This is a genomic window from Pedobacter agri (assembly GCF_032678665.1).
GTDB classification, from domain to species: domain Bacteria; phylum Bacteroidota; class Bacteroidia; order Sphingobacteriales; family Sphingobacteriaceae; genus Pedobacter; species Pedobacter agri_A.
The window spans coordinates 115,343-173,013 of the sequence record NZ_JAVTSH010000008.1 but is presented as its reverse complement, the minus strand read 5'-3'; the positions used below and the strand labels follow the sequence as shown (position 1 = coordinate 173,013).

The 57,671-nt window shown below is 36.9% G+C and carries 50 protein-coding genes (2 of these 50 running past the window's edge); 26 read left to right on the top strand and 24 right to left on the bottom strand.

Features of this window, described 5'->3' with window-relative positions; genetic code table 11:
* The 3 genes from recQ to R2Q70_RS17160 form a co-directional block, all read left to right on the top strand.
* A protein-coding gene (recQ, locus tag R2Q70_RS17170; RefSeq protein WP_316808878.1) for a DNA helicase RecQ crosses the window boundary here: on the top strand, positions 1 to 570 show its end. Its footprint begins 1,620 nt before the window's first position; the window shows 570 of its 2,190 coding nt (coding positions 1,621–2,190); the start codon falls outside the window, past its left edge; its stop codon occupies positions 568 to 570.
* 110 nt (positions 571 to 680) lie between these two features.
* Positions 681 to 1,493 carry a 3-deoxy-8-phosphooctulonate synthase gene (gene kdsA, locus R2Q70_RS17165; protein WP_316808775.1) on the top strand — a complete coding sequence of 271 codons (813 nt, stop codon included), beginning with the start codon at positions 681 to 683 and terminating at the stop codon, positions 1,491 to 1,493.
* Between the two features lies 1 nt (position 1,494).
* A complete protein-coding gene (locus R2Q70_RS17160; protein WP_316808774.1) occupies positions 1,495 to 2,211 on the top strand; it encodes a DUF2071 domain-containing protein in 717 nt (238 codons plus the stop codon).
* A gap of 253 nt (positions 2,212 to 2,464) precedes the next feature.
* Here R2Q70_RS17160 and R2Q70_RS17155 read toward each other — a convergent pair whose 3' ends face one another.
* Both R2Q70_RS17155 and R2Q70_RS17150 read right to left on the bottom strand, forming a co-directional pair.
* A complete protein-coding gene (locus tag R2Q70_RS17155) occupies positions 2,465 to 4,351 on the bottom strand; it encodes an OmpA family protein (protein ID WP_316808773.1) in 1,887 nt (628 codons plus the stop codon).
* 38 nt (positions 4,352 to 4,389) lie between these two features.
* A complete protein-coding gene (locus tag R2Q70_RS17150) occupies positions 4,390 to 5,013 on the bottom strand; it encodes a 7-carboxy-7-deazaguanine synthase QueE (RefSeq protein WP_316808772.1) in 624 nt (207 codons plus the stop codon).
* Positions 5,014 to 5,119: 106 nt separating this feature from the next.
* Between R2Q70_RS17150 and R2Q70_RS17145 the strand changes: the two genes are divergently transcribed.
* Positions 5,120 to 5,455, top strand: a complete 336-nt coding sequence (locus R2Q70_RS17145) for a Rieske (2Fe-2S) protein (RefSeq protein WP_316808771.1) — start codon at positions 5,120 to 5,122, stop codon at positions 5,453 to 5,455.
* Positions 5,456 to 5,657: 202 nt separating this feature from the next.
* Here the strand turns inward: R2Q70_RS17145 and R2Q70_RS17140 are convergent, their stop codons facing one another.
* The 4 genes from R2Q70_RS17140 to R2Q70_RS17125 all read right to left on the bottom strand — a co-directional run bounded on the left by R2Q70_RS17140 (position 5,658) and on the right by R2Q70_RS17125 (position 11,255).
* Positions 5,658 to 6,539, bottom strand: a complete 882-nt coding sequence (locus R2Q70_RS17140; protein ID WP_316808770.1) for a bifunctional 5,10-methylenetetrahydrofolate dehydrogenase/5,10-methenyltetrahydrofolate cyclohydrolase — start codon at positions 6,537 to 6,539, stop codon at positions 5,658 to 5,660.
* Positions 6,540 to 6,625: 86 nt separating this feature from the next.
* A complete protein-coding gene (gene lepA, locus R2Q70_RS17135; RefSeq protein ID WP_316808769.1) occupies positions 6,626 to 8,413 on the bottom strand; it encodes a translation elongation factor 4 in 1,788 nt (595 codons plus the stop codon).
* Positions 8,414 to 8,852: 439 nt separating this feature from the next.
* A complete protein-coding gene (locus R2Q70_RS17130; protein WP_316808768.1) occupies positions 8,853 to 10,277 on the bottom strand; it encodes an MATE family efflux transporter in 1,425 nt (474 codons plus the stop codon).
* A gap of 558 nt (positions 10,278 to 10,835) precedes the next feature.
* Positions 10,836 to 11,255 (bottom strand): acyl-CoA thioesterase, encoded by a 420-nt coding sequence (locus R2Q70_RS17125; protein ID WP_316808767.1) that lies wholly within the window; start codon positions 11,253 to 11,255, stop codon positions 10,836 to 10,838.
* Between the two features lie 112 nt (positions 11,256 to 11,367).
* Between R2Q70_RS17125 and R2Q70_RS17120 the strand changes: the two genes are divergently transcribed.
* The 9 genes from R2Q70_RS17120 (at position 11,368) to R2Q70_RS17080 (ending at position 20,917) form a co-directional block, all read left to right on the top strand.
* Positions 11,368 to 11,529 (top strand): hypothetical protein, encoded by a 162-nt coding sequence (locus tag R2Q70_RS17120; RefSeq protein WP_316808766.1) that lies wholly within the window; start codon positions 11,368 to 11,370, stop codon positions 11,527 to 11,529.
* A gap of 335 nt (positions 11,530 to 11,864) precedes the next feature.
* Entirely contained in the window at positions 11,865 to 12,149 is a 285-nt protein-coding gene (gene rpsO, locus R2Q70_RS17115) for a 30S ribosomal protein S15 (RefSeq protein ID WP_010600685.1), read from the top strand.
* Positions 12,150 to 12,326: 177 nt separating this feature from the next.
* Complete coding sequence (gene pnp, locus R2Q70_RS17110) at positions 12,327 to 14,462, top strand: polyribonucleotide nucleotidyltransferase (protein ID WP_316808765.1); 2,136 nt, start codon at positions 12,327 to 12,329, stop codon at positions 14,460 to 14,462.
* Between the two features lie 112 nt (positions 14,463 to 14,574).
* Positions 14,575 to 14,754 carry a hypothetical protein gene (locus tag R2Q70_RS17105; protein WP_316808764.1) on the top strand — a complete coding sequence of 60 codons (180 nt, stop codon included), beginning with the start codon at positions 14,575 to 14,577 and terminating at the stop codon, positions 14,752 to 14,754.
* 3 nt (positions 14,755 to 14,757) lie between these two features.
* Positions 14,758 to 15,234 (top strand): DUF6036 family nucleotidyltransferase, encoded by a 477-nt coding sequence (locus R2Q70_RS17100; RefSeq protein WP_316808763.1) that lies wholly within the window; start codon positions 14,758 to 14,760, stop codon positions 15,232 to 15,234.
* Positions 15,235 to 15,906 (top strand): ribulose-phosphate 3-epimerase, encoded by a 672-nt coding sequence (gene rpe, locus R2Q70_RS17095; RefSeq protein WP_316808762.1) that lies wholly within the window; start codon positions 15,235 to 15,237, stop codon positions 15,904 to 15,906.
* A gap of 95 nt (positions 15,907 to 16,001) precedes the next feature.
* Positions 16,002 to 18,422, top strand: a complete 2,421-nt coding sequence (locus tag R2Q70_RS17090; RefSeq protein ID WP_316808761.1) for a TonB-dependent receptor domain-containing protein — start codon at positions 16,002 to 16,004, stop codon at positions 18,420 to 18,422.
* 406 nt (positions 18,423 to 18,828) lie between these two features.
* Positions 18,829 to 19,902: a 3-phosphoserine/phosphohydroxythreonine transaminase gene (gene serC / locus R2Q70_RS17085; RefSeq protein WP_316808760.1), complete on the top strand. Its 1,074-nt coding sequence runs from the start codon at positions 18,829 to 18,831 to the stop codon at positions 19,900 to 19,902.
* 64 nt (positions 19,903 to 19,966) lie between these two features.
* Positions 19,967 to 20,917, top strand: coding sequence for a D-2-hydroxyacid dehydrogenase (locus R2Q70_RS17080; RefSeq protein WP_316808759.1), 951 nt, complete (start codon positions 19,967 to 19,969; stop codon positions 20,915 to 20,917).
* A 233-nt stretch (positions 20,918 to 21,150) separates the two neighbouring features.
* Here R2Q70_RS17080 and R2Q70_RS17075 read toward each other — a convergent pair whose 3' ends face one another.
* On the bottom strand, positions 21,151 to 21,669 hold the full coding sequence (locus R2Q70_RS17075) for a hypothetical protein (RefSeq protein WP_316808758.1): 519 nt from the start codon (positions 21,667 to 21,669) through the stop codon (positions 21,151 to 21,153).
* 189 nt (positions 21,670 to 21,858) lie between these two features.
* On the bottom strand, positions 21,859 to 22,638 hold the full coding sequence (locus tag R2Q70_RS17070) for an SAM-dependent chlorinase/fluorinase (protein WP_316808757.1): 780 nt from the start codon (positions 22,636 to 22,638) through the stop codon (positions 21,859 to 21,861).
* Between the two features lie 103 nt (positions 22,639 to 22,741).
* On the opposite strand from R2Q70_RS17070, the gene R2Q70_RS17065 reads away from it, so the two are divergent.
* The 4 genes from R2Q70_RS17065 (at position 22,742) to R2Q70_RS17050 (ending at position 26,176) form a co-directional block, all read left to right on the top strand.
* Positions 22,742 to 23,701, top strand: a complete 960-nt coding sequence (locus R2Q70_RS17065) for a PhoH family protein (RefSeq protein WP_316808756.1) — start codon at positions 22,742 to 22,744, stop codon at positions 23,699 to 23,701.
* A gap of 144 nt (positions 23,702 to 23,845) precedes the next feature.
* A complete protein-coding gene (locus R2Q70_RS17060) occupies positions 23,846 to 24,790 on the top strand; it encodes a phosphoribosylaminoimidazolesuccinocarboxamide synthase (protein WP_316808755.1) in 945 nt (314 codons plus the stop codon).
* A 35-nt stretch (positions 24,791 to 24,825) separates the two neighbouring features.
* Positions 24,826 to 25,203, top strand: coding sequence for an STAS domain-containing protein (locus R2Q70_RS17055; RefSeq protein WP_316808754.1), 378 nt, complete (start codon positions 24,826 to 24,828; stop codon positions 25,201 to 25,203).
* 67 nt (positions 25,204 to 25,270) lie between these two features.
* Positions 25,271 to 26,176 carry a ribonuclease Z gene (locus tag R2Q70_RS17050; RefSeq protein ID WP_316808753.1) on the top strand — a complete coding sequence of 302 codons (906 nt, stop codon included), beginning with the start codon at positions 25,271 to 25,273 and terminating at the stop codon, positions 26,174 to 26,176.
* A gap of 81 nt (positions 26,177 to 26,257) precedes the next feature.
* Here the strand turns inward: R2Q70_RS17050 and R2Q70_RS17045 are convergent, their stop codons facing one another.
* From R2Q70_RS17045 to R2Q70_RS17035, 3 genes are all read right to left on the bottom strand, one after another.
* Complete coding sequence (locus tag R2Q70_RS17045) at positions 26,258 to 27,211, bottom strand: MlaD family protein (protein WP_316808752.1); 954 nt, start codon at positions 27,209 to 27,211, stop codon at positions 26,258 to 26,260.
* A gap of 176 nt (positions 27,212 to 27,387) precedes the next feature.
* The gene (locus tag R2Q70_RS17040; RefSeq protein WP_316808751.1) at positions 27,388 to 28,164 is read right to left on the bottom strand and encodes an N-acetylmuramoyl-L-alanine amidase; all 777 of its coding nucleotides are present in this window, start codon (positions 28,162 to 28,164) and stop codon (positions 27,388 to 27,390) included.
* A gap of 14 nt (positions 28,165 to 28,178) precedes the next feature.
* The gene (locus R2Q70_RS17035) at positions 28,179 to 29,042 is read right to left on the bottom strand and encodes an N-acetylmuramoyl-L-alanine amidase (RefSeq protein ID WP_316808877.1); all 864 of its coding nucleotides are present in this window, start codon (positions 29,040 to 29,042) and stop codon (positions 28,179 to 28,181) included.
* Positions 29,043 to 29,116: 74 nt separating this feature from the next.
* On the opposite strand from R2Q70_RS17035, the gene R2Q70_RS17030 reads away from it, so the two are divergent.
* The 4 genes from R2Q70_RS17030 to trxA all read left to right on the top strand — a co-directional run bounded on the left by R2Q70_RS17030 (position 29,117) and on the right by trxA (position 34,952).
* Positions 29,117 to 31,801, top strand: coding sequence for a putative LPS assembly protein LptD (locus R2Q70_RS17030; protein WP_316808750.1), 2,685 nt, complete (start codon positions 29,117 to 29,119; stop codon positions 31,799 to 31,801).
* Positions 31,802 to 31,804: 3 nt separating this feature from the next.
* Positions 31,805 to 33,058, top strand: a complete 1,254-nt coding sequence (locus R2Q70_RS17025) for a competence/damage-inducible protein A (protein ID WP_316808749.1) — start codon at positions 31,805 to 31,807, stop codon at positions 33,056 to 33,058.
* Between the two features lie 47 nt (positions 33,059 to 33,105).
* Entirely contained in the window at positions 33,106 to 34,446 is a 1,341-nt protein-coding gene (locus R2Q70_RS17020; RefSeq protein ID WP_316808748.1) for a dihydrolipoamide acetyltransferase family protein, read from the top strand.
* 209 nt (positions 34,447 to 34,655) lie between these two features.
* Positions 34,656 to 34,952, top strand: a complete 297-nt coding sequence (trxA, locus tag R2Q70_RS17015; protein ID WP_010602817.1) for a thioredoxin — start codon at positions 34,656 to 34,658, stop codon at positions 34,950 to 34,952.
* A gap of 150 nt (positions 34,953 to 35,102) precedes the next feature.
* Here trxA and pdeM read toward each other — a convergent pair whose 3' ends face one another.
* The 4 genes from pdeM to R2Q70_RS16995 form a co-directional block, all read right to left on the bottom strand.
* Entirely contained in the window at positions 35,103 to 35,741 is a 639-nt protein-coding gene (gene pdeM, locus R2Q70_RS17010; RefSeq protein WP_316808747.1) for a ligase-associated DNA damage response endonuclease PdeM, read from the bottom strand.
* A gap of 99 nt (positions 35,742 to 35,840) precedes the next feature.
* Positions 35,841 to 38,318: a ligase-associated DNA damage response DEXH box helicase gene (locus R2Q70_RS17005; protein WP_316808746.1), complete on the bottom strand. Its 2,478-nt coding sequence runs from the start codon at positions 38,316 to 38,318 to the stop codon at positions 35,841 to 35,843.
* Between the two features lie 513 nt (positions 38,319 to 38,831).
* Positions 38,832 to 40,430, bottom strand: coding sequence for an ATP-dependent DNA ligase (locus R2Q70_RS17000; RefSeq protein WP_316808745.1), 1,599 nt, complete (start codon positions 40,428 to 40,430; stop codon positions 38,832 to 38,834).
* Complete coding sequence (locus R2Q70_RS16995; protein ID WP_316808744.1) at positions 40,427 to 41,482, bottom strand: ligase-associated DNA damage response exonuclease; 1,056 nt, start codon at positions 41,480 to 41,482, stop codon at positions 40,427 to 40,429. The genes R2Q70_RS17000 and R2Q70_RS16995 overlap by 4 nt, the downstream gene beginning before the upstream one ends.
* A 155-nt stretch (positions 41,483 to 41,637) precedes the next feature.
* Between R2Q70_RS16995 and R2Q70_RS16990 the strand changes: the two genes are divergently transcribed.
* Together R2Q70_RS16990 and R2Q70_RS16985 are read left to right on the top strand one after the other, a co-directional pair.
* On the top strand, positions 41,638 to 42,249 hold the full coding sequence (locus tag R2Q70_RS16990) for a SatD family protein (protein WP_316808743.1): 612 nt from the start codon (positions 41,638 to 41,640) through the stop codon (positions 42,247 to 42,249).
* Positions 42,249 to 42,959, top strand: a complete 711-nt coding sequence (locus R2Q70_RS16985; RefSeq protein WP_316808742.1) for a DUF3307 domain-containing protein — start codon at positions 42,249 to 42,251, stop codon at positions 42,957 to 42,959. Before R2Q70_RS16990 ends, R2Q70_RS16985 begins: the two co-directional genes overlap by 1 nt.
* Positions 42,960 to 43,166: 207 nt before the next feature.
* Here the strand turns inward: R2Q70_RS16985 and R2Q70_RS16980 are convergent, their stop codons facing one another.
* The 6 genes from R2Q70_RS16980 to R2Q70_RS16955 all read right to left on the bottom strand — a co-directional run bounded on the left by R2Q70_RS16980 (position 43,167) and on the right by R2Q70_RS16955 (position 51,825).
* Positions 43,167 to 45,338 (bottom strand): S9 family peptidase, encoded by a 2,172-nt coding sequence (locus R2Q70_RS16980; RefSeq protein WP_316808741.1) that lies wholly within the window; start codon positions 45,336 to 45,338, stop codon positions 43,167 to 43,169.
* Between the two features lie 94 nt (positions 45,339 to 45,432).
* Complete coding sequence (locus tag R2Q70_RS16975) at positions 45,433 to 46,116, bottom strand: DUF4412 domain-containing protein (protein ID WP_316808740.1); 684 nt, start codon at positions 46,114 to 46,116, stop codon at positions 45,433 to 45,435.
* Between the two features lie 22 nt (positions 46,117 to 46,138).
* Entirely contained in the window at positions 46,139 to 46,915 is a 777-nt protein-coding gene (locus R2Q70_RS16970) for an enoyl-CoA hydratase/isomerase family protein (RefSeq protein WP_316808739.1), read from the bottom strand.
* A 1-nt stretch (position 46,916) separates the two neighbouring features.
* Positions 46,917 to 48,917 carry a ComEC/Rec2 family competence protein gene (locus R2Q70_RS16965; protein ID WP_316808738.1) on the bottom strand — a complete coding sequence of 667 codons (2,001 nt, stop codon included), beginning with the start codon at positions 48,915 to 48,917 and terminating at the stop codon, positions 46,917 to 46,919.
* Between the two features lie 90 nt (positions 48,918 to 49,007).
* Positions 49,008 to 51,002 (bottom strand): helix-hairpin-helix domain-containing protein, encoded by a 1,995-nt coding sequence (locus R2Q70_RS16960; protein WP_316808737.1) that lies wholly within the window; start codon positions 51,000 to 51,002, stop codon positions 49,008 to 49,010.
* 22 nt (positions 51,003 to 51,024) lie between these two features.
* Complete coding sequence (locus tag R2Q70_RS16955) at positions 51,025 to 51,825, bottom strand: hypothetical protein (RefSeq protein ID WP_316808736.1); 801 nt, start codon at positions 51,823 to 51,825, stop codon at positions 51,025 to 51,027.
* Between the two features lie 374 nt (positions 51,826 to 52,199).
* Between R2Q70_RS16955 and R2Q70_RS16950 the strand changes: the two genes are divergently transcribed.
* A complete protein-coding gene (locus R2Q70_RS16950) occupies positions 52,200 to 52,580 on the top strand; it encodes a hypothetical protein (RefSeq protein WP_316808735.1) in 381 nt (126 codons plus the stop codon).
* Positions 52,581 to 52,598: 18 nt separating this feature from the next.
* Here R2Q70_RS16950 and R2Q70_RS16945 read toward each other — a convergent pair whose 3' ends face one another.
* Positions 52,599 to 52,934, bottom strand: coding sequence for a MerR family transcriptional regulator (locus R2Q70_RS16945; RefSeq protein WP_316808734.1), 336 nt, complete (start codon positions 52,932 to 52,934; stop codon positions 52,599 to 52,601).
* A 118-nt stretch (positions 52,935 to 53,052) separates the two neighbouring features.
* Here R2Q70_RS16945 and alaS point away from each other — a divergent pair, with 118 nt between their 5' ends.
* Positions 53,053 to 55,668, top strand: coding sequence for an alanine--tRNA ligase (gene alaS / locus R2Q70_RS16940; RefSeq protein ID WP_316808733.1), 2,616 nt, complete (start codon positions 53,053 to 53,055; stop codon positions 55,666 to 55,668).
* 326 nt (positions 55,669 to 55,994) lie between these two features.
* Positions 55,995 to 56,594, top strand: a complete 600-nt coding sequence (locus R2Q70_RS16935; protein WP_316808732.1) for a hypothetical protein — start codon at positions 55,995 to 55,997, stop codon at positions 56,592 to 56,594.
* Between the two features lie 35 nt (positions 56,595 to 56,629).
* On the opposite strand, the gene R2Q70_RS16930 is transcribed toward R2Q70_RS16935, so the two are convergent.
* Positions 56,630 to 57,136 carry a hypothetical protein gene (locus tag R2Q70_RS16930; protein ID WP_316808731.1) on the bottom strand — a complete coding sequence of 169 codons (507 nt, stop codon included), beginning with the start codon at positions 57,134 to 57,136 and terminating at the stop codon, positions 56,630 to 56,632.
* Between the two features lie 121 nt (positions 57,137 to 57,257).
* Positions 57,258 to 57,671 carry the 3' portion of a hypothetical protein gene (locus R2Q70_RS16925; protein ID WP_316808730.1) on the bottom strand. The gene runs 201 nt beyond the window's last position, so 414 of the gene's 615 nt are visible here — the last part of the coding sequence; its start codon lies off the right edge, out of view; the stop codon is at positions 57,258 to 57,260.

Below are 57,671 nucleotides of genomic sequence, written 5' to 3'. Positions count from 1 at the left end.
CTTAAAGATTTACGTAAGAAAATTGCCAAGCAAAAAAGCGTTCCTCCATTTGTAGTTTTTCAGGATCCGTCTTTGGAAGAAATGTGCACACATTATCCAATTACAACTGAAGAACTTCGTCAGATTTCAGGTGTAGGTTCGGGTAAAGCGATGAAATTCGGAACACCATTTATCGAGCTGATTAAAAAATATGTTGAGGATAACGACATCGAGCGCCCAATTGACTTGATTATTAAAACTCAGGCCAATAAATCGCAAATGAAAGTTTCTATCATTCAAAATATTGATAGGCAGATTGGTTTAGAAGATATCGCTGATTCAAAAGGCATCACTTATGAGGAAATTCTGAAAGAAGTGGAATCAATTGTAAACTCAGGCACCAAGCTTAATTTAAACTATTTCATCGATGAAGTAATTGATGATGACAGACAGGATGAGGTTTTTGATTACTTCAGAGCTGCAGAAAGCGATTCGATTGATGAAGCACTTAACGAACTTGGTGAAACAGATTACACCCGCGAAGAAATTCAATTGATGCGAATTAAATTCATGTCGGAACTAGGAAACTAGCTTTGATGGATGATGGCAGCTGTGAAATGGATGATGTTGTTCATTCGCGTTTGCCATCCACCATTTTCCATCATACATGTTCCATCTTCCATTTTACATAACCCATTTACATGCTTAACTATTTAAACAATATAAAAAATACCGAATCTGGAAATTTCTTTTTAATGGCTGGTCCATGTGCAATAGAAGGCGAAGATATCGCCATGCGTATTGCAGAAAAGATTATCACAATTACAGATAAACTTCAAATTCCATATATTTTTAAAGGTTCTTACCGCAAGGCGAATAGAAGTAAAGGAAGTTCGTTTACAGGAATAGGCGATGAAAAAGCATTACGTGTTTTAGAGCGTGTTGGGCGTGAATTTGGTGTGCCAACCGTAACGGATATACATGAAAGTGGCGAAGCAGCAATGGCTGCTGCTTATGTGGATGTGTTGCAGATTCCTGCTTTTCTTTGTCGCCAGACAGATTTATTAGTCGCCGCTGCAGAAACAGGTAAGGTTGTTAATGTAAAAAAAGGTCAGTTTTTATCTGCAGGTTCAATGAAATTTGCTGTTGAGAAAATTAAAGAAGCTGGAAACGATAAAGTAATTTTAACAGATAGAGGAAATACTTTCGGCTATCAGGATTTAATTGTCGATTATCGCGGTTTACCTGAAATGCAGAGTTTTGGCGTTCCGGTAGTGATGGATTGCACACATTCATTGCAGCAACCCAATCAAAGTAGTGGTGTAACTGGTGGTAAACCAGAATTAATCTCAACGATTGCAAAAGCGGCAATTGCTGTTGGTGCCGATGGATTATTCATCGAAACACATCCCGACCCGGCAAATGCTAAATCTGATGGGGCTAACATGTTGCATTTAGATTTATTAGAAGAAACCTTAACGAAATTAATCCGCATCAGACAAGCAATTTTGTAACTTGGAAAATTCAAAAGTATTCCTCACCGCCGAATGGCGAAAACTGGCTTTAGCCCAATATGCAGTTGATAAAGAAATACTGTTGAAATATCTACCTCCTCATACTGAATTGGATGATTGGCAAGGTAAATATTATGTGAGCCTCGTAGGATTTATGTTTATTGATGTGAAGCTTAGAGGTTTTAATATTCCTTTCCATACAAATTTCGAAGAAGTAAATTTAAGGTTCTATGTCAAATATAAGGACGGAAACGAATGGAAACGTGGTGTGGTTTTCGTGAAAGAGATTGTACCCTTACCGGCAATCACTTTTGTGGCAAATACGATTTATAAAGAAAACTACCAAACATTACCAATGAAACATGTTTGGATAGAGCAGGAGCACCAGCTTGAGGTAGATTACCTTTGGAAAAATAAAAACTGGAATAAATTTTCGGTTACGACATCTGCAAAAGCTGCAGAAATAGCAGTTGGCAGCGAAGAGGAATTTATTACCGAACATTATTGGGGTTATACCAAAATCGGCCCTAATAAAACTTCAGAGTACGGCGTAGAACACCCGCGTTGGGAGGCTTACCCAGTTAAAGATTACAAAATTGAAGTTGATTTTGGAATCAACTATGGTAGTGATTTTGCATTTTTAAACAATGCCAAGCCAGATTCTGTGATGCTTGCTGAAGGTTCTGAAATACGAGTTTTAAAAGGAAAGAAGTTTTAGGGATTTGCTTCACAAAGTTAATGTGAGTGATGCCTTTAGAGCGGTCGCCATTGCGGCGCACGAAGCGATCTCATCTCCTTAATTAAAAACATCTCTAATAAGATTGCTTAGCTCGTAAAAATCGATTCTGCAAACATGTTACGGACAGTGTAATTACCGTTTGCTAAAATCTACAAATTACTCATTCAATATAGTTTTTCATCGCTTACAGATTTTTCACTGCGTTCAGAATGACAACTCTATTAATAAGAACTTAAATTTTAGTAATCACAAACGAAGTTCTGCGATTATTTTTCCTTCCTATCTCCGTCTTATTATCAGCGATGGGTTTATTTGCTCCAAAACCTTTGAAGGTTAATCTTTTGGCATCGATACTATTCTTCAATAAATATTCATACACCGCATTTGCCCTGTTAAAAGATAGTTTTTCATTTAGTTTAGCATCGCCTACATTGTCGGTATGACCTTGAATTTCAATATTAACACTTTCATTTTCATTTAGGAAGTCGATTAAAAGATTCAATTCCCTTATTGATGCGGGCAGCAGGTTAAATTTATTTGTATCGAAGAAAATATTTCTCAGCGTAACGTTTCCACCTTGCTTAATTTTTTCAATGAAAACCTCAATTTGATAAGGCTTATTAATGTCGCCTGCTTTTAACTCAAAGTTTTCCGAATAAAACAGATAACCTTCAGCACTAACGTTAAACAAATAATCGCTTCCAATAGGCATAACTGCTAAAAACTGACCGGTTTCGGGGTCGGTATAATCGTCAAAAACCGTTTTGTTGGTTTTTAAATCGATCACCTGTACATTGCTTTCAATGGTTTTCTTGCTGTCTTTATCTCTTACAATTCCTTTTACATAAGAAACTTTTAGTGGCTTAGCATTTTCAGGAATTCCAAAACTGTAAATGTCCTGAGCACCAAATCCATCCTTAAGATTAGATGAAAACATACCAGAATTCCCATCAGCACTAACAATTAAGCCACTTTCATCTTCAAAAGAGTTAATCGGATAACCGAGATTGATTGGCTTTTGAAATTTGCCATCATCATTCATTCGGCTGTAATAAATATCCTTATTTCCAAATCCAGGCCATCCATCTGATGAGAAATAAAGTGTTTTTCCATCGGCATGAAGAAACGGTGTGTTTTCATCGAAAGGTGTGTTCACTTCAGGGCCGAGGTTGATTGCTGGACCCCATTTGGCATCATCAGTGATGGTACTTTTCCAAATGTCGTAACCACCAGAACCACCTGGTCGATTACTGATAAAATACAATGTCCTTGCATCAGGACTAATCGCTGGTTGAGATTCCCAGTACTCAGAATTTACTGGTTTACCAATATTATAAGGTTCTCCCCAATCATTTCCTTCACGATGAGAAACATAAATATCACATCTTCCTAATCCATCTGGGCGATTACATCCTGTAAAAAACAAATATTTTCCATCAGGAGATATGGTTTGTGCGCCTTCGTTGTATCGGCTGGTATTGATTTTTGTTGATAATGGTTTCGCCAAACCCCATGCATTATTTTTAAACTGTGAGGTCCAGAAATCTTCATTTCCATTTACCTGTCGTGTAAAAATCAGGGTTTCACCATCAGCGGTGAGTGCCGGAAAATATTCGGAATCGGTTGTATTTACGCCATTTCCAAGGTTAACCGGACTATATTTTACAGGTTTCGCTATGGCTACTCGTGCGAAATCACAGTCCAACAGATATTTTTTTGCTTTTTTTGCTCTTTCTGAAGAACTATCTAACGCCAGAAATTCGTTAAAATGCTGTTTGGCTTTATCATATTCTTGCGTAGCAAACTCAACCTCTGCTAAACCAAAACTCACTTCCGGAGATACATTTCTATTAATTAAAAGCGCTTTCTGGTAAGCTGACTTAGCATCCATGTATTTTTTCTGAATTTTATACACTCCGGCAAGAAGAATGTACGCATTCTGAAATAAGGGATCCGCTTCCACGGCAGTTTTTAAAACTTGTTCAGCCGAATTGTAATCTTGTTTATCAATATATGGCCCTGCTTTTTCGAAAAATGCCTGCGCTTTCCTATTTGAAGAACTTTGCGCAAAGCAGAAAGTAATGGATATGCTTAGGAATAAAAGAAACCAGTATTTCATTACATTAACATTTGGTTACTAAAGCTAATGTAAACTATTTAAGGAATATTTAAAAATTTGTGCGTTTGTAAAGAAATTTCCCATTTCGGGTTGGCCATAACGTAATCAATAATCAACGGCGTAATTTCCTTTGATTTTGACCATTCTGGCTGAAGGTATAACTTGCAAGTTGGCGAAACCATTGCGGCATATTCTTCCGCCCATTTAAAATCACTTTTGTTAAAAACGATTACTTTCAGTTCGTGGGCAAATGGCGTAATATCTGGACGAGGCGCTTTAAACTTTTTAGGTGATAAACAAATCCAATCCCAGTTTCCAGAGAGTGGATAAGCACCAGACGTTTCAATAAAAGTTAAAATCCCTCTTTCCTTTAACTTATTGGTTAAATAATCAAGATTATAAATTAACGGTTCACCACCTGTAATTACCACTGCCTTACCAGGAAATTTGTCGGCATTTTCTACAATTACATCTGCTGGTGTTAAAGGATGCATTTCGGCATCCCAACTTTCCTTTACGTCGCACCAATGGCAGCCCACATCGCATCCGCCTAAGCGGATAAAATAAGCCGCCTTGCCTGTATTAAATCCTTCGCCCTGTATTGTGTAGAATTCTTCCATTAAAGGAAGTAAAGTGCCGTCTTCTGGTATGTCTTGTTTCATTTTTGAGGATGCAAATATCTTAAAAAAATATGGTGTAGCAGTTCCTCTTTCAAAAATTAATGTAAAGATGAAATAACACTGATATTTAAATACTTATTTTAGCGCTATGAAGTGGCTTAAAGCTTTAAATGTTACTCAAATTCCTAATGTCGATTCCATTAAAACTGTTGATGTAAACGGGAAACAGCTTTGTATTATCAATAATGATGACAAAATTATCGCTACGCAATCATATTGTCCGCATGCGGGTGGTCATCTTTCTGGTGGCTGGTGTAAAAATGGTCATTTAATTTGTCCTATCCATCGCTTCGAATATGATTTAGAAACGGGAAGAGGCGCAGAGGGGCAAGGAGATTATATAGATATTTATCCCACAGAACTACGGGAAGACGGATTGTACATTGGTTTCGAAGAAAGTTGGTGGAGTAAGCTTTGGGGTTGATAGATAAAGGAGTATGGAGTAAAGATTAAAGAAAATACGAGCATTGTGATTATCCTTCATCTTTGTTCTTTGATCCTTATTCCTACTGCAAATGCTCTTTAAAGAAATAATATGTTATACGTAAAAAAAAAGCAACTCAAATGTTTGAGTTGCTTTTGAATATTTAGAAGATTAGCTTTTGCTTTAAGCTTTAGCCTTTCTGCTAAGTGTAAATTTCTTTTCTAGCTGATGCTAAAGTATTTTTCAGTAATCCAACAATCGTCATCAAACCGACACCACCTGGAACAGGGGTGATGTAAGAAGATTTTGGTGCTATATTATCGAAATCCACATCGCCATAAAGTTTAAAACCAGATTTAGTTTCGGTAGATGTTTCTCGATTAATGCCCACATCAATAATAATTGCGCCAGGTTTAACCATATCAGCAGTTACAAAATTCTTTTTACCAATTGCAGCAATAATAATATCGGCCTGTAAAACCTGCTCTTTCAAATTTTTTGTGCGTGAGTGTGTAAGCGTAACCGTACAGTTACCAGGAGTTGCATTACGAGCCATCAAAATACTCATCGGACTGCCCACAATATTGCTTCTACCAACCACAACGCAATGTTTTCCAGTGGTGTCGATGTTGTATTCTTGCAACATTAACAAAATACCATAAGGCGTAGCAGGAATGAAACATGGCAAGTTGCGCATCATCCTACCCAAGTTTACCGGGTGAAAACCATCAACGTCTTTACGGTAATCAATCGTTTCAGTAACTTTTTCAGGGTCGATATGCTTCGGTAACGGCAACTGAACAATTAATCCATCCACATCAGCATCTTGGTTAATTTCTTCAATTTTTGCTAATAGTTCAGCTTCAGTAACCGAGTTATCATACCTGTGAAGCGACGATTTAAAACCTACTTTTTCACAGTTTTTCATTTTGCTGGCTACGTAAGTTTCGCTACCACCATCGTTACCAACCAAAATGGCAACTAAATGTGGCTTGCGACCGCTTTGATTTAAAAATTCTGCAGCTTCTTCAGCAATTTGAATTTTAACTTTTTCTGATACGTATTTACCGTCTAATAATTTCATTCTTATAAGATGTGAGATATTAGATATTAGATTTGAGATTGGACGGTTATCATCTCAAATCTCAAATCTAATATCTCAAATCTATTTTAATCTAATTTCAAAACCGCCATAAATGCACTTTGTGGAATTTCTACGTTTCCAACCTGACGCATACGTTTTTTTCCTTTTTTCTGTTTCTCCAATAACTTACGTTTACGGGAAATATCGCCACCATAACATTTGGCTGTTACATCTTTACGTAAAGCACTAAGTGTTTCGCGGGCAATAACTTTGGCACCAATAGAGGCTTGTATTTTTATCTCGAACTGCTGACGAGGGATTAGCTCTCTCAGTTTCTCGCAAATTTTCTTTCCGAAATCGTAAGCGTTACTGCGGTGGATTAATGAAGACAAAGCATCAACAGGTTCATCATTGATTAGCATATCTAAACGAACTAAATCCGATTTGCGATAGCCAACCTGATGGTAATCGAAAGAAGCGTATCCTTTTGAAATCGTTTTTAATTTATCATAAAAGTCGAATACAATTTCGCCCATTGGCATCTCAAATACAAGCTCAACTCTATCAGATGTTAAGTATGATTGATTTACAATTGTTCCTCTTTTCTGAATACAAAGCGACATCACCGGACCAACAAAATCAGCCTTGGTAATAATATTTGCCTTTATATAGGGTTCTTCAACCGAATCTAATTTGCTTGGATCAGGTAAATCAGACGGGTTATTTACAAAAATTTCATCGCCTTTGGTGGTATGCGCAATATACGATACGTTGGGGACGGTTGTGATAACCGTCATGTCGAATTCACGCTCCAAACGTTCCTGAATAATCTCCATGTGCAACATTCCTAAGAATCCGCAACGGAAACCAAAACCTAATGCAGCAGAACTTTCAGGTTCGAAAACGATAGACGCATCGTTTAACTGCAATTTGTGCATCGCTTCGCGAAGTTCTTCAAACTCATCCGTGTCAACTGGATAAATACCTGCAAAAACCATAGGTTTTACCTCCTCAAAGCCTTGAATTGCATCTAACGATGGTCTAGCTGTGGTTGTAATTGTATCACCAACTTTAACCTCTCTGGCCTCTTTAATTCCAGAAATAATGTAACCAACATCTCCAGTTTTAACCACATTACGTGGAGCCATATCCAGTTTCAAAATACCTACTTCATCAGCCAGGTACTCTTTGCCGGTATTAATAAATTTAACTTTATCACCCTTTTTAATTTCGCCGTTAACTACTTTGTAGTAAGCAATAATTCCTCTGAACGAGTTAAAAACTGAGTCAAAAATTAGCGCCTGCAATGGCGCTTCAGGGTCGCCAACAGGGGCAGGAACGCGATCTACAATGGCCTGAATAATATCAGAAATACCCATACCGGTTTTACCCGATGCAGGAATAATATCTTCACGTTTACAGCCAATTAAATCAATAATCTGGTCTTTCACTTCCTCAGGCATTGCCCCAGGTAAATCCATTTTATTTAGTATCGGAATAATTTCAAGGTCGTGCTCTAAAGCTAAATATAAGTTCGAAATCGTTTGAGCCTGAATACCTTGAGACGCATCAACAATCAGCAAAGCACCTTCGCAAGCCGCGATGGAACGCGAAACTTCATAAGAAAAATCTACGTGGCCGGGAGTGTCAATTAGGTTAAAATTATACTCAACATCGCCAACTTTGTAGTTCATTTGTATGGCATGACTTTTAATTGTAATGCCCCTCTCACGCTCCAAATCCATGTTATCGAGCAATTGCGCCTGCGCTTCACGCTGCGAAATTGTCGCGGTATATTCTAATAACCTATCGGCCAAAGTACTCTTACCATGGTCGATATGTGCAATAATGCAAAAATTACGTATATGCTTCATCTTTGCGCAAAGATATAGTTTTTAATGGAAAATTTTAGTTGGAAAATAGAATGCAAAACGACCATATTTTTTTGCATTTTGAAAAGCAAAAGCGGTAATTTTTTGGTTGCTGCAGTCCTGCTTTTCGTTACAATCTTTTTGTCATTGTGCTGTGCTCCAATTTCCGTCATTGCGAGGAGGAACGACGCGGCAATCTATTTCTTTAGATTAACAAAAAGTATTTACACTTCAATCAGGTTTGATTAACAAGAAACAGAAGTTCTACTCAATGTTTTTTTTGAAATTGCATAAATTATTTATTGCCACGGAGACACAGAAATCACGGAAAGCTTTATTCTCATATACTATTCCAAATGCATCTGTGTTTATCCTGTTTATCTGTGGTTAATTAAAAACCCAATTCCGTGTACTCCGTGTTTCCGTGGCAAACTGAAAACAGTTAAACCATCGTTTTCTTCCATTTACCTTTTTTAAATAAGATAAAAGCTGCGACGGCAATACCAGCTTCGGCAGTTGGAATGGAGATGAAAACACCAGTCGGGCCCATTTCTAAATATTTAGCCAGAAAGTAAGCCAATGGAATCTGGAATAACCAAAAGGCAAAAATATTGATCTTAGTTGGTGTCCATGTATCTCCTGCGCCGTTAAAAGCACTACTGAAAACCATGGCAGCGCCATAAATTACGAAGCCAATACTTAAAATTTTCAATGCCCTACTTGCAATCTCAATCACTTTTGCATCGGATGTAAAGAAAGAAGCAAACAAATGACCGCATGTTAAGAATACTACGCTTACTACAGCCATGAAAATGATGATATATTTCAAGGTTTGGAAAACCGATTTTTCAGCTCTTTCAATATGGCCTGCACCTAAGTTTTGACCCACTAACGTAGCTGCTGCATTACTTAAACCCCAGGCCGGAAGCATAAAAAACATCATCAAACGAAGCGCTGTCTGATAACCTGCAGAGCCTTCATCGCCACCGGTAGTGGCTACTAATTCTGCTAAAAATACCCAGCTGCAACTGGCAATTACGAATTGAAAAATAGCGGGTGCGGCAATTTTTACAATGGCTTTAATTTGTTCGAAATTAGGAACGAAATGACTGATTCGAATTTTTAAGGCATTTTTACCGTTGAATAAATTATAAACCTGGTAGCTAACTCCCAAACCACGGCCAATTGTTGTTGCTATAGCTGCGCCAGTTAAACCAAAGGCAGGGATTGGGCCGAAGCCGTTAATGAAAATAGGGCAGAGGATGATATTTGCGATATTCGCTATCCACAAGCTACGCATGGCTATCGCCGCGTTTCCAGCTCCTCTAAAAATTCCATTGATCAAAAATAGCAAAACAATGATGATACTTCCGCCCATCATAATCTGAACGAAAGTGGTTCCATGGTCTGCAGTTTCGGTTGATGCGCCCATTAATAACAGGATATCTCTGGCGTAAATTAAACCAGCGATACTAATTAGTATGTTCACCGCAACGGCTATGACGATGGTTTGCATACCTGCTTTTGATGCTGCCTCAGGATTTTTTTCGCCGATTCTTCGGGCTACAACTGCTGTTGCGGCCATACTTAAACCAATGGCTAAAGAATAAATAATGGTCAAAACCGATTCTGTTAAACCTACTGTTTGTATGGCGTGGCTGCTATTTTCCAAGTGGCCAACAAAATACAAATCAACTAAAGCGAAAACCGACTCCATTGCCATTTCCAACATCATTGGAATCGCTAATAAAATTATTGCCCGCTTAATGCTGATGGAAGTTAAATCAACTTCGTGGCCTTTTAATGATTGTACAAGTACTTCAAAAAAAGAAGATAGTTTGCCCTGTGTCTTTACTGACTGTGACATATATTATAAAGTAAAATGTAATGAATGAACCACAAGATACGCAGCTAAGCCGCACATATCTAAACTGAAAGGGAGGGAATCCTCGGTCGCTTAAAACCTCAAACGGATTGCAGATACTATCATGGTTCTGTTCTTTTTGATGGCGTAAAGATAAATAAAATTTTGAATGCTAATTTATTTTTTTGCCACGGAAACACGGAATTAAATGTTCTTTATGTGTTATATGATATGTTTCGGTTCGTGGAGACACGAACCGGGGCGCAAGAACCAAGGGTTTGTCATTCTGAACACAGTGAAGAATCTGCAAGCTATGAAATATAATCGCCAATTAAGCACAAATAAAGTGAGTGCGATATTTTAGAACAGAACCATTAGGTTAGAGATTTACTTCATACCTGCTCGCGGTCTTCGTTTCCTCAGAATGACAAGTAAAACTATCATTTCGACCATAGCGAAGTCCCGAACATTCGGGAGAGAAATTTTTGAACATCGATTTAAACAGCTTCAAAGATTTCTCGGCTTCGCTCGAAATGACGGTTTAACCTACTTAAATCCTGTCTAAATACTATATGCCTTAATCATCTCCTCGGTAACTTTTGTTCCACGCCCGGTATTCAAATCAATTAATACATAATCAAAAATACCATCAGAAGCAACTTTGCCAGTTTTCTTATTAATGATTTCGAACTGAACTGAACAACCTTTATCATGCATGGTTAAAATACCCGTTCTAATCAACATTAAATCGTTCATTAAAAGGGGGCGTTTGAAGTTGATATCAACACGGCTAACCACCCATCCCAAACCTTGTTTGGTGAAATGTTCCCAGGGCATGCTGTAGAACTTTTCCATTTGCTCGTAACGGGCAGCAAGTACGTAATCCAGGTATTTGCTATTATGTACGTGGTTAAACATGTCTATATCATCAGGACGTACACGTAATTCACTTTCGAAAATGCTGAATTGATTCTTTTCCAAGGGTAATTGTTTTGTGCAAAAGTAAGGTATTTAATATTATGTGTGTTTTAAGTTTTTTGTAATTTAAACTGCGAGCAAATTAAAAATGTATAACTCAAACATTTAAAGAGAAGTGATTGAAAGATTGCGTGAAACAAAATTGCGCTCTCTTTCGGTTGAAGATAGGTTTTTTGAATTAGTTAAACTTAATAATTTAGCTGTTTTAATGAATGGAGGAGAACCTCTAAAAGTTCCTCAAGGTAAAGGGATTATCATTAAAAGAAATGCTGGTTAAAAACTAAGTTTCTTGCACATTCTTAAGTGCTCTAAACCCGACTTAGCGGAAATACTTTTAAAATTGCAGCAACCTTGAATATGCTGTCATTCTGAGGCACGAAGAATCTGCGAACGATGAAACAGATTCTTCGTGCCTCAGAATGACAGAAGTCTTTAAAAGATTGTAGCGAGGGCGGGGCAGGTGTAAACGATGAAAAACAGAAACTTGCTTTCCAAATAATCAAGCGGTTAGCTTAGAAATTCTATCTGCAAATTACACTTGCTAATAATCAAAAATAGCTTTATCTTTGCGGCACAATTAATTAATTTTTATCGCTTTAATATTATTCAAGAATGTATTTAAGTTCAGAAAAGAAAGCCGAAATCTTTAAACAACACGGCGAAGTAGAAACCAACACTGGTTCTGCAGAAGGTCAGGTAGCGTTATTTACATACCGTATTGCGCACTTAACAGAACACTTAAAGAAAAATCGTAAAGATTTCTCTACTCAGTTGTCACTTCAAAAATTAGTAGGTAAACGCCGCGGTATTTTGGCTTACCTATACAAAAAAGATATTGAGCGCTACCGTGCTATCATCAAAGCTTTAGAGCTTCGTGATATCATTAAACAAAAATAAGCGAATTTTATCAGCGAAAGCCATTCTTTAGGGGATGGCTTTTTACATTTCCTGTTAAATATTTTAACGGGATTTGTTATAGATAGGCTTTTTAAATCTTATCTTCGTTTGCAAAAACAAAAACATATATAAACAACGGTGTTTAGAAAGAGGAAAACACACCATAATTCTATTTAAATGAATGTAATAAAAAAATCGTTCGATTTGGGCGATGGCAGAATTGTTGAAATTGAAACGGGTAAATTGGCTAAACAAGCTGATGGTTCGGTTGTAGTTAAAATGGGCGATACGATGTTGTTAGCAACTGTAGTATCAACTGTTGGTGCTAAACCAGGAACTGATTTCTTACCATTATCAGTTGATTATCAAGAGAAATATGCGGCTACTGGCCGTATTCCAGGTGGATTTTTACGTCGTGAGGCAAGATTATCTGATTACGAGGTTTTAATTTCTCGTTTGGTTGATAGAGCTTTACGCCCAATGTTCCCATCTGATTATCACTCTGATACTCAGGTAATGATTTCATTAATTTCTGCTGATAAAAATATCATGCCTGACTGTTTAGCTGGTTTAGCTGCATCGGCTGCATTATCAGTTTCTGATATTCCTTTTAACGGTCCGATTTCTGAAGTACGTGTTGCAAAAATTGATGGTAAATTGGTAATCAATCCATTGGCTAGCGATTTAGAGCGTGCAACTTTAGAATTTATGGTTGCTGGTTCGGCTAACGATATCGGTATGGTTGAAGGTGAGTGCGATGAGATTCAGGAAGATGAAATGGTTGAGGCTTTAAAATTTGCACACGATGCAATTAAAGTTCAATGTGCGGTTCAGGTTGAATTAACTGAAGCTACTGGCAAAACTGTAAAACGTGAATATAGCCACGAAGACCATGATGCTGATTTAAAAGCTAAGGTTTACGCTGATACTTACGATAAAGTTTACGCAGTTGCGAAATCTGGTTCTAACAAAGATGAGCGTAAAGTTGGTTTCACTAACATTATTAATGAGTTTTTCGAGGCAATGCCAGAAGATACTGCAGATTTAACTAAAGCAATGGCTAAACATTATTACCATGATGTTCAGTATGATGCGATTAGAAATCTATTATTGGATGAAGGTATTCGTTTAGATGGTCGTAAGACTACCGAAATTCGTCCAATCTGGAGTGAAGTTGGTTATTTACCTGCTGCTCACGGTTCGGCAGTATTTACACGTGGTGAAACACAGTCGTTAACATCAGTTACTTTAGGTAGTAAAGATGATGAGCAAATGATTGATGGTGCTTTCTTTAATGGTTACCAAAAATTCTTATTGCACTATAACTTCCCAGGTTTCTCAACAGGAGAGGTTAGACCTAACAGAGGTGCTGGTCGCCGCGAAATTGGTCATGGTGCTTTAGCGCAACGTTCATTGAAAAAAGTTTTACCACAAGGTGAAGCTAATCCATATACCATCCGTGTGGTTTCTGATATTTTAGAATCTAACGGTTCATCATCAATGGCAACCGTTTGTGCTGGTACGTTAGCATTAATGGACGCTGGTATTAAAATTAAATCTCCGGTATCTGGTATCGCGATGGGTTTAATTACCGATGAGAAAACTGGTAAATATGCTATCCTTTCTGATATTTTAGGTGATGAAGATCATTTAGGTGATATGGACTTTAAAGTAACCGGTACTGAACATGGTATTGTTGCTTGTCAAATGGACTTAAAAATCAATGGTTTATCTTACGAAGTTTTAACAAAAGCTTTATTGCAGGCTAAAGAAGGTCGTTTGCACATCTTAAATGAGATGAAGAAAACAATTAGCTCGCCTAATGAAGATTACAAACCGCATGCTCCACGTATTGTTTCTTTAACTATTGAGAAAGAATTTATTGGTGCAATTATCGGCCCTGGAGGTAAAATTATTCAGGAAATGCAACGTGAAACCGGCGCTTCAATCTCTATCGAAGAAGTTGATGGTAAAGGAATCGTTGAAATTTTCGCTGATAATAAAGCTGCTATTGATGCTGCAGTTACACGTATCCGTAACATCGTTGCTAAGCCAGAAATTGGCGAAGTTTACCAAGGTAAAGTAAAATCAATTATGCCTTTTGGTGCATTTGTTGAGGTTATGCCAGGTAAAGATGGTTTACTACACATCTCTGAAATTTCATGGGAGCGTTTAGAAACTATGGATGGGGTGTTGAAAGAAGGTGATAAAATCGAGGTGAAATTATTAGACATCGATAAACAAGGTAAAATGAAACTTTCTCGTAAAGTTTTATTGCCAAGACCAGAAAAACCAGCTGCACCTAAAGCTTAATTCAATTGGCTAATTCACTAATGTTATAATATAAAACCCTTTCAGTTTACTGAGAGGGTTTTTTGTTTGAATCTATTTTGTTTAACATTGATTTAGTAACTTGCGTTACAAGATGAAAAAAGTTATAAATATTGTTGAGGAGCCAACTGCAGATTATCAAAAGGCAGCGGATGACTTGCTAAAAAAAGCACTTTTAAGCTCTTATACAGAACGTTTTCACACTATGGCAAGATTGATGAAATTGAATATGATTTTAAAATCTGCAAAAATTACTCATAAAAAAATCGATTAGTAAATGGATGTTTTTGATGATGAAATTTTAAAATTATGGCGCTCACTTTTGAATAATGAAGTTAGCTTTATTATGATTGGGGGAGTAGCGACCAACTTGCATGGTTTTCACAGGACAACTGATGATATTGATATCTGGATTAAAGACAATTTAGAAAATAGAAAAAAACTAAGAAGTGCTTTTAAAGATTACGGATTAGGAGATATGAAATCACTGGAAACTATCCAGTTTATACCAGGCTGGACTGATTTTTACCTTGATAATAGCTTGAGGATGGATATTATGACTTCTGTGAAAGGTTTAGAAGAGTATGGATTCGATAAATGTTTAGAATACGCATCAATTGCAACTATTTACGAATTAGAGATTCCATTTTTACATATCAATCAATTAATTGATTCAAAGAAAGCTGCGAATAGACCAAAAGACCAGATTGATATAATTGAACTTGAAAACATTAAGAAATTAAGAAAAGACTAAATGAAATACATTATTGCCCCATCCATACTTTCTGCCGATTTCGGTAATTTGCAACGCGACATCGAAATGATTAATCAAAGTGAGGCCGATTGGTTCCACGTTGACGTAATGGATGGTGTTTTTGTGCCTAACATTTCTTTTGGTTTCCCGGTAATGGCGGCTGTTAAAAAACATGCGACTAAACCTTTGGATGTTCATTTGATGATTGTTGAGCCTGATAAATTTATTCCAGAGTTTGCCAAAGCAGGTGCAGATCGAATTACAGTTCATTATGAGGCTTCTACGCATTTACATAGAACAATTCAATTAATAAAAGCATCTGGATGTAAAGCTGGCGTTGCGTTAAATCCGCATACTCCGGTTACGCTTTTGCAAGATGTAATCGAAGATTTGGATCTAGTGCTAATTATGTCGGTTAACCCGGGTTTTGGTGGACAAGCGTTTATTCACAACACCTACAAGAAGATTCAAGATTTAAAACGGCTGATTCAGGGCGTTAACGAAGATTTAATCATTGAAGTTGATGGTGGTGTAGGTTTGCAAAATATCGCTCATTTGGTATCCGCTGGAGCTAATGCTTTTGTAGCCGGAAATGCAGTATTTGCGACAGAAAATCCAACTGAAACCATTGCGAAGATGAAACAACTGACCAATAATAGCGTAAACATTTAATTGTTATTTATTGCTAAATTGTTTTATTGATGGTAGACTGAATGATCAGCTCCACTTCAATCTTGATACCTGGTACTTTATCTCGATACTAACTAATGCTCAAACTTCGGCTATTCCTTTTCCTTTTAATTGCTGGTTGCAGTTTTGCTGTGGCGCAGCCATTGGTTAGGATTTCGGGAGTAGTTTATAATGAAGAAAGATTACCATTATCTCAGGTAACTATAATTGTTCAAGGTCAGGCGCAATCTACTGTAACCGACGAATCTGGTGCTTACACCATTTACTCAAAATCGCGAACGTTTAGCATTAAATATTCTTTGCTTGGCTACCAGCCGCAAACTTTAAAATTTAATGAGCGTTCAGGTGCCCGGATTACGCAACAGGTGAATTTGGTTGCCAATATTAACGAGTTGGAACAAGTAAACATCACGAACAAAAAAAATCAGCTCAGCAACACCACCACCATAAATATTGCGGATGTTGCCTCAATGCCTTTAGTTTCTGGTAATTTCGAAACGATGCTAAAAACCTTGCCTGGTGTTTCCACCAATAACGAACTAAGTGCACAGTACAGTGTTCGTGGAGGAAATTTTGATGAAAATTTAATATACATCAATGACGTAGAAATTAATAGGCCTGTACTTATTCGTAACGGACAACAGGAGGGCTTAAGTTTTATCAATTCAGAATTGGTAACTAAGGCAAAGTTTTCAGCTGGTGGTTTTGAGGCAAAATACGGCGATAAACTTTCTTCGGTATTAGATATTCGTTATGATAAGCCGGATAGCAATCAAACGATTTTAAGCACAAGCCTGTTAAATACTTCACTAACTGCAAAGCGAATATTTAAACATAGTTTCTTGCTTGCAAGTTTGCGGTATAAAAATAATTCCAGCGTTTTAATTAAGCAAGACGAAAAGGGTAGCTACAATCCCAATTTTGCTGATGCGCAGTTGATGTATCAATATGATTTTTCATCAAAATTTAATATTAGTATTTTAGGGAATCTAAATCTGGGTCAGTTTAAACTAGAGCCAACTAACCGCGAAACTCAATTTGGAACTTTAAATACCACGCTGCGTTTAAATGTAGACTACACCGGAAAAGAAATTGATGATTACCAAACGTTGGGAACAGCCGTTACTGCAACCTATTCACCAAAGCCTAATCAGGTCATCAAATTTATTAATAGTTATTTTAATACTATCGAACGAGAGCGTTTTGATATCGATGGAAGTTATATTTTCGACGAAGTTGACAATAGCTTTCCGATCGAAAACTTTGGTCCGATAAATAAAAATAAAGGTATTGGCAGTTACTATAACTACGGTCGTAATAGCTTAAATACGCAGATTTTTGCTTCGGAAATTAAAGTTGATCAGAACTTTAACAATCACGTTTTTTCATGGGGATTGAAGTTTGATCAATCGAAGTATGATGATCGTTTAAATGAATATAACTACACAGATTCGGCTGGATATATTTTGCCTAATAATTCTAAAAGCATTTTGCTGCAAAACGTAATTAATGTTGAGAATGATATCAATATTAAAAATTATAGTGCTTATATTCAAGATAGTTACTCGCTTTCTGATCATGCAGAACTTCAGTTAGGTGCTCGTGCTACCTACAGCTCATTGAGCAGACAACTGCTGATTAGCCCTAGAATGTTAATTGCTTATAGACCAACCTCTAATAATAAAATTTTCAGGTTTACAGCTGGTGTTTACAAGCAACCGCCATCATATCGAACCATAAGAGATTTCAGTGGAAAATTAAACATTAACCAGAAAGCGCAAAGTTCTTATAATACTTCTGTAGGGTATGATTATGCTTTTGATGCCTTTGGAACAAGGTTAAAATTTACTTCTGAGGCTTATTTTAAATATTCTGATAGATTAATTCCCTATAAAATTGATAATCTGAGGATTAAATATTTGGCCAATGAAGTTTCGACGGGTTACGCATACGGGGCAGATTTCAGTATTGGCGGCGAGTTTGTAAAAGATCTAGTTTCATACTTCCGCATGTCGGTTATGCATGCGAATGAAGATATTATTGGCGATAGTTATGTTCAAAATGGTGAAATGATCTATCCTGGCTATTTAAAGCGTCCAACCGATCAGCGACTTAATTTTTCCATATTTTTTCAGGATAAACTATTAAATAGTCCGACATATAAAGTGCATTTAAACGCTTTATATGGTTCACGACTACCCATCGGCCCTTCGCAAACGCCAAGATATTTGGATAAATTTTATGTGCCATCTTACAAAAGGGTAGATATCGGTTTTTCTAAAGATTTCCTAGATGATGCAGCGTCACATAAACCTAAGTTTTTAGATCGAAACTTCAATTCTGTTATTCTTTTCGTTGAGGTGTTTAACATGCTTAATATCGATAACACCGTGTCGTACCTATGGCTAAAAGATGTTGATAATGTGCAATACGCCATTCCGAATTATTTAACTGGTCGACAATTTAACTTGAAGTTAATCGTGAAGTTGAAAAATTGACTAGGATTATAAGATTTTAGGATTTTTATTTCTTTACCGGAAGATTTGGCTTTGGCTAAATTATACAGTTTGCCTGGACAACTATCCGAAGAATTACCGAACTAATTTGTCCAAACCTGAAAAAACGAAAATACTTTTGATTAAACCTATAAGGTTTTTAAAAGCATATAGGTTTGAAAAAGATTGAAGTGGATGGCAGGGCTGCTGTAAGCCAATAACCACTATTTTGCTTTTCACATAATTTAAATTTTCAAAATTAGGTTAATCGTTTTAATTGCAAAAACTGCAACAAATAGGACAAAATGGTTCTAATTTTTAACAAAATTTAATTTTTTATGATACGATTTTATGGGCATAACTGCTTGAAATATTTTACATTTACGGCCATAAAACATTATATAATAAGATGAAGCATAATTTCGGCGCAGGCCCTTGTATTTTACCTCAAGAAGTGTTTAAACAAGCTGCACAGGCAGTTTTAGATTTTAACGATGGATTATCGATTTTAGAGATTTCGCACAGAACAACCGAATTTGAGGCCGTTGTTGCTGAGGCAGATAAATTGGTGAAAGAGTTACTAAATGTGCCATCGGGTTATTCCGTTTTATTTTTACAGGGCGGTGCAAGTTTGCAGTTTGCGATGGTTCCGATGAATTTATTGGGTGATGGGCAAACAGCAAGTTATTTAGATTCGGGCGTGTGGGCAACCAAAGCCTTAAAAGAAGCCAAATTTGTTGGAAATGTAAATGTGGTTGCATCATCTAAAGATGCAAATTATACCTTCATACCGAAAGATTTTGAAATCCCTGCTGATAGCGCTTATTTTCACTATACTTCGAACAATACCATTTACGGAACGGAACTTTTTGAAGTACCTGAAACAGGTGTTCCAATAGTTTGCGACATGTCATCAGACATCATGAGCCGTGTTATTGATGTTTCAAAATTCGACTTGATATATGCTGGTGCACAAAAAAATGTTGGTCCGGCAGGTTTAACAATCGTAATTGTAAAAGATGAAATTTTAGGTAAAATTGACCGCAAAATTCCATCAATGTTAAACTATCAATCGCATATTGATAACGGTTCGATGTATAATACACCTCCTGTTTTCTCTATCTATGTTGCGTTATTAAATCTTCGTTGGTTAAAATCAAAAGGTGGCGTAGCAGAAATTGAAAAAGAAAACAAGCAAAAAGCTGAAGCACTTTATAGAGAAATTGACCGCAACCCGCTGTTTAAAGGTACCTGCGCAGTAGAAGATCGTTCTAAAATGAATATTTGTTTTGTAATGGAAAATGCTGAACTGGAAAAACCTTTCTTGAAATTTGCAGAGGAGCAAGGTATTGTTGGTATTAAAGGACATAGAAGTGTTGGTGGTTTCCGTGCTTCAATGTACAATGCGTTACCAATTACGAGTGTACATGCACTGATTGACGCAATGCAATCATTTGAAGAGAAACAAGCGAAATCAAATTAATTAAATGGTAAAAGAATTGATGCTCTTTTAATCTAAGTCATCAGTTAATCAGCGAAAGCATATTATGATTAAAATATTAGCAAACGATGGGATAGACCCAATCGGTAAAGAATTATTAGAGAAAGCAGGTTTCCAGGTTGATACAGAAACCATTGCACAAGATCAGTTGGCTGAAGCCCTTAAAAACTATGATGCCATTACGGTTCGCAGTGCAACGAAAGTTAGAAAAGAACTAATTGATGCCGTTCCAAATATTAAATTAATTGGTAGAGGTGGTGTTGGTATGGATAATATTGATGTTGAATATGCTCGTAGCCAAGGTGTTGCTGTTGTAAATACCCCTGCTGCATCTTCTTTATCAGTTGCTGAATTGGTGTTTTCTCACTTATTTACTGGCATTAGGTTTTTGCAAGATGCTAATCGTAAAATGCCGGTTGATGGTTCAACTCAATTTAATAACCTTAAAAAAGCTTACGCAAAAGGAACCGAATTAAGTGGTAAAACCATTGGGATTATCGGTTTTGGTCGTATTGGTCGAGCAACTGCCAAAGTGGCTTTGGGCTTAGGGATGAATGTTTTGGCTTATGATTTATTCCCTTCAGAGTCTGAAATTACGTTAACCTTTCAAGGCGGACAATCGGTAAGTATTCCGATTAAAACAGTTTCTTTAGATGAGGTAATTGCCGGAAGTGATTTCTTAAGCTTACATACACCATTTGCCGATAAACCAATTTTAGGAGCAGATGAGTTTGCCAAAATGAAAAATGGTGTGGGTATTGTAAATTGTTCTCGTGGTGGAACGATTGATGAACCTGCATTGATCGAAGCTTTGGATTCTGGTAAAGTAGCTTTCGCTGGTTTAGATGTTTTTAATAATGAGCCGACGCCTTTGGCTGAGATTTTAAACCATCCAAAAATTTCATTAACACCTCATATTGGTGCATCAACTAACGAAGCACAGGAACGTATTGGTACAGAACTGGCGACTTTGATTATTGAGCATTTTAAAAAATAAGTTATTTCCGTCACTCTGAACTTGTTTCAGAGCCTCCGTTAAATAGATGCTGAAATAAATTCAGCATGACGATTTTTATAAAAGGCCAACTGCAAAGTTGGCCTTTTTAGTCTGAAGCATTGGTAGTTACCCAATAACGATAACCTAGAATTGCTTTTTGAATATTAGTTAATTTACTCGGATCTTTCTTATACAAACTTGGCAAAATAACCTTATTAATCTTCGCTAAAATTTTAAACAATCCTTTTTTCATAATATCTTAATTTTTTATTGAAAAAATAAAAGCCGCCTATCATCACCAAAAGAAGAAATACGATAATATAGGTTGATAAGTTTTGATTATTCTTCTTCGCTAAATCTTTAGATAGTTCTTCGTTTTGATCTTGCAGCTTTTTAATGGTTTGCATATAATTTTCTATACGCTCTTGCGAGTGATCTGCAACGGCAACCTTTTGTTGATTTTGCAAATCCTTATAATCCATTAATACTTTCAATTCCTTAAAGATATTATTATCAGTTAGTACTACCTGACGAAGAATTTCATTAGAATTTTTAATATCTTTTTTGGTTTGCCATCCGAAAATTCCGGTACGCTGATTTAAGCTTTCATCGTACTGACCAAACTTTGAGCTTCGTTCTTCAAGCAATGTATTCACCTTTACCCTTTGTGCGGCATAGGCAGTGGTATCTTGACGGGCAAAAGTTTGAAAACCTATGCAGAGCATCGCCAGGAGGTAACAATATTTCTTCATGAGATATAAACGTAGAAAGGATAGAAGTTGTTTGAAACTGAGTTCATTGGTTCATTCGTCATAGGTTCATTAGTTTGCAAAGTTTCGTGCATCGCAATGCAGACTGTTTATGGATGGGCTCGAAATGTATAACTTAGTATTTGAGCTACCAGACAAATGAACTATTGAGCCAATGAACTACTAACCCAACTAAGGATGAAACTCAACCCTAACAATATCGCCGAGATGTAGTCCTAAAAGACCGCTGGCTTTTCCCTTGTTTATTGCTATTTCCAGGTGGTTACTAATCCCGAAGAGGCAAAGTTTTTCACCTTCCTGTACTTCATTGTAATGCCAGCTCAATTGAGTAATGGTTTCACTCTTTCTAAAGTACAATGTAAAATCACGGTTTTTCTGAATTCTGGTAAAAAGGTCTTTGGTGATATTAGTAATTACATTACAAAAAGTATCGATGTAAACTACACTTCCCCGAATGATATCTCGCTCAATAACAGGGTGAAGAAGCATCTTTTGCTCAATTTCTGCTACAGGCAAACCAATATCCTTTAGCTTACCGCCTTTGGCCAAATGTGTAGCAGCTTTTACAAAAATATCAACCAAAGGGAAATGCAGATACTTTAAATCCTGCATAATATTTAGCTCCACTACATCTTCGGGAACATCATCAAAAAGCAAAGAAAAAATACCGTTATCGGCACCAACAAAGAAATGGTCGCGGTGTTTAACGGCAATATATTTGGTGTTTTCACTGTAAACAGAATCAATACCGATTAAGTGAACAGTATTTTTAGGAAAGTAAGGGTAAGCGTTTTTTAAAACGAACGCAGCATACGAAATATTAAATGATGGAACTTCGTGGGTAATATCTACTAAATTAACATTAGGCATAAGACTCAACAGACTACCTTTAAGGGCACTCTGGTAAAAATCTTTCGAACCTAAATCTGTTGTTAATGTAATTATCCCCATTAAAAATTCATTATTATTGCTTATTCTTGTGTAGAGGCATAAGCGTCTGCAAATATTCAAATTTTAATTAATATACCCCGATAACTTTTTAAAATACTACAGTTTGAACGAATTAAAATTAACTCTGGATACCGTAAATCCTGCTCACTTTTGGGGGGCAAACAACGAGAATTACGAAATGATTAAAGGTGCTTTCGCCAAGTTAAAACTGGTTGCAAGAGGTAGTGATGTTAAGGTTCTCGGTGATGAACAGGAACTTAAGGCATTCGAAGAAAAGTTTAACCAGCTTGTTGCGCACCTGGAAAAATATAGCTCCTTGACAAATAATGATGTTGAATCCATTTTAGGTGCGAAGGCAAATGGTGTTGTAAAAAAAGATGTTGAACAACCAACAGGTGGAGGTGGCGAAGTAATTGTTTTTGGTACCAATGGATTATTGGTTAAGGCCAGAACAGCTAATCAGCGTAGAATGGTGAGCAGCATTGCAAAAAATGATATTTTATTTGCAATTGGTCCGGCAGGTACGGGAAAAACATATACTGCCGTTGCTTTGGCAGTTCGGGCCCTGAAAAATAAGGAAATCAAACGTATCATTCTTACTCGTCCGGCGGTTGAAGCAGGGGAGAACCTTGGTTTCTTGCCTGGAGACTTAAAAGAGAAAATCGATCCATATCTACGTCCTCTTTATGATGCGCTGGATGATATGATCCCAGCGGAAAAGTTAAAATTCTATATCGAAAACAGGACTATTGAAATTGCGCCATTAGCTTTTATGCGTGGCCGTACTTTAGATAACTGCTTTGTAATTTTAGATGAGGCGCAAAATGCAACTGACATGCAGTTGAAGATGTTCCTGACACGTATGGGACCCACAGCTAAATTTATCGTTACCGGTGATGTGACTCAGGTCGATTTGCCCAAAAAGCAAATGTCTGGCTTGTTTAACGGATTAAGAATTCTTGAAGATATTAAAGGCATCGATATTATTTACTTAAGTGGCGAGGATGTTGTTCGACATAAATTGGTGAAAGATATTTTGAAGGCTTACGGAGATATTCAATAAATCAGAAGTTTTTAGTCGGGAGGTCGAAGTCTAATTTCATCAACGTGAGGCTAATTTTGTTTCTTTAAAATTTAAGACTTCAGACTTCGGTCTTCTGACTTCAGTCTCCTAATTTCCGACTTTTTTTTCTATTTTTATGCCCTCATGAAAGCACAAAAAGAAACTAATTTTAATTTTCCAAACCAAAGCAATTTCTATAAAGGTAAAGTACGCGATGTGTACACCATAGCCGATAAATTAATGGTGATGGTTGTATCCGATCGTATTTCAGCGTTCGACGTTGTATTACCGGAAGCCATTCCTTTTAAAGGCCAGGTTTTAAATCAAATTGCGGCTAAATTTTTATCCGCTACGCAAGATATCGTTCCGAATTGGGTTTTGGATGTTCCAGATCCGATGGTTACCATTGGTCGCATTTGCGAACCCTTCAAAGTTGAAATGGTTATCAGAGGTTATCTTGCAGGGCATGCATGGCGTGAGTATAGCGCTGGTAAACGATCTGTTTGTGGGGTTTCATTGCCTGATGGTTTGAAAGAAAACGATAAATTACCTCAGCCCATCATCACGCCAACAACAAAAGCATCTGTTGGCCATGATGAAGATATTGCTAAAGAAGATATTTTATCCAAGGGAATTGTTTCCATTTCAGATTACGAACAATTAGAAAAATATACCCATGCATTATATCAACGTGGAACTGAAATTGCTGCCAAAAGTGGTTTAATTTTAGTTGACACAAAATATGAATTTGGTAAGGCAGATGGTGTGATTTATCTGATTGATGAAATACATACGCCAGATTCGTCTCGCTATTTTTATGCTGAAGGTTATGAGGAACGTCAAAACGCTGATGAGCCTCAAAAACAACTTTCAAAAGAATTTGTGAGAAAGTGGTTAATCGAGAATGGCTTTCAGGGTAAAGACGGACAGGTGATTCCGGAGATGACTGCTCAAATTGTAAATTCGATTTCCGAGAGATATATCGAGCTTTATGAAAAAATTGTTGGAGAAAAATTTGTTAAAGCTGATGCTGATGCAATCGGGAACCGAATAGAAAGCAATGTTTTAAAGGCTTTGGAAACACTTTAAATTTTTATACATTAGTAACACAAAGATTAGAAGAGATGAAATTTTCAGTTGATAAACATGATAAATATGTAACGCTGAAGCTTAAGGAGCCGAAGTTTACAAATGATAATTCTCCTGGTTTGAAATCTGAATTATATTTACTTAATGCTGAAGGATTTAAGAATATAATAGTTGATTTAAGTCACGTGAAAGAATGTACAGATGCGCAGGATTTAAGTTGCTTATTAGTTGGTGACAGGCTTTGTAAATCAGCCGGCGGATTATTTATTGTAACAGGGATTAATGATGAAATTGCGTCGATTATAGAATTGTCAAACATATTTCAATCTGTAACGTTTGTTAATACACTAGAAGAAGCAACTGATTTCATCTTTATGGATGAATTGGAAAAGGAATTTAGAGGCGAAAGATAAATACATTTAAATAAAATTTAAGCCTCGTAGTTTCTAAAATCTACGAGGCTTTTTATATCCTACCATTATGAAATTTGAAGTTACCATTCTTGGCAGCAGTTCGGCTACACCTGTTTTTAACAGGAATCCATCGGCGCAGCTTCTAAATTGTAATGAAAAATTTTATCTGATAGATTGTGGCGAAGGTACACAGCAACAGCTTACCAAATACAACCTCAAGGCTGCTCGGATTGATTATATCTTTATCAGCCATTTACATGGCGATCACTATTTTGGCCTTATCGGCTTACTTTCGAGTTTGCATTTAAACGGGCGAGTAAAACCAATGCAAATATTCGGTCCAAAGCCATTACTCGAAATTCTTGAAATCCAGTTTAAATATTCGGATACTACTTTGAGGTATCCATTGGAGTTTTTTCCAACAGAAGCAGATGAATCACGCCAAATTTTTGAAAATCAGGATTTGATTGTAAAAACAGTCATATTAAATCATCGCATACCTACCACAGGTTTTATATTTCAGCAAAAACCTAGACAGCGTAAGTTGATCAAGGAGAAAACAGACGATATTCCCATGGCTTATTACACGGCTTTGAAAAAGGGAATAGATGTAGAATTACCAACCGGCGAGATCTTAAAAAGCGAAGATTACACCACACCCGCTGATCTGCCCAGATCTTATGCATACTGCTCAGATACCATGTTTGATGAGCGTTATTTTGAAACGATTAAAGGCTGCGATACACTCTATCATGAAGCTACGTTTATGCACGACCTCATCGATCGTGCCCACGAAACCCATCATACTACGGCGCTACAAGCAGGTGAGATCGCAAAGATTAATGGAGTGAAAAAACTACTGATCGGTCACTTTTCATCCCGTTACAAAACACTGCAAATGCTTTTAGAAGAAGCTCAATCTGTTTTTGATAACACCGACTTAGCGGTAGAAGGAAGAACTTTTCAATTATAAAAAGGATCATCATCCTGAACTAAAATAATAAAGCCTGGCAATTTCTAATTGCCAGGCTTTATTATTTGTAGACTATGTTAATTATTTATCTTTTTTGTTTCCTCCACCGAACACTGAGAAGTGTACGTATCGTTTAGGATTTGCTTTCAAATCAATCATTAATTCATCCAGGTTTTTAGAAGCATTATTTAAATTCTGATACATTTTATCATCATTTAACAATAAACCCAAACTTCCTTTACCGCTTTTAATTCCTGAAATTACACTTTGCAAATCAGCAATTGCATTATTTGCGTTGTCTAAAGTTTGTTTAAAATTCGCCGCTGCAAACTTATCGGTAACGGTATTGATATTCGTTAAAATATCACTGATTTTCTTATTATTGTTATTCAGGTTGGCAGTAATCCCCTCAACATTTTTGAAAATAGCCTCAATACGGGCACTTTCAGATCCAACTAAACCATCTACCTTTTTCGATGTATTTTCTAAAGAGGCCAATGTTCCGGCAATGCTATTAAAGCTCTTATCCACATTCTTCTGGAAATTAGGATTTAAAATAGAGTTCACACTGCTCAGTATCGAATCCATTTTACCAATAATCAATTCTGCTTTTTTCTGAACAGGCTGAACTTGCTCCATCAAACCTTTTTCTACATTTGCGTTTAATGTAAAGCCATCTTCAGCCATTTTTTTCGAATTACCCAGAGACATTACAATCGCTTTACTTCCCAATAAATCTGTGCCTTCTAAACGGGCAATACTGTTTTCAGGAATATCGTATTTACTATTAATGCTAAGCGTTGCTAAAATAGTTCCTCCTGGTTCTAATTGCAGTTTCGCAACGCGGCCGATTTGATAACCATTAATTAAAACAGGTTTTGAAACGGATAAACCATCTACTCTTGTATATCTTGCAAAAAGGGTTGTTTCACTTGAGAATATGGAGTTTCCTTTCAAAAAATTGTATCCTATAATGAGTAATGCAATGGCAAATGCAGCTAATATACCTACTTTGGTTTCGTTCTTAATCTTCATGAGTGTTTTGTATTTGACGGATACAAGTGGTAAAATTAGTAATAAATACTTGTCCGAGGCGTAATTCTTAATTTTTAAGTGTAAATCACATTAGTTATTACATAATGCTTACACAGCTGTTTTTGTTTGATATCTGAAATAATAGTTTGTCTGGTTTTCAGCATTTATAATGCCAATTATCTTACCTCGACAGATTTTTTATAATTTTTTATGGCGGCTAAAATTGATTCTGCTATTTCGTTTTGCCCTTTTTCTGAGTTGATATATTTTTCTTCCTCTTTATTAGAGATAAAACCAACTTCAGTTAAAACGGCTGGCATACCACATCTTTGTAATACCAAAACCCCCTGTTCCTTAACTCCACGACTTGCTCGCTTATCTCTGCTGATATAACTGGTTTGAATCAGTTTGGCGAATTTAATGCTTTTATCCCGAAAGGTGTTTTTTAGAAGCGATAAAAGAATAAATGTAGCCGGATTATTCGGATCATAACCATCGTATTTAGTTTTATAATTTTTCTCCAGTTTAATATCGGCATTTTCCCTTATCGCTGCATCCTGTTCTTTTAAGCGATGAGAGCCCGCTACCAGCGTTTCAGCACCTTTAATGTGTTTGTTCCCCGGAGGCATAGAATTGCAGTGAATGGAAATAAAGAGATCTGCATTAGCGTCGTTTGCAATCTCAGCTCTTCTGTATAAATCCACATCAACATCTTTTGTACGGGTATAAATGATTTTAATGTCTGGCAGATCTTCTTTCAACCTAACACCCAATTTCAAAGCAACTTTTAAGGCAATTGCTTTCTCTGTAGAAAAACTTCCTGAAGCCCCAGGTTTTTTTCCGCCATGCCCCGGATCAATCACTATGGTTTTGATTTTGTATCCCTGGGCTAATAACTGTTTCGAGAAAAATGGCGCTAAAAAAAATAGAAAGGCTAGAAGTTTTATCTTCATTTTTTGGGGATGGATTAAAATGATGTTTCTGCGATGCGCTTGTAATTTTTTATGGCTTTAATAATGCCGTTGACAATTTCTGTTTGTCCTTCAGGTGAATTCATATAATCTTCTTCGTCTGGATTACTCACAAAGCCGATTTCAGTTAAAACGGCAGGCATAGATGCTCTGGCCAAAACCGCAAGGCTTTTCTCTTGCACACCACGGTTAATTCTGCCTGCGTTGATATATTCCTGCTGCAGCAACGAAGCAAATTTCAAACTTCTTTCTCTGTTTGTTTGCTTCATTAACGAAAGCATAATATCATTTTCAGGCGTATTGGCAATAAAGCCTTCGTAATTTTTCTGGTAGTTATCTTCTAAAAACATAGAAGCATTTTCCCTTTTAATTACTTCATCTTGCTCACCCAGGCGGCCCGTACCCGATACAAAGGTTTCTGTACCACGTGTTGAAGTACTTTTAGAAACTACCGAGCGGTAAACCGGAACTTTTCTACCTTTAACTTTTTTGTAATAATCTACCACCTTTGATACCCTTACTGGCATATCGTTTAGGTGAATTGATATAAACAGATCAGCTTTGGCATTGTTAGCGATGTTGATTCTTTCATATAAAGGAATGAACACATCAGTTTGTCTGGTGTAAACGACTTTGATATCTTTTATACTATCCTGAAGCGCCTTACCTAAGTTAAGTGCAGTTTTTAAAGCCACATCTTTTTCTTTCGAATAAATCCCGTGAGTTGCCCCGTCTTTACCTCCGTGACCGGCATCTATTACGATTGTTTTAATTTTATATTCTTGTGCAAAAGCTTGATTATCAATTGTATTGACTAAAGCAAAACAAATAATAAATGTTAAAATGGTTTTAAGATACATCAATGGTATATTTTTCACTAATTTTGAACGTTTTTGATTAAACATTTGTGCAAAAATAACATTCAAATACGAATTTGAAACTTCTTACTAGCTCTATTTTACTAATTTCTGTCATTTTATTAACACATGGTGTTGGTAAAGCTAACGCATTTTCTTCTTTTTCATTGCAACAAATCATTCAACAGGATACTTCAAAAAGGGATACATCCAAAAAAGAAGGAAAAAATAACAGTGGTTTAGATCAGAAGGTAGAGTATCGGGCCGACTCTGTTAAATTTAACAAATCGAAGAGTGTTGTCTACATGTATGGGAATGCCCGGGTAAATTATGGCGATTTTGAACTCGATGCAGATTACATTCGATATGATTCGCAAACAAAAGTGATTTTTGCCAGTGGCAGAACCGATCCTAAAACCAATCGTTATATCGGTAAACCCATATTTAAATCGGGTGCTGAAGGTTCTGCAATCGCCGATTCACTTTATTACAATTCAGAAACTACACGGGCGAAGGTGTTTGGCGTTTTTTCTGAACAGGAGGGTGGTTATTTTTCTGGTGGCCAAAGTAAAAAACAGATCGATGATGAGCTGCACATCAAAAATGTGATGTATAGTACCTGTAATTTGCCACATCCGCACTTCGGGATTTTAATTACAAAGGGTATAGCTACTGAAAAGCAAATTATTAGCGGACCAATGTACATGGTTTTTGAAGGCGTACCTACACCAATCGGCTTACCATTTGCTTTCTTTCCGAAACCAAACAAACGAACATCGGGGATTATTTTGCCCACACCGGGCGAAGACGCAACCAGGGGATTCTTCCTGCAAAACGGTGGATACTATTTAGGGCTTAACGACTACTGGGATGCCAAATTTCTGGGTAGTATTTATACCAACGGATCTTATGAAACCAGCATGCTCACCAATTACATAAAACGCTACAAGTACAGCGGAAACATTGGCTTGAGTTACAACAGTGTTAAAAATGGATTGGAAGGCACGGAAGCATTTAGAAATCCAAATAAAGATTTTAGTATCAGGTGGTCGCATTCTCAAAATGCAAATGCCAATCCTGGCTCTACATTTAGTGCGAGTGTAAATGTTACTTCAAGTAGTTATTATACCAATAGCCCGGCAAACCTGAATTATGATTTAAATGCCATAGCCAATAACACAACAAATAGTAGTATCAGCTACTCGAAAACATTCTCAAACAATATGAATTACTCGCTATCGATGACGAGTAATCAAACCCTTAGAACACGTGATGTTTCCATCAGGCTACCCGATGCGACCTTTAACGTACCAACGTTCAGTCCTTTTGATTCCAAAACACGTGTTGGAGAGCAAAAATGGTATCAAAAAATTACAGTTGGTTATGCTTTACAGGGAACGAATGCTATCGATACGAAGGATAGCTTACTATTTCAGAATGATGGATTGAAGCGATTAAGATCAGGTTTTAGTCATAGCATTCCGGTTAACATGTCGTTTACAGCCTTAAAATATTTAAATTTCTCATTGGGAGGTAGCTATAATGAAGTATGGAATTTTCAGCACATACAGAAGAAATTTACCACATTCGATGATGGTACCTATACTGAAAGGATTGATACGCTTAGTGGTTTCAAAAGAGCCGGAAGTTACAATTTATCAACTAGTATGTCTACAAAAATCTATGGACAGAAAAAGTTTAAGAACTTAGGTAATATTATGGCTATGCGCCACGTGATAACCCCAAATGTTTCATTTAACTATTCACCGGATTTTACTAAAGCTGGTAGGGGTCCGTTTTTGGCTGCAGTTTCTGAGAATGAGTTTGTTGATTCGCAGAGAACAATTAAGAAACCTATTCTAGATCAGTTTAACAATCCATTAACCTATTCTATTTTTCAGGGCATGGCTTATCAAGGATCTTTCCCCGGAAAAGCGGCCGCAATTGGTTTTGGAGTAGATAATACCGTAGAATTGAAAGTTAAATCAAGCAAGGACACCACAGGAACTGGTGAAAGAAAAATACCGATTATCCAGGGTTTAAGTATTTCTGGATCTTATAATTTCCTCGCAGAGAGAAATAAACTTTCTACGCTAAGCTTTAACGGGCGCTCTCAGTTTACAGATAAATTAGGGATTAATTACAATGGTACCTTTGACCCTTATGATTTGGACGAAACAGTTGATCAGGTTACTGGGCAGAGAACTTTTACAAGAAGTAACTCTTTTACATTGCGTAGGGGTGGCCGTTTAGCCAGATTAACAAATATTGGTTTCTCATTTGATTATAGCTTAAATCCCGATGCACTGAAACGTAAAAATGAGGCCAATGATAAATTAAGTGAAACCGCTAAGCAGAAAGGGCTATCTCCAATACAATCAGAACAATTGGCAGCCATTAGTAGAGATCCAAATGCATTCGTTGATTTTAACATTCCCTGGAATTTTTCATTTTCATACAGCTTTCAATACAGCAACGATTTTGGAGTGAGTACAACCAGCAACACACTTAATTTTAATGGTGATTTTAATCTTACCCCAAAATGGAAATTTACCTTTAACTCGGGGTACGATTTTCAAAACAACGGCTTAACGCCAATGAACATTGGTATTTATCGTGATTTGCACTGTTGGGATATGAGTATCAACTGGGTTCCGTATGGCGCCTACAAAAGTTATTCATTAACGTTAAAGGTAAAAGCATCTATCCTTCAGGATTTAAAACTGAGCAAAAGACAAGGTTTCTACAATACCTATCAATAAATTATGTTAGCTGAAATTATAACCATTGGCGATGAAATTCTGATCGGCCAGATTGTTGATACCAACTCAGCCTGGATGGCTAAGGAACTTAATTTGATTGGTGTATCTGTTAAACAGATTACATCAGTTTCTGATGATGAACAACATATTTTATCAAGTTTAGCAGAAGCCGAAAAACGTGCTGATATCATTTTGATTACTGGTGGATTAGGTCCGACGAAAGATGATATCACCAAAAAAACACTGGCCAAGTATTTTGGAATGGGTTTTCGTAGAGATGAGGGTGCATTAGAAATGGTAGCATCTATCTTTAAAAAATATAACCGGCCACTACTAGATATTAATATTCAGCAAGCCGATGTACCTGATGGTTGTGAAGTCATCGTAAACCGAAACGGAACGGCACCTTGCATGTGGTTTGAGCAAAATGACAAGATTTTTGTTTCCATGCCTGGTGTGCCTTATGAAATGATGTATTTAATGGACGATGAAATTCTTCCAAGAATAAAATCCAGATTCAAACTTCCATCTATCGTTCATAAAACTATTCTTACTGCAAATATTGGAGAATCATTTTTAGCTAAAGAAATTGAAGAGATTGAAGATGGTTTGCCTTCACATATTAAATTAGCCTATTTACCAAAGCTCGGTCAGGTGCGTTTACGTTTATCTGCCAAAGGTGATGATGAAAACGCTTTAAAAACCGAAGTAGAAGTTTACGCACAACAAATTATTGCAAAGGTTAACAATTTTGTGGTTATTGATGAGGATATTCCGCTGGAAAAAGCGATTTTGAATATGATGAAGGAGCTTGGGCTAACTTTATCTACAGCGGAAAGTTGTACAGGTGGCTACATAGCGCACTTGATTACCCAACACCCAGGTTGTTCATCCGTTTATTGGGGTGGAGCTGTGGCTTATGCTTACGAACTAAAAGAATCTATTTTAGGAGTAAAAGAAAACACTTTAAATACCTTTGGTGCGGTAAGCGAAGAAACGATTGTAGAAATGGCAGAAGGGGCGCTAAAACACTTCAAAACAGATTATGCAATAGCAGTGAGTGGAATAGCCGGGCCAGATGGTGGAACTGAAGAGAAGCCAGTTGGAACAGTTTGGATTGCAATTTCATCGAAAAATAAAACTGTAGCTAAAGTGTTTACTTTCAGTAACAAACGCATTCAAAATATAGAGCGTTCGGCGGCATCAGCATTAACGATGCTATTAAATCTACTTAAGGAAGAAGAGTTGAACAAATAAAATCTGTATTTTTGTCGCAATACCAATATAATATACTGTAATTTAATATGGCTCAATACGAATTATTGTTACCAAAAATGGGAGAGAGCGTTGCAGAAGCAACGGTAATTAAATGGGTAAAACAACCAGGAGATTCAATCGATTTAGATGATACCATATTGGAAATTGCAACAGATAAAGTTGATTCAGAAGTTCCATCGCCAGTTGCTGGTAAATTAATTAAACAATTGTTTCAGGAAAATGATGTTGCCCAGGTTGGCGATGTGATTGCCATTATTGAAACAGAAGGTGGTGGTGAAGTTGTAAAGGAAGAAACACCAGTATCTACAAGCATTGAACAAGAAAAACCTGAAACTATTCCAGGTATTGAGCAACTGCCTGAAGAAAAAACTGTTGTGCAAGCTGATTTTTCATCTTCTGAACGTTTTTATTCTCCATTGGTAAAGAGCATTGCTGCGCAAGAAAATATTTCATTGGCTGAACTCAATTCGATAAAAGGTTCAGGAGCTGATGGCCGTTTAAATAAAGATGATTTATTAAATTATATTTCAAGTAAAACAGGAAGTAATCCAGTTGGTGCTACACAAGAAAAGGCTGAGCCAATAGTAGAGGCTAAACCTGCATCTGCCGCGGCACCAACGCCGACAGTGAGTAAAACTTCAACAACATCAGTATCTGGTGGCGATGAAATTATTGAAATGGATAGAATGCGCAAACTTATTGCCGACCACATGGTGATGAGTAAAAGCACTTCTCCACACGTAACTTCTTTTGTGGAAGCTGATGTAACCAATCTCGTTTTATGGCGCAATAAGGTGAAAAACAGCTTCGAAAAACGTGAGAACGAAAAAATTACCTTCACACCGATTTTCGTTGAAGCCGTTGCAAAAGCAATTAAAGATTTCCCGATGATTAATGTTTCTGTAAACGGAACGCAAATTATTAAGAAAAGTAATATTAACATTGGTATGGCTGCTGCTTTGCCAAGCGGTAATTTAATTGTTCCGGTGATAAAAAATGCCGACCAGTTAAATTTAGTGGGTTTAACTAAAGCGGTGAATGACCTGGCGGCAAGAGCCAGGGTATCTAAGCTTAAACCAGATGAAACTCAAGGCGGAACATTCACCTTAACAAATGTGGGTTCTTTCGGAAACGTGATGGGTACGCCAATTATCAATCAACCGCAGGTTGCGATTTTAGCTGTTGGCGCCATTAAAAAGAAGCCAGCTGTTTTAGAAACTGAACATGGTGATGTAATTGCCATTCGCCACATGATGTTCCTTTCATTATCTTACGACCACAGAGTAGTAGATGGTTCTTTAGGTGGAATGTTTGTTCGCAGGGTTGCGGATTATTTAGAAAACTGGGATTTTAATAGAGAGATTTAAAAGTAGGGATATTGCTTGATATTTAAATATCAGCTTTCGTCACCCTGAATTCATTTCAGGGTCTTATAGCTTAGAGATGCTGAAATAAATTCAGCATGACGATTCTAGTAAAAACTAACATGTTTTATTTAAACCAAATTACCTGTTGTCTGTTTTTGACTAAAGACTAAAGACTAAAGACTAAAGACTAAAGACTAAAGACTAACGACATGGCAAAATTTTCAGAATTAATTAATGGCGACAAACCTGTACTAGTAGATTTCTTTGCAGAATGGTGTGGTCCATGCAAAATGATGAAACCGATTTTAGCGCAATTGAAATCGCAGGTTGGTGATTCAGTTTCTATTATAAAGGTTGATATCGATAAAAACCAGTCCGCGGCATCTGCTTACAGCGTTCAAAGTGTGCCAACCTTAATGTTGTTTAAACAAGGCAAACAAGTTTGGCGACAAAGCGGTGTTTTACAAGCGTCGCAGTTGAAGCAAATTATTGATTCGTTCGCTTGATTTTAACCTATTCAGAAGAACAGAAGTTAAATAGCCCTGATTGAACGAAAAGCCCGAAGTGAAGGGGGATTGGGTGTATCGGGCGGACTTGAAGTGAAAGCAGGAGTAGCGAACATAAATGCTTCTGCCATTGCGCTCCAAAACAAAAAATTATACTTCTAAAACCAAATTTGGCGTAACTGCGAATATCTGCTCGTTGTTTTTTGGATAGATATTGTACAGGCCAGTAAACGTACTGAATGCCGGTAAAACGGCATACTCTTTTCCGAAATAAAAACATGGAAATTTTAAGCGTTGTTTTGCCTTACCCACAATGGTTACACCAGGATGAATGTGGCCGCTGATTGGATATAATTCCTCTTCAGTACATTTTGGTGCATCGTGAATAAAGCAGAAAGGACCCAGGCAATAGCTAGGCTCGTGAATATCAATCTGCATGGAGGCGTAGTCTGCGTTAGCCAACCGATCGTGGTTTCCTTTAACCAACAGGAAATTTAATTCGCTAAATTGTTTTCTCCATTGCGCAAATTCATCAATATCTGAATTTAAACCATGATGAAACATATCGCCATTAATTAGCAAAATTTTGGGATTGTATTTTTCGATAAGCAAACCTAAACGCTGCAAATCATTCTGAGCAATGGTTGATGGCACCTGCACACCAGCCGAACGAAAGTGCGCCGATTTGCCCAAATGCAAATCGCTAATGGCTAAAAGTTGGTGTTGAGGTAAATATAAAGCCCTTTCTTTATCTAAAATCAGTTCTTCTCCGTGGCTTTTTATGGTCATTAATTTTTATGTAATATAATCCGTCATTGCGAGGCACGAAGCAATCTTTTAGGCGAGATTGCTTCGTGCCTCGCAATGACGAAAGAGTAAAAGGATAGTTTATTTAAATTTCTCCGACTCCGCTTTCATTCTGGCAATCCGTTGCTCTAACTCTTCCGAACTCATGTTTTCACGCAAGCTATCAACTTTTATTGGAAAAGATAGCGGCGTAAAACTTTTAGGGTTGGTAATTACCACTGCTCCGTTCTGGATTCGCTCTAATGCAGCAGCCAACCTTGGTTCTTCCAGTTGCTGATAAAAAACTTCATCGTACGCCTGGCGCAAAAGTAAATTATGTTTGTCGTAATCACTAAAAACATTAAAAAACAAACCTGCAGATGACTGGAGGTGTTTATTTGCAACATATTTTCCGGGGTAACCCTGAAAAACTAAGCCTGATATACAAGCAATGTCGCGAAATTTCCGACGAGCCATTTCTGTAGAGTTAATACTCAAAGTTATATCTTCAGTAAGGTTTTTAGGCGAGAAAACTTCATAAGCAATCGATTCATCCATAGGGATTTCGATATCGCTCAGCAATTCAAAACCGTAATCGTTCATGGCGATAGAAAAACTAATTGGCAACAGTTTGCTTAAGCGATACGCCACCAGAGCGGCTAAAACTTCATGAACCAAACGCCCTTCAAAAGGATAAGCGAAAAGATGGAAACCCTCTTTGTTATTAATCAATTCGATTAATAATTCATCATTTCTAGGAACGTGCGAACGTTTTTCTTGCAATAGAAAAAGTGGATATACAACATCCAGTTCTTCATCCTGATGGGTTTTATCTAAAGCTTCATTATATTTTTTACGTAAAACGGAACCCAAGTTTGAAGATAGGGGCAATCTGCCACCGTTCCAACTCGGCGAAATGGCGTTCGATTGTTTACTTACCCGCACAATTACCGTCATGTCTTTAACGTGTATAAATTCCAAAACCCTGCCGGCCAAACGGAAATTATCGCCAGCTTTTAATCGGGTGACAAAATATTCTTCAACCATGCCAATGTAGCCACCAGAAAGAAACTTCACTTTAAGCATGGCATCACTTACGATAGTGCCGATATGCAGCCGATGGCGCATGGCTAGCTGTCTGCTTTTTACTTTCCAAAGTCCATCTTCATCTTTGGTAACCTTTTTAAACTCATTGTAAGCGCCTAAGCTATCGCCACCTGATGTAATAAATTGCATTACCCATGTCCATTCTTCAGGCAATATTAATTTAAAAGCATGAGTATTTTTGATTTCTTCGTAGATGACTTTATCGTCAAAACCATCGCCAATGGCTAAGGTTACGAGGTATTGAACGAGTAAATCGAAAACCATAATGAAAGGTTCCCGGCTTTCGATGTTATTCGTTTTTGCAGCTTCCTTAATGGCGGCAGCTTCTACCAACTCCAAAGCGTGGGTGGGCAAGAAATATATTTTTGAGACTTCGTGTGGTGAGTGCCCCGAACGACCTGCCCGTTGTAAAAACCTGGCCACACCTTTGGGGGAACCCACTTGCACAACAGTATCTACAGGCTTAAAATCGACACCCAAATCCAGCGATGAGGTAGCAATAACCGCTTTCAGCTGACCAGTATGCAGAGCGTCTTCAATCCAGTTTCGCAGTTCGAAATCTATCGAGCCATGATGGATGGCAATTCTGCCAGCCAGTTCCGGTTCAATGTTCAGTAAATGTTGATACCACATTTCCGATTGCCCACGCGTATTGATGAAAATCAATGTAGTTTTACTTTTCTCAATAATTGGAAGCAGTTTGTAAGCCAGTTTTAAACCCAAGTGACCGGCCCAGGGTAAAGTTTCAATGTCATCCGGTAAGATAGATTTGATGAGAATTTTCTTTTCCAAATCTGCTTTGATGATGATTCTTTTGGCTTCTTCATTAGGTTCCAAAACATCTAACGCTTCTTCAATATTCCCGATGGTTGCCGAAATTCCCCAAACCCTTAAAAATTGTTGCTTTTCTAATTTTTGTAAACCTTTTATTCTTGAAACGGCAAGTTCTACCAAAACACCGCGTTTGCTGCCCAATAGTTCATGCCACTCATCGGCAACAATGCATTTCAGGTTTTTAAATAGTGTAGATGAACCTTTTTGCGCCAGTAAAAGGTGCAGACTTTCGGGGGTAATCAGTAAAATCTCAGGCATCGATTTTTTTTGCTGAACTTTTTCTGCCTGCGAAGTATCGCCATTTCGAACCCCTACATGCCAATCCAATTCCAGCTCTGTCAACGTTTCCCGCATGGCTCTGGCCAAATCTTTAGCCAATGAGCGGAGCGGGGTTATCCAAATAAGTTGTAAACGGTCTTTGGCTTTTTTATTGCTCGCTTCCGAAGCATTCAAAGCCTCAATAACCACTGCCAGAAACAAAGAAAACGTTTTTCCGAACCCTGTGGGCGCATTTACCAAACCACTGTAACCAATAAGATAATTTTGCCAGGCATCTTCCTGAAATTGAAATGGCTTGCGCTTATTTGCCTTAAGCCATGCTTTTATCTTTTTATAACCTTTGGTTTTGGTTTGGTCCATGTAATCTCTAATATTTTTATTTGAAAAGCAATTTCAGTAATTCTTCGGTTAAATCAGTCCCGCCATTTGCTATATCTTTTTAAACAACTTCTGCTGTGCTGATGAATTATGGGTCTATTTCATCGGTTGCAGATGCAGTGTGTTTAAAGCACCTGCGCTTAAAAAGTATACCGCTTCTGTCGGGTTTAAATAGCAATTAAACCTAAATAAAATAAACCAAGTCAGGCCGCTATCATATAATAGTTACGTTTTACCATTCTAATCTTTTTTGCTTTTTGAATTTACACCCAACTAAGCCTATGCATTGCTTCTCCGTTTCACTTTAAACCGGCCTAACAAATTTTTGGGGATGCACGGTCATAGCCAAACTACCAACTTTAATACAAAAATTTTCAGCCGGCAATTTTGTTTCTTTTGTTGTCAAAAGAAAAAAGCCTGTCTGGCTCAGACAAATAAACACCCCGCCCTGCGGGCACCCCTCTAGAAGAGGGGAATGCAAATCGCAAAAAAAAACTATTCATTTATAAATGTCGATGCCAATAACTGCCTTAAATCCTCAAGCGTATTAATTTCTGCGGCTTTTTTATCTTTTCGCCAACGCAAAATACGCGGAAAACGTAATGCTAAGCCAGCTTTATGTCTTTTGCTTTCAGCAATTCCCTCAAAGGCAATTTCAAAAACCAACTCGGGTTTAACAGTTCTAACTGGTCCGAATTTTTCGATTGCGTTTCTAGTTACAAATGAATTTACTTCCTTAATTTCTTTATCTGTTAAGCCCGAATAAGCCTTAGCAATGGTAACCAAATTTTCACCGTCGCGAACGGCAAAAGTATAATCGGTAAAGAAGTTTGCCCTTCTGCCGCTACCTTTCTGGGCATAAATCATCACAGCATCAACAGTGTAAGGGTTAATTTTCCATTTCCACCAATCGCCACGTTTACGGCCACTATGGTAATGAGAACTTAGCTTTTTGAGCATAATGCCTTCACTGTTAATGGAACGTGAAGTTTGCCTTAATTCAGCCAATTCTTCCCAGGTTTTACAATTCACCACTGGCGATAGAATCACAGCACTTTCATCTAAACCACCAATAAGCTGTTCTAATATTTTTCTTCTCTCACTCAATGGTTGCTCACGAAAATCATTGGTTTCGTATTCTAAAATATCGTAAACAAAGAAACCAATTGGTGCATCTTCCAGCTGTTTTTTGCTGATCGTTTTACGGTTTAATCGCTGTTGTAAGGTGCTGAAAGATAATACCTGTTTATCTTGCACAGCCAATATTTCACCATCGATTACAACGCCATCAGGCAAAACATCAATTAAAAAATGAAGTTCAGGGAACTGCTCTGTCACCAACTCTTCACCACGGCTCCAGATGAAAAGTTCGCCATTACGCTTTACAATTTGCCCACGAATGCCGTCCCATTTCCATTCGGCTTGCCATTCTGAAATATCGCCCAATTTTTCAGGTTCCTGTTCTAACGCATAAGCCAGGCAAAAAGGGTAAGGCCATGAGTTATCGGTATTTACGTGAGTTCCGTTAATCAATTCTGCAAAAGTGATTTCGTATGGATTCCATTTACCCATAATGCTGTGCATAATCTGAGCACTATCTAAACTGCTTTGCTTGGCCAATGCATTTACAAGCATTTTATTCGAAACCCCAATTCTAAAGTTGCCAGAAATAAGTTTGTTGAAAATGAAACGTTCCTGCGTTTCAAGCGTATTCCAGGCATTTAAAATGAAGTTCTTTTTAGTTTCATCATCCTTTCCTTCTAAATCATGTAAATTTTCAATCCATTTATGCAATTGGAAATCAGATGTTTTCTCGGCAGGAGGCAGGAGCAGGGCAATCGTTTCGCTTAAATCGCCTACGTTGGAGTAACTTTCAGAAAATAACCATTCAGGCGTTTGCGTAATTTCTATCGCCCAGTATTTTAACAAGGCAGATTTAATTGGTCGCCGTGGTTTTTTGCCTGTAAACAAAGCAATTACCCAAATCTTATCTTTATCGTCAGCATAGTTGAAATAATCAACCAATGCTGCTATTTTATCATTTGTTTTATTGCTCAGTTCGAGCTGTTGAATTAACCTGGCGAAACGTTTCATACTGATTTTGGGTTTTCGGTTTCCGTATTGCCATTTTCAGTATCGGCCAAATCAACTTTGTTTTCTTCATCATCTTCCTGCCCAAACTTGGTCATTACTTCTTCTGATTCAATGCCTTCATCATTTAAAAACCGGCTAAAGGCTGCCGTAAAACCATGCGTAACATAAACTTTTTCGGCTCCGGTTGCCGTAATGGCATCCATCAGTCCGGTCCAGTCGGCATGGTCGCTTAGCGCAAAACCCGCATCAGCACTTTGCCAGCGGCGATGTGCCCGAACCTGCATCCAGCCAGAGCAAATGCCTGTTACAGGATGTGATAAGTTTTTTATCCAACGGCTATCACGCATCGCAGGTGGTACAATTACAATGCCTTTTTGCAAATCATCTTTGGTGGTTTCTGGCGTAATCCTAATCGTTTCTGGCAAGTTTACACCTGCATTGATAATTACCTCGTTTAAATTGGCGATGCTGTTGTGAACATAAATCGGAACATCGCCGGCCAGGTTTTTAATTAAACGCTGTGCTTTGCCTAAACTATATGCAATTAATACACTGGTTTTTTGTTGAGGAATATTGTCGCTTACCCAGCTTTTTATTTTATCAAATACAATGTCTTGTTTTTGCCATTTGTATACAGGTAAGCCAAAGGTACTTTCTGAAACAAATGAATGGCATTTTATGGGTTCGAAAACGTCGCTGATACCATCATCTTCTGTTTTATAATCACCTGAGATTACACAAATTTCTCCTTTGTATTCTAACCGAACTTGCGCCGAACCAATGATATGACCAGCAGGATAAAACGAAATATTTACACCATTACGAACGATACTCTCGCCGTAATTAAGGGTTTCTACATCTAAATCTTCACTGATTCTACGCTTAATTATTGGTTTTGTTAAGGTATGGCAGAGGTAGTGTTTGTTACCAAAGCGCACATGGTCGCTATGGCCATGAGTGGTTACGGCATAATCTACAGGCCACCAGGGATCTACGTAAAAATCGCCTTGTTTACAGTAAATGCCTCTTTTAGTGAATTCGATTAATGCCATGATTCTTTAAACAATAAATGTTCATATAAGTTTTAAGGTAATATCGGGTAATTAGCCGATAATCTTAAATATCGGGTAATTAGCCGATAATTTGAAATATCGGTTAATTAGCCGATAATTTTTGAATGATGAATATAAAGGCTTATATTAGTAATATGATTTGCATTATAACTGGAGATATTGTTGGTTCTCGAAAGATAAAAGACAGTTGGTTATTAAGCTTAAAAACTGCTTTAAAAGCAGTTTCAGGGCAGAATGATAAATGGGAAATTTATCGTGGCGATAGCTTTCAGGTAGAAGTAACTGCAGAAAATGCCATTAGAACTGCTGCCTACTTAAAGGCTTGTATTAAAATAAATAAGCCTGCAGATGTAAGAATGGGTATTGGCATTGGCGAGGTAAAAACTAAACGTAAAAAACTTTCAGAATCAAGCGGCGATGCTTTTGTAAATTCAGGTGCTGCTTTTGATAGTTTAAAACAAGCAAAAGTAAACCTTGCAATTAAAACGGAAAATCCGGATTTTGATGAAGAAATAAATGTTTTGATTAAACTAGCTTTAATTGCAATGGACAGTTGGGGCATTGTTGCTGCTGAAATGGTTAAGCTAGCTTTGGAAAACGAAAATGTTGTGCAAAGCGAGTTGGCGGTTATTTCAAAAAGAACACAATCGTCTGTTAGTGAAGCTTTAAAACGAGCCCGCTATTCAGAAATCATGGAAATGGATAAACTATATCGTAAAAAACTGAATCAAATTCTTTCTTCATAATGGATATCATTTTAATCAAACTCATCCTTGCGCATTTAATTGGAGATTTTTTTCTTCAACCTACATCGTGGGTTAAGGATAAGGAAAGAAAGAAGCTTAAATCGGGTAAACTGTACTTACATGTTTTCATTCATGTGGTTTTAATATTTGTTGTTTTTTTAAGCTTTGATGTCTGGAAAATAGCCTTATCAATTGGTGTGCTACATTTTATAATTGATGCTTTAAAATCGCTTTTTCAAACTAGAAAGAATGCTAGAATATTGTTTTTTGCCGACCAGGTTTTGCACTTTGGCTCTATTGTTTTGGCTTGGCATGTTTTTTACAAAGGCTATTTAGATATTAGTTATTTAAATGATGTAAAAACCTGGTTTTTGATTGTTGGCTTATTATTTTTATCCCTGCCAACATCGATAATTATGAAAGTAATTATTGCTAAATGGTTACCTGAAAGTGATGATGAAAGTCCGAAATCATTACAGAATGCAGGAAAATATATCGGGATTTTAGAACGGGTTTTGATTTTTGTTTTTATACTCACCAACCATTTTGAAGCTGTCGGTTTCTTATTGGCAGCAAAATCTATATTCCGCTTTGGCGATTTAAAAGAGGCACACGACCTTAAATTAACAGAATATGTATTGATTGGAACACTACTAAGTTTCGGCATTGCAATAGTGGTTTCTTTTACGGTTTTGGGTTTAGTGAGATAGTTTTTAATGCACCTTGCAATCGGCATTTTGCTAAGCAAACGTTAAGAGAAGCGAAGAACCTTGCGTTTTAAACCCGATTGAAATGGAAATACTTTTTCTAAACCTATAAGGTTTTTAAAACCTTATAGGTTTAGAAAAAGATTGAAATGAAAAGCGGGGCTATCGAAACCGATTCCCCGCTGCAATTGCTTTTCAAATATTTAAAATCTATCTCGCTCCTGGAGGGCAATTATCTTTCAAAAATTTGGTGTAAGTAAGTGATAAATGCTCGCTTGTGCCCTCGCCTTCAGATATGCTGTGGGTACGATTTGGATAACTCATCAATTGAAAAACCTTTTTGTTTTTAATTAACTCATTGATGAGCATCTCTGCATTTTGGTAGTGAACGTTATCATCGCCGGTTCCGTGGATGTAAAGTAAATTACCTTTTAAATTTTTAGCATAGGTAATAGGAGAGCCCTTCATATAAGCATCTTTACTTGGAAAAGGCGTACCCATATAACGTTCCTGGTAAATATTATCGTAAGTTAACTGGTTGCCTACGGCGGCAATTGAGATACCTGTTTTATAGATATCAGGATATTGAAACATGAGGTTTAATGTTGAAGACCCGCCGCCACTCCAGCCCCAAACGGCTACACGGTCTTTATCCATAAATGAATTGGTTGCCAATAATTTTTTAGCAGCCATGGCTTGGTCGCGAACGTTGGTTACGCCAATGTTTTTGTAGATGCCTTTACGCCAGGTAGCTCCTTTCGGAACTGGTGCGCCACGGTTATCCATTGAAATGTAGATGTAACCATCTTTGGCCATATCGCCAGCATAAAGGAAATTTCTGCCTGCTCCATACGTATCTAACGCTGTTGCAGAAGCAGGTTCGCCATAAACATAAAATACAACCGGATATTTTTTATCGGGATTGAAGTTATCTGGTTTTTTCATCCAACCATCAAGTTCAACACCATCTTCGGTAGTTACTTTAAAAAATTCTACTTTATTTTTAGGTGCCTCTTGTTTTGATAATTGCGTGGTAATGCTGCCATCCATGGTAAATGGATTTCCGGTAGTAAAGTTCATCCATTCGGTAACCGGCCTTACGGTAGAACTGTTGTAACTATGGCGGGCGAAAGCGGCATTCGGCGAAATATCGTAATTATGTGTACCCGGAAGTAGCGTTGAAGGTGTTACTTGTTCTAATTTACCTTTTCCATCTAACTTGGTTTTATACAAGTATTTTTGCGTTGCATTTGTTGGAGAGGCTGTAAAATAAACGTAATTGCTTTTGTCGTCTATCAGTTTTATATCAATGGCATCATAATTTCCTTTGGTAACCAAGGTCTGCTTTTTACCATCGCGACTGATTCTGTACAAATGATTCCAACCATCTTTATCTGATGTAATGGTAAACTCCTGATTGTTGTTTAACCATTTCCATTCGTCCTGAGCGTCTATCCAGGCTTTAGCTTTTTCGGTGTAAATTGCTTTTGCCGTTCCGCTGGCCGCATCGCAAATAAAAACAATACTTTCGTTTTGTTCGCGATTTAATTGTTGTAAGATAACTTCGTTGCTATTCGGCACCCATTGCATACGTGGAATGTAGTGCTGAATGTCATCACCAGGAACATTTAACCAATTTGTTTTTGCGGTGGCAACATCAACAATGCCTACTTTACAAGCTGAGGGATTTTCGCCAACTTTAGGATACTCAACCGGAATGGTATAAGGATAAATAGAGTCTGTATTGTTTATCATCAAGAAGTTTTTGATTTTGGTAGCATCAAGTTGCCAGTAAGCAATTGATTTACCATCAGGACTCCATCTGAAACCGTCTCTGCAATCGAATTCTTCTTCATACACCCAATCGAAGGTTCCGTTAATCATTCTGTCAGTGCCATCGGTTGTTAAGGCTTTAGCATTCGAGCCATCGATGTTTTCTACATATAAATTATGTTTGCTTACATAGGCCACTTTGCTTCCATCAGGAGAAAGTTTTGCAAACATTAAAGAAGATGCAGGTTTATCCTTTCCAATTTGCGTGATTTTGTTTGCTGTTAGATCAGCCAACCAATAATCGCCACGGGTATCGTAACGCCAAACCTTTTTGCTGTTGGTATAAATTAAGGCTTTGGTTCCATCAGCAGATAACTGAAAGCTACGCACAGCGATGGGTGCACTTTTCCCAGCCGGCGTTAAAAGTGCTCTTGAAATAACAGTTTTTTTATCGCTCTTAGGCAAGGTAACACTGATAATTTCTCCACTGGCGATCTGGTAATAGGAATTTCCATCCTTTGCCCAATTAATACTTTGGGCTTTAACATCAATAAATGCCAGAGTAGCAATGCAAATAATTGATAATTTAAAGAGTAGGTTTTTTATCATAAAAATTAGTCATAAAAAAAGCTTTTTAACTTTCGGGCTAATTTAGATAAAAAGCCGGCGGTTAAAAAGCCTTTGATTGTAAGATCTAGGTTAGTTATTCACCACCACCTTGCATTTTCATTAATTCATCCATGGTAACTACTTCGTAGCCAGTAGGAACATCTTTAGAAATTGCACCAACTTTACCTTCAGAAATTGATTTTAAAGTTGTTGTAGTTTCAATGCCACGTTGAACCATTGTATATTTTACTGGGAAAGCGCCTAGACCTGGGAAATAATTTTGTGATCCTACGTTTGGTAATTCAACATCTTTAGTTGCCCAAAGTTCGTGTGATGCACCTTTATCATCTTTGAAAGTATATTTTTCTGCGTTATAGCCTCCAACGGTTTGTTTCTCGCCAGTAGCTTTAAAATCTGAATACTTTGCGATGCCGCCCATGGCTTTCTCCACATCTTCTTTAGATTGTTTTACTGCAAATTGTTTTTGTGCAATTGGCACATCAATTAATAACAAACCAGTTTTTTCGTTATTGTCTGATACAATTCCGATCAAAGCCGGACCTTGTTCCATTTCAATTTTTGTTAAGCCGTTATTAAATTTTACTTTAAGTTCTGCAGGTGGTTCTTGTCCGCCCATGGCTGCCTTTTGCTCATCAGTAAGTTTATATTCCAATCCATAAGTAATTGTACCTTCAGCAATTTTCTTCTGTGCGTGAGCAATTACTGCACCACCTACAAGGATTAAAGCGACAACGCTCGTTTTGATAGATTTTAACATGTTTTTATTTAAGTTTAGTTGTTTACCAGTTAATTTTTTCTTTATTAAGAAATGATGCAATACCTTTTTTAAAATCTTCACTTTCCCGCACCCTGGCATTGATTTGGACAGCAAATTCCAAACTTTTTTCAAGAAGCGGGTTAGTGGTTTGGGTAATCAATTGTTTTGTAATCATTAATGAATTACCAGAACTCTCTCTACACAAACTTAATGCAAATTCTTTAACAGTTTGATGAATTTCTTCTGAATTTGTTACAAAGTTGATCAATTTATATTCGAGTGCTTTTTCTGCGGGGAAAATTTTGCCTGTGAGTAAGAGTTCTTTGGCTATCGTTTCGTTTACTTTTTGTTTCAAGAAGCAGGATACGATTGCCGGAACAAAGCCAATTTTAACTTCAGTATAACCAAAATTGCTTTCAGGAGTGGCGAAAACAAAATCGCAGATGGTAGCCAAACCACAACCACCCGCAATGGCATGCCCTTCAACCTGAGCGATAACAACTTTAGGTAAGTAATAAATCGTGGTGAAAAGTTTTTTCAGGTTATTGGAATCTGCTACGTTTTCTTCGAAAGTGTTATGACGCAATTGCTGAAGGTATTCCAAATCTGCACCAGCGCTAAAAACACCGCCAACAGCATTTAAAATAACCACTTTAACATCATCATCTTCAGAAGCACGAATAAAATTTTCAGTTAATTCGGAAATTAACTGGGGGTTTAACGCATTTCGCTTTTCGGGTCTGTTTATAGTAATGGTGGCTATTCGCTCGGCTACGTGATACAAAACCAAATTTTCCATATTATTGGGTTAGGTGTACCAAATATGCAGGATTTTTCTTTAAAACATGTGCTCGTACTTTATTATTATCTGCAAAAGTTTTAAACGTTGCTATTTTATAATCTTTGTTGGTGGCGTCGATAATGATATCCTCGTATTCAAGTCCATTTGGCAAATTTTCGAGTTTAAACTTGTGGTTGCCTGTTAACCAGATACTTTTGAACTTTCCAATAACCGCTAATTTTTTGTAGTTCATCTGCTCGTTGATCAAAAGAATATTGTAGTCATTGAAAACAATCTGATTATCTTTTTTAATAAAGTGACGCAAAATAGTATCCATTTTTAAATTGATGAAATCGACTTTTTTAATTTGAGATTGCTCTAAAGCCGGAGCCACAAAAAACAGGTAGTTTTTATCAACTTCTGTTAAATCTGTAACCAATACTGCATCCCGACCTGTTATAAATGCCGCAGCATAATTTTTCCGCAAAGTGAATAATATAATTTTCTTTTGATGGATGGCTGTCCAATCTTTGTATACTATCAGCGCAGAATAAATAATGTAACTTATTAAGGATATAATCAAACATCGTTTATGGTATTTCGCCAGTGAATAGACGAAAAAAGCTAAAGCCAAACTTAATAAAATAAGCTCTATAAGATTCATCCAAACTGAAGAAACCGTTGAGAAAGGCAAATTCGAAATCCATTTTAAAACCGTGTTTGTAGATACAATTATCCATTCAAAAATGGGAGATAATCTGTCAATTAAAGGAACGAGCACAAAAATTCCTAAAACCATAATTATGAACAGCGGGATCGCAATAAATAAATTTCCCAGCAGGAAATAAACAGGAAATTGATGGAAATAGTAAATGCACAATGGGAAAGTGACGAGTTGTGCTGATAAGGATAGGGCAGTTAGTTCCCAAATTTTGTTGAGCCGTTTGTTTTTTACGTAAATCCATTTATAAATTTTGGGTTGCAAGTATATCAATCCGAAAACAGAAAGATAAGAAAGTTGAAAACCGACGTCCCAAATCAGGAAAGGATTATAAACTAATTGGCAGAATGCTGCAAACGCTAGGGTATTATAGCTGTTTTTATTCCGGGCAAAATTTTTGGCAGTTATGAAAATGGTAATCATAATTGCCGCCCGAACAACGGATGGCGATAAACCTGTAATTAGTGCATAACTCCAGATCAAGCTGCATATCAATATGAATTTGAATATTTTAAGGGATCGTCGCTTGTTTAAGAAAGCCAAACAAAACTCGAGCAGTAAAAAGATGATTCCAACATGGCTTCCTGAAACGGATAGGGCGTGTATGGTTCCGGTTTTGGAATAAGCTGTTAAGGTTTCTTTGCTCAGATCAGCACGGAAACCTAAAATTAAAGTAGATGCGACAGCGAAGGCCTCATCATCGTTAATTATCTTTCGATATTTCGCCACTTGCTTTTCTCTCAAATCCAGTGCGAACTTGATGATGCGATTTCCAATATTTCGATTGGTTTTAAGCACATGGTTTTGGTTAATAAAAGTTTGTTGATAGATGTTTTGACTTGCTAACCACCTTTTGAAATCAAATTCTGCAGGACTGTAAGGTGGCTCAACCTCGAGATATTTTGCTGACACCACTAATTCATCACCATATTTTAATTGGATAGGAGTGATGCTATCTACTTTCAAAGCCAAAAGTAATTGCCCGCTAAGCCTGATCTGTTTGGAATTTTCATATCCCGAAACCACTCTTGCTTTAAACCTTAGAATATCGTCGGTTTGCTCAGGTTCATCATTAACCCATATTTTTAAAATTTTATAGTTTTTCTTTGCGAAATAGTCAGGTTTCAGTGTTTCGTTATTTAATACAGAGAGTAAAGCGCCCAAAAAGAAGAAAAAAAGTAAGATAGAAATTCCGGTTACCCCTTTAAATTTGTAAGCATCAAATTTTTTATAAGTGATGTTGATGAATAATACAGAAAGGAAAATAACGGCAGATGCAATTGCCAGAAATAAAATCATTTTTTCTGCCGGAAAAAAATAAAAAACCCCAATTCCAATTATAAATGGAAGGAGGATCCTTGCAAAAATATATTCTGCCTTAAACATAATTTAAAATTGATAGCGCATTTGAATTTTAATTTCTGATTTTTTATTGCCTTGAATTTCATCTAAATATGAACCTACAGTTTCTACATCTTTATAAATGAACATGGCATATCTTGCCCAGATATTTAATTTTTTAGCCAGATTATATTTCAGGTTTAAATAAGTTCTGAAACCTTTTCCGCTGTACATGCCAAAAGCGAAGCTATACAATACATCATCTTCATAAGCATAAATTCTGCTATTGTAACTTGGTGTATTAAAATATGCTACCCGCAGGTTTCCTGTTATTTTTGAAAACATTGGAGCGTAGTCTATATCCTGATAAATCAGGTAGCCGAATTCTCGTTTTGCATCACCCTTTTTATATTGAGAAACCTCTGCCCGGTTTTGAAAACTCAATTTTTTATTAATCTGCCAGCTTATTTCGAGGCGGTAGCCTTCTTTTTTCACATCATCTAAAAAGTTAACGGGTACATCTAAATCGGTATTCTGCTGCTTGTTTTCGGTTTTAAATCTCGCAAGGGCCTTGAAGGTTTTACTAGGTGTGTAAACCGCCTGACCTAAAATTTCGTAACCCTTTGAAGGTGCATCAATCCGATATTTTAACCATGGAAATCGAAAATAGTCGCCATACACCGAAAATGCCCAACGCTTGTTTGGTGTCACATTTAAGCCGGCATACAAACCTTTTTCATTTACGGATTCACTTGCTTCGGCCACTGCCTGATTAAAAAAGTTATGGTAATCTTTTGCATAATTCCGATAAGTGATGGCTGTCGAAACCGTAGGAGATAAGCTAATTAAAGCACCATTCACATAAGCTAAGCCGCTATTTAAGCTTTTCCCGGCTTCGCCGAAAAAATAAATGTTGCTATAGGTGTAATTATAATAAAGGCCAACGTTAGTTAATAAATTTCCTGTAAAACTAAACCTGTCATAAACCGCTGTTTGTGTAATAAAACTATTTCCGTACTTACTTTGGTAAGCGATGGCACCAATGCCCAGATCATCGTTATTATATTGAAGTGTTAAGCCATAGATTTGTTGCTTTAAAGATCCCTTGTTCTCAATTTCTGTAGGTGTGCGGTGATAGCCACTTTGATTGATTGTCGCCTGAACAAGGTTGCCATCGGCACCCAAATCCTGACTGGCATCAAGATTTCTGAATGAAATAAAGGGTGTAATATCTACATTGTTAAAAAGATTAATTGTTGCCGATGTGCCCCTTAAAAAGGAATATTCATTTGCCGAAGTGTAAGGTCTTAAGCCCAAATCTTTTCTGGCTACTGCCGTTACGTCTGGCCCTTTGCCAAAAGCAAATCCCGACCACATGGTTAATCCCTGGCCAAATTGTAGGGTATAATCTCCAACTACTAATTTTTTAATCCTTCCCAGTTTAAATAGCGCAATGTTGCCCGAATAAAAATCGAAAGGCTTGCCTATAAATTTTTCACCAGCATCTTTATCTAGGGTTATCGCTGCCGAAACAATTGTTCCATAATGATAACGGTAACGGGTTTGAAACCTTTCCGGGGAACCTAAGTAACGATTACCTGGCAAATCAGTAAAGCCTTTTTGCTTTTGTAAAATCTGCGCAAATCGCATGAGCAAATCACTTTCACCTAGGTTCAATATGTTTCTGAATGTAAGTTTTTCATATTCCGTAGTAGGATTTAAAGTGACAAAAGGGAGTAGATTCTGGACAGTTTTCACATCAAAACCATCAATACTTTGAAGCTCCAGTACATCAACAAACTTTCCGTTATCTTTTATGTAAGCAAAAAAGTTGCTGATTTGCAATGGCGATAGAAACACCAATGTTTTGAGTTCTTCAGCAGAAGTTTTGTTTAAGTTGATAGGATGTTTTCTCAATCTGGTCAGCACGTCAATCAATTCCGTCATATCGTAATCGTCCGGCAGATTTTCTGCTACGCTTTCTATAATATCGCGAACATCAATTTCTTCAACTGTTTGTGCCTTAACAATGGAAGCCATCATTACCAAGACAATTGTTATCAATCTAAAAGGCATAACTAACAGCAATTTGAGGTGCATAACCCAGGTTGGCATCATAACTGGTTGCCATGTCCAATAAAAATTTTTTGTATTTTAAACCGAAGCCCGCATATTGTTTAAATGGTTTAGCACTTAAGCCACCACGCAAACTCAGCAAATCAATGATTTTGTAATCTATGCCAAGGCTTACATCGATAGATTGATTTAGCACTTTGCTAATTGATGTTGCAATTAAAACTTTATCAGATACTAAATAACTTGCGCCAACATTAAAAGAAGTTGGTATTTCAATAAATACCTCAGTGCTGCTAAAATTTTGTTTCGATGGATTGCTTACGAAAGCACCGAAAGTAAATTCCTTATCGAAATGGTATAGCGCCCCTACGTTAACCGAGAAACCAGTTGAGGTACCATAATTAGCTATTTTTAATTGATGATAATTACCGTTTAAAGCAATGGATAATTTTTCTCCAAATTTCTTCGCGTAAACAAAGCCAATTTTGCTTTCATTATATTCAGCAAATCCATAGCGCTGAAAGCTTGCTCCAATAAAGTTGTTTTTGATCGGTAAAACAAAAGCTAAGGCCTGAGTACTGACCTCATTGCTAAAAAGATGTTTGATATAATTTAGTGAAATGATTGGCCCTGAAAGCGAGGTTATTCCAGCTGGGTTTGCCTGTACCGCCCAAACATCGGTAACAGCTGCACCATTTTTGCCCATAGCAGTAAGCCTTGGACCCAAAGTGTTTTGAGCAAATAAACAAAAAGGCGTGAGGGAGATTAACAATACAATCCATATTTTCATTTGAGGGCGTTAAAACCGGTAAATAAAAAATAGGGTGATTGTTGTTCGGTTATTCTAATTTAGAAAATAAATTAGAATTTGAAAATATTATTTTTTTTGCTAGAATTGAAATATAAACCAAATGTATCAATCTTGAGCAAATATTTTCTAATTTACTAGAATCAAAAAAATTAATTGAGAATTACTCAAATGAGAATAATAAGCTTTGGCAAATAAAATTGAGGATTGATAATTATAATCGAAACACACTCTTTACTTTAATTGCATTAGCGGTTGTGTCTCTAGTTTCCTTTCTTATAATAACAAACAGGGCCGAAAAATATTACTCTTTTTTATTGTTTGGTAACTTAGCAATTTTTGTTTGTATAAAGTACATGGTTGGTAAATATTGGGATTCGCAAAAAAAGAAAGAGATATTAGCAAATGAATTGGCTAATATATCTGCTATTGAAAGTAAAATGAATTTGATTGCATCCCAATTGGATTCATTTACTATTCTACCAGAGCGTTACAGAACCATTCATGCAGTTGATAGCATTGGTAGTTATTTTGTAAACAAGAGAGTAGACTCCTTGAAAGAAGGAATAAATCTTTATGAAGATGAACTGCTTAAATATCAGCAACTTCACCAAAACAATCAAATGATTTTTCAAAACAGTCAAATGATTTTTCAAAACAATCAAATGATCTATCAAAATAACAAAATGTTAAGAGCTCAGAGTATAACAAATACATTGTTGCTTTTTAAGCGATGAAATATATTCTTAAAAGAATTACAACTCCTGCGCTAAATTCACCAAAAACCCTTTTAGTTTTTCCAAAGAATCAATAATCTTTTGATTTTCTTTAACATCGCCTTTATTGTTTTTTAAATGCTCTTTTGCACCTTTAAGGGTAAAACCTTTTTCATCAACAAGGTTGAAGATGATTTTTAAGTTTTCGATGTCATCAGGCGTAAATAACCGGTTACCTTTTTTATTTTTCTTAGGTTGTAGGATGTCAAATTCCTTTTCGTAAAAACGAATTTGCGATGCGTTAACATTAAACATTTCAGTCACTTCGCCCATGGTATAATACATTTTATTAATGTCTCTTTCTTTATATGGCATAGTTGGCGCTTGATTATGAGTGTTTTACATCGATTAATTAAAGTATTCAAATGTAGCTCGATTTTTCCTTATTAACGCAATAAAATTTTAATTTTGTTCCTCCAATTAATAAAATGTAATGACAGCACAAGAGATTAGACAGGCATTCCTTAGTTTTTTTGAATCAAAACAGCACCACGTTGTTCCATCGGCACCAATTGTGGTTAAAAATGACCCGACTTTGATGTTTACCAATGCTGGTATGAATCAATTTAAGGATTTGTTTTTAGGCGAAGCCACGATTAAATATGCCCGTGTTGCAGATACTCAACGCTGCTTACGTGTTTCTGGTAAGCATAACGATTTGGAAGAAGTTGGTATCGATACCTATCATCATACCATGTTCGAAATGCTGGGTAATTGGAGCTTTGGCGATTATTTTAAGAAAGATGCGATTGCCTGGAGCTGGGAGTTATTAACAGAGGTTTACAAAATTCCGAAGGAAAAATTATATGTTACTTATTTCGAGGGCGATGCAAAAGAGGGTTTAGAAAAAGACCAGGAAGCTTACGACCTTTGGAAACAATATGTTGATGAAAGCCACATTTTACCAGGAAATAAAAAAGATAATTTCTGGGAAATGGGCGATACCGGACCATGCGGGCCCTGCTCCGAGATTCATGTAGATTGCCGTACTGATGAAGAAAAAGCTTTGGTAGATGGCGCTACGTTAGTCAATGCCGACCATCCTCAAGTGATCGAAATCTGGAATAATGTATTCATGCAGTTTAACCGTTTAAAAGATGGTTCATTGCAAAGTTTACCTGCAAAACATGTTGATACCGGAATGGGTTTTGAACGTTTGGTGCGTGTTTTACAGGAGAAAACCTCAAACTACGATACGGATGTTTTCCAGCCAATGATTCAGTTTATTGCTGACAAATCTGGAATTAAATACGGCGCCGATGAAAAAACTGACATCGCTATGCGTGTAATGGCCGACCATATTCGTGCCATTGCGTTTGTAATTGCCGATGGTCAACTGCCATCGAACAACAAAGCTGGTTATGTTATCCGTAGAATTTTACGTCGTGCTGTGCGTTATGCTTACACATTCCTAAATTTCAAAGAGCCGTTTTTAAATCAGCTCGTTCCAATATTGGCTGAACAGTTTAAAGGTGTTTTTGATGAGCTGATTTCTCAACAGGATTTCGTTCAAAAGGTAGTTTTGGAAGAAGAGGTTTCGTTTTTGAGAACTTTATCAACAGGTATTCAACGGTTTGAAAAATACCAGGCAGCAAATAATACGGTAGAAGGAAGTTTTGCTTTTGAACTATCTGATACATTCGGTTTTCCAATCGATTTGACTGAGCTGATGGCCAGAGAGAAGGGTTGGAGTGTCGATTTAGCTGGATACGAACAAGCGCTTAAAAAGCAGAAAGATGACAGTCGTGCAGCTACTGCTATTGATACCAGCGATTGGGTTATTGTTAATGCAGATGAGCAAAGTGAGTTTGTGGGTTACGATGATTTAGAAATCGAAACTGAAATTCTAAAATACCGTAAAGTTAAAGCAAAAGGAAAAGAGCAATATCAAATTGTTTTACGCCAAACACCCTTTTATGCAGAAAGCGGAGGACAGGTAGGAGATACCGGTCGTTTAGAAGACCATAGTCGACAGTTTTGGGTTGATATTACCGATACTAAAAAGGAGAATGGCTTAACGGTTCACTTCGCAGATATTTTACCTGATAATTTGGAAGGAAAATTTTGGGCTGTTGTTGATGAAGATAAACGCATTTTAACCGAGGATAACCACTCAGCCACGCATTTGCTACATGCTGCTATGAAACAAGTTTTAGGAAGCCACGTAAACCAAAAAGGCTCATTGGTAAATGCTGATTATTTACGTTTCGATTTTTCTCATTTTGCGAAGGTAACAGATGAAGAACTCGCTCAAATTGAGGTAATTGTAAATCAGAAAATCAGGCAAAATATTAAGTTAAAGGAACAAAGAAATGTGCCTTATCAGGATGCTATTGAGAGTGGCGTAACTGCTTTGTTTGGCGAAAAATATGGCGACTTTGTTCGTATGATAACCTTTGATGACCATTTTTCGAAAGAACTTTGCGGTGGTACACATGTAAAAGCTACAGGACAAATTGGTTCATTTAAAATTATTTCTGAAAGCGCAGTTGCGGCTGGTGTTCGAAGAATTGAAGCGATTACTGCTGATAAAGCGGAACAGTATTTCTTAGATCAAAGAAAAGAATTAGGTCATTTAAAAGCTTTGTTAAATGGCTCGAAAGATTTATCATCTTCAGTTCAGGCATTGTTAGATGAAAATGCTAAACTTAAAAAGGAGATTGAAAAATCAATTTTAGAGCGTGTTAGCAACCTGAAACACGAAATCGTTCATCACGTTCGTGGTATAAATGGTATAAACTTAATTGCTAAACACATCGATTTGCAAAGTGCTGATGCCGTGAAAAACCTCGCTTTTTCATTAAAAGATATGATTGATAACTTGTTCCTGGTATTTACAACTGAAATTGATGGTAAGCCCGGTATCACCGTAATGCTTTCTGATGATTTAGTGAAGAAAGGAATGAATGCTTCTAATATCGTTCGTGAGTTAGGGAAAGAAATTCAAGGTGGAGGCGGTGGTCAGCCGTTTTATGCAACCGCAGGCGGTAAAAATCCTGAAGGTTTACCGAACGTTTTAGGTAAAGCTGAAGGCTTTATTCCACAATAATTTGCAAAGAACCGCAATAATGAAACTGGGCTAATTGTTAGTTTTTCATTAATAGGTGTATCATCTTTGCAATTTAAACCCGATTGAAGTGGAAATACTTTTAAAAAAGTAGTACCCTTTAATATCTTTTATACTGAGGAACGAAGTATCTGCAAGCGATGAAAAAGATTCTTCGTTCCTCAGAATGGCAGAGGTTTTTTTAAAAGATTGCAACGAAAGCGGGACTGCTTTAACCTAAGCATTACTGCAATTGCTTTTCAAATTATTTATTGAATTGTATTTTGGTTTTAAAACTAATTCATTAGTTTCGCTTGAAAAAAATCTAAATGAAAAAATCACTCTTAATCATTGTTTTACTTGGCTCAATAAGTTGGTGTAAGGCACAAAGCAAAAATCCAGATAGCGTATCAAAAGCAATCGAATCGAGATCAAAAGCAATTGGCCATGGTGGCAATAATGAGATCAAGATTAATCTTTTTTATTCTGTTTTGGCCATTCCTGAAATTACCTACGAAAGAATTATAGAAGACAATATGGGTGCTGGAATTTCTGTTGCTATTGGCGCAACAAATGAAAATGTTTTCGGAAGCAGAATTAATTATATCATTACCCCTCATTACCGATTATATTTTGGAAACAAAAAGGCGAATGGATTCTTTATAGAAGGCAATGCAGGAGTTATTTCGTATAAAGAATATGACTATTCATCATTAGCTTATACCTCTTATCCGGCAGGATATAATTATACGCTACCGGAAATAAATTATACTTCTTTTGGGTTGGGTGCTGCCGCTGGTGCAAAGTTTTTAACAAGAAATGGCTTTTTAGGAGAAGCTTATTTAGGTGTAGGCAGAGTTTTTAGCAGTAAGAACAATGCAATAGAAGCCTACCCAAGGTTCGGTTTAACCATTGGTAAAAGATTTTAATCATAAAAAAAGAGGCTCGAAAGCCTCTTTTTTATTTAATGCCTGCCATGCTTTTCCCGGTGTCCTCTTGAGAATAAACTGGAATTTACTCTTCTGTCATGGTGTCTTTTATCAACTTTATACGGTCTATAGTTATTTCTTCCTGGTGCGCTATATCTTACACGGTTTCCTCCACCATATGAAGACCTGTAGATGTTCGAACGATTTGAATATTTTACACGATGTGTATTGTAACTTCTGTACGGGTTATGACCATAAACAACAACCTTTCTACCGCGGTGCAAATCGTAACCTCTGTACCTGGCCGGTAAATGTCTGTTTCTAACCCATCGGTTTCCGCTTAGATAAACAAAATGACGTTGCGGAACGTAATAGTAAGATTGCACTTCGGGCAAATAATAATAATTAACGTTTTGATAACCGACCGGAACCCAGGCAGGCTGTGTGCCAATGTTTACATTTAAACTTACCTGAGCGTTAGATTGATTTGATGTTAAAGCCACGATACCTACAATCGCGGAGATGATTAATAACTTTTTCATAATCGTTTCTATTTGTGTGTACGGATAGAATTCAAACGCTGTGCCAAATTTTCTATTGTAACAGAGATATAAAAAAAGGGAGCTTCTTTCGAAAACCCCCTCTACACAACTAAATAATCTGCTATCCACGTCCTTTACCGTTATTTCTTTCAGGACGGTTATTAGATGCTTTTCTGTCATTTCCCGGTGCATTGTCACGACCTGGTTTTGTTTTTTGATTTTGTTTCACAATAGTTACCTGCGAGCGACTTGGGCGGTTGTTGCCATTTTGTGAGCGAACAACTTGCTCTGGTCTATTGCTAATATTTCCATTGTAATTCGGATGACCTTTTACCACGTAATATTTGCGATCACGACTATCTCTTATTATCGCCTGCCTACCGTTGTAGTTTTTAAATTTAACATATTTAGTTACATAGATGTTATTTCTGAGATATGGTTTTGGTTCGTTGACCACAACTTTATAAGCATTATACACATCAAAATTTCTGTATTGATTAGGCAAACTATTTGCCCAAACCCATCGTCCGCCATT

Coding starts and splice junctions, on each gene's coding strand:
- kdsA (WP_316808775.1), top strand. CDS start 681: ATGCTTAACTATTTAAACAATATAAAAAATACCGAATCTGGAAATTTC.
- R2Q70_RS17155 (WP_316808773.1), bottom strand. CDS start 4,351: ATGAAATACTGGTTTCTTTTATTCCTAAGCATATCCATTACTTTCTGC.
- R2Q70_RS17150 (WP_316808772.1), bottom strand. CDS start 5,013: ATGAAACAAGACATACCAGAAGACGGCACTTTACTTCCTTTAATGGAA.
- R2Q70_RS17145 (WP_316808771.1), top strand. CDS start 5,120: ATGAAGTGGCTTAAAGCTTTAAATGTTACTCAAATTCCTAATGTCGAT.
- R2Q70_RS17140 (WP_316808770.1), bottom strand. CDS start 6,539: ATGAAATTATTAGACGGTAAATACGTATCAGAAAAAGTTAAAATTCAA.
- lepA (WP_316808769.1), bottom strand. CDS start 8,413: ATGAAGCATATACGTAATTTTTGCATTATTGCACATATCGACCATGGT.
- R2Q70_RS17130 (WP_316808768.1), bottom strand. CDS start 10,277: ATGTCACAGTCAGTAAAGACACAGGGCAAACTATCTTCTTTTTTTGAA.
- rpsO (WP_010600685.1), top strand. CDS start 11,865: ATGTATTTAAGTTCAGAAAAGAAAGCCGAAATCTTTAAACAACACGGC.
- pnp (WP_316808765.1), top strand. CDS start 12,327: ATGAATGTAATAAAAAAATCGTTCGATTTGGGCGATGGCAGAATTGTT.
- R2Q70_RS17105 (WP_316808764.1), top strand. CDS start 14,575: ATGAAAAAAGTTATAAATATTGTTGAGGAGCCAACTGCAGATTATCAA.
- R2Q70_RS17100 (WP_316808763.1), top strand. CDS start 14,758: ATGGATGTTTTTGATGATGAAATTTTAAAATTATGGCGCTCACTTTTG.
- rpe (WP_316808762.1), top strand. CDS start 15,235: ATGAAATACATTATTGCCCCATCCATACTTTCTGCCGATTTCGGTAAT.
- R2Q70_RS17090 (WP_316808761.1), top strand. CDS start 16,002: ATGCTCAAACTTCGGCTATTCCTTTTCCTTTTAATTGCTGGTTGCAGT.
- serC (WP_316808760.1), top strand. CDS start 18,829: ATGAAGCATAATTTCGGCGCAGGCCCTTGTATTTTACCTCAAGAAGTG.
- R2Q70_RS17080 (WP_316808759.1), top strand. CDS start 19,967: ATGATTAAAATATTAGCAAACGATGGGATAGACCCAATCGGTAAAGAA.
- R2Q70_RS17075 (WP_316808758.1), bottom strand. CDS start 21,669: ATGAAGAAATATTGTTACCTCCTGGCGATGCTCTGCATAGGTTTTCAA.
- R2Q70_RS17070 (WP_316808757.1), bottom strand. CDS start 22,638: ATGGGGATAATTACATTAACAACAGATTTAGGTTCGAAAGATTTTTAC.
- R2Q70_RS17060 (WP_316808755.1), top strand. CDS start 23,846: ATGAAAGCACAAAAAGAAACTAATTTTAATTTTCCAAACCAAAGCAAT.
- R2Q70_RS17055 (WP_316808754.1), top strand. CDS start 24,826: ATGAAATTTTCAGTTGATAAACATGATAAATATGTAACGCTGAAGCTT.
- R2Q70_RS17050 (WP_316808753.1), top strand. CDS start 25,271: ATGAAATTTGAAGTTACCATTCTTGGCAGCAGTTCGGCTACACCTGTT.
- R2Q70_RS17045 (WP_316808752.1), bottom strand. CDS start 27,211: ATGAAGATTAAGAACGAAACCAAAGTAGGTATATTAGCTGCATTTGCC.
- R2Q70_RS17040 (WP_316808751.1), bottom strand. CDS start 28,164: ATGAAGATAAAACTTCTAGCCTTTCTATTTTTTTTAGCGCCATTTTTC.
- R2Q70_RS17035 (WP_316808877.1), bottom strand. CDS start 29,042: ATGTATCTTAAAACCATTTTAACATTTATTATTTGTTTTGCTTTAGTC.
- R2Q70_RS17025 (WP_316808749.1), top strand. CDS start 31,805: ATGTTAGCTGAAATTATAACCATTGGCGATGAAATTCTGATCGGCCAG.
- R2Q70_RS17020 (WP_316808748.1), top strand. CDS start 33,106: ATGGCTCAATACGAATTATTGTTACCAAAAATGGGAGAGAGCGTTGCA.
- trxA (WP_010602817.1), top strand. CDS start 34,656: ATGGCAAAATTTTCAGAATTAATTAATGGCGACAAACCTGTACTAGTA.
- pdeM (WP_316808747.1), bottom strand. CDS start 35,741: ATGACCATAAAAAGCCACGGAGAAGAACTGATTTTAGATAAAGAAAGG.
- R2Q70_RS17005 (WP_316808746.1), bottom strand. CDS start 38,318: ATGGACCAAACCAAAACCAAAGGTTATAAAAAGATAAAAGCATGGCTT.
- R2Q70_RS17000 (WP_316808745.1), bottom strand. CDS start 40,430: ATGAAACGTTTCGCCAGGTTAATTCAACAGCTCGAACTGAGCAATAAA.
- R2Q70_RS16995 (WP_316808744.1), bottom strand. CDS start 41,482: ATGGCATTAATCGAATTCACTAAAAGAGGCATTTACTGTAAACAAGGC.
- R2Q70_RS16990 (WP_316808743.1), top strand. CDS start 41,638: ATGATTTGCATTATAACTGGAGATATTGTTGGTTCTCGAAAGATAAAA.
- R2Q70_RS16985 (WP_316808742.1), top strand. CDS start 42,249: ATGGATATCATTTTAATCAAACTCATCCTTGCGCATTTAATTGGAGAT.
- R2Q70_RS16980 (WP_316808741.1), bottom strand. CDS start 45,338: ATGATAAAAAACCTACTCTTTAAATTATCAATTATTTGCATTGCTACT.
- R2Q70_RS16975 (WP_316808740.1), bottom strand. CDS start 46,116: ATGTTAAAATCTATCAAAACGAGCGTTGTCGCTTTAATCCTTGTAGGT.
- R2Q70_RS16970 (WP_316808739.1), bottom strand. CDS start 46,915: ATGGAAAATTTGGTTTTGTATCACGTAGCCGAGCGAATAGCCACCATT.
- R2Q70_RS16965 (WP_316808738.1), bottom strand. CDS start 48,917: ATGATTTTATTTCTGGCAATTGCATCTGCCGTTATTTTCCTTTCTGTA.
- R2Q70_RS16960 (WP_316808737.1), bottom strand. CDS start 51,002: ATGATGGCTTCCATTGTTAAGGCACAAACAGTTGAAGAAATTGATGTT.
- R2Q70_RS16955 (WP_316808736.1), bottom strand. CDS start 51,825: ATGAAAATATGGATTGTATTGTTAATCTCCCTCACGCCTTTTTGTTTA.
- R2Q70_RS16950 (WP_316808735.1), top strand. CDS start 52,200: ATGGTTGGTAAATATTGGGATTCGCAAAAAAAGAAAGAGATATTAGCA.
- R2Q70_RS16945 (WP_316808734.1), bottom strand. CDS start 52,934: ATGCCATATAAAGAAAGAGACATTAATAAAATGTATTATACCATGGGC.
- alaS (WP_316808733.1), top strand. CDS start 53,053: ATGACAGCACAAGAGATTAGACAGGCATTCCTTAGTTTTTTTGAATCA.
- R2Q70_RS16935 (WP_316808732.1), top strand. CDS start 55,995: ATGAAAAAATCACTCTTAATCATTGTTTTACTTGGCTCAATAAGTTGG.
- R2Q70_RS16930 (WP_316808731.1), bottom strand. CDS start 57,136: ATGAAAAAGTTATTAATCATCTCCGCGATTGTAGGTATCGTGGCTTTA.